Here is a 56,121-nt window from a genome sequence, read left to right as displayed (position 1 = left end):
GCAGGGCGGGCTTGGTGTCGGCCGCGTACACCCACGCCTGCCACTTGTCGCCGCACGTCCCGACGACGTGATCGCGGGCCGGGCTGAACGTCAGCGACGTCATGTTCTCGAAGCAGCTGCCCGAGGCGAACTCGTCCGACTCCCCGTCCCGGTGGATCCGCTGGGGCGTACCCGGGGCGTCGACCCGCCACAGCCCCAGGTCGCTGTTCGACTTCACGGGCATCGGAGCGGCCAGCAGCCGCCCGGTCCGGTCGAACGCCACCCGGTGCAGGGGGTTGTGGTCGCCCGAGTCGGTGAACGGCGCCCCGGCGAGTGTGGCGGCCCGCCCGGGATGCCTCACGTCGGACACGTTCCAGAGCAGGATCCGGCCGTCCACGCTCATGGACGCCAGCAGCCCGCGCCGGGGCGAGACGGCCAGCGAGTCGACCTGTCTGCTGTGCCCGTGCAGGGTCGGCAGGGCGGCCGGTGCGGCTCGGTCGCGGATGTCCCAGAGCCGGACGTCACCGTTCGCCAGCCCGGCGAACACGGTGCTGCCGTCCGCACCGGCAGCGAGCGAGGTGACGGGGTGGTCCGTCCTGAGCGCCGCGGTCTGCCGTGGACGCGCGGGCCGCGAGACGTCCCACAGCCGCACTGTCGTGATGGTCGACCGGCCGCTGCCGTAGGTGGCCGTGATCAGGGTCTTCCCGTCCCGGCTGACGGCGATCGGGCCGGCCGTCGCCCCGATCCGGTGGGAGCCGCCGCGGGTGCGCAGCACGATCGAGTCCCCGGTCGAGATCGCGAGGACACTGCCGTCCGCGCTGGTCGCAAGGTCGTGTGCCGGATGACCGTCGTTGATCAGGCCCGGGGTGCGCTGGCTGTTCAGCAGGGCGCCCCGGCCGGCCTCGTGGTCGATCTGGAACGACAGCAGACTGAGCTGCTTGGCCAGGTCCGGCTGCCGGTCGCGCAGGTCCTCGGCCTCGGCCGCGAGATACCGTGCCAGCTCGTGCTGGCGCGCCCGCTCGGCTCGCCGCTGGAAGACGACGGAGCCGGCCAGTCCCACCGAGGCGGCCAGGAACAGCACGGCGAGCACGATCACCGCGAACCTGGTGCGCCGGACGCTGCGGCGTTGCCGGCGGACGGACGCCTCGAGGAACGCCGCCGGCCGGGGCTCCAGGTCCCGCGTGCCGGCGGAGGCCCCCGCCGCCCGGTCGCGCACCCCGGCCAGCCGGTTGCCGCGGTACAGCAGCGAGGGGTCCTGCCCGGACTGCTCCCAGGACCGGGCGTCGTCGGCGAGCTGCTGGCGGGCGCGCAGCCATTCGCGGTCCGCGTCGACCCATTCCCGCAGCCGGGGCCAGGCGCGGATCAGCGCCTCGTGGCTGATGCGTACGGTGTCCTGGTCGAGCGTGAGCAGCCGGGCCTCGGTGAGCCGCTCGAGCGCCTGCCGGGCGGCGGCGTCGGGCAGGCCGTGCAGCAGGGTGGGACGCTCCACGGGCTGGGCCGTGTCGGGGGAGTCGCTGCCGACCCGGACCAGGCGGGTGAGCAGGTGTTTGACGGCCTGCCTGCCGTCCGGGTCGAGGGTCTCGTACACCTCCTCGGCGGTGTTCGCCACCGCCTCGGCGATGCCGCCGGTCTTCCGGTATCCGGCGAAGGTGAGACGTGATCCGGCGCGGTGCTTCCAGGTCGTGAGCAGCGCGTGGGACAGCAGCGGCAGCGCCCCGGCCGCGGGCTGCCCGCCGTTCATGGCACCGAACTCGTGAAGCATCAGATCGGCGAGCCCGTCGTCGAGCTCCAGCCCCGTCCGTACGGCCGGCTCCTCGATCGCGGCGCGCAGTTCCTCGGCCCGCATGGGCTCGACCAGCAGGGGGCGGTCCCGCAGCGCGGCCAGGAGGTCGGGTTCCGAGGTGGCCCGGCCGTAGAAGTCGGCACGCAGCGCGAGGACGACCAGCGCCCGCGGCGGGCTGCCGTCCGATGCCGTGACGGGGGCCGGCTCGGCCGGGAGCGTCGTGAGGGCGACGGGTTCTGCCGGTGGTGTCACGGCGGAGGGTTCCGTCCGTGGTGCGGCGGCGGATGGTCCGGCCGGTGGTGTCGCGGAGAGGGGCCCCGCCGGTGGCTCCGGTGGCTCCGGTGGCTCCGGTGGCGTCGAGGGCGAGGGCGAGGGCGAGGGCGAGGGCAGGCCGGGCGGCGTCGCGGACGTGGCCTTCGCCGGCGTGGCGATGACGGTCAACGCCCGGAGGAACGCCGTCCGTTCCTCGTCGCTCCGGCAGAGCGTGAACACCTCCTCCAACTGGTCGACGAGGACGATCAGCCGCTGTCCGGGCCGGTCGGCGAGCAGCCGGTCGACCAGGTCCGTGGCCCGTTCCGGCGCCGTACGCAGGAGTTCCCGGGCCTCCTCGGCCGGTACGTCGAGCAGAGCGGCCAGGCGCCGCAGCGGACTCGCGCCCGGGGTGAGGCGCAGCACCGGCCAGCCCGCCGAGCCGGCCAGGCCGTTCTCCCGCAGCCGGTGCAGCAGCCCGGCGTTGAGCAGGGAGGTCTTTCCGGAGCCGGAGGGGCCGATCAGAACCCATGGTCCCGCCCCGGCGGGCGTGCCGGCGGATTCCTCCAGCGCGGTGAGCACCCGTTCGAGCATCCGCTCGCGCCCGCAGAACAGCCGGGCGTCTTCCGGCCCGAAGGAACTCAGGCCCGGATAGGGGCAGCGGCCCGGTGCGGGCTCGGCCGCCTCGGCCGGCTCTGTCTGGGCGGGCACCGCGGGGTTGGAGGCGACGACCAGGCTTCCGGTGCGGCCCTCGGCCTGCCTGCGGGGCAGGGGCAGCTGCCGGTCCCGCATGGTCCGGAACACCGCGTCGTACACCAGGTCCAGGGTCAGCTGGTGCGGGCCGCGCGGGTCGCCGTGGGTGAGGACGTCGATGAGCGCGCCGGTGAACGCCGTGCGTGTGGCGTCCGGCGGGGCGAGCGCGAGCTGCTCGGCGGAGCCGATGAAGTACAGGCCCGGCGTGGGATCCATGCTGAACGCCGGGACGGACAGGCCGCGTCCCAGAGCGGGGCGGCCGGAGAAGCAGCAGTCGAGCAGGAGGACGACGGATGACGCCCGGCTCGCCGCGAGCGCCTGCCGCAGTGCGGAGAAGGACAGTGCCTGATGCCCGGCCAGGCCGGGATCGAGCCGGTCGGTGCTGCGGGCGGCCAGATACAACTCGCCGTCCTGGTCGAGCAGCCCGTGCCCGACGAAGTGGACCAGCAGCACGGTGTCCGCCCGCTGCGCCTCCTCCGCGACCGCCTGCGCCATCGATCTCGCGTCGGGCGGGTCGAGTTCCGCGCGGATGTGGGAGGGCGGCACGCCGCACCGCTCGATCAGGGCCGTCCGCAGCGCGTCGAGTGTGGTGGCGGCGGAGGGCACCGGGGGCAGGGTGGGGCCGTCGTGGCGGGCGGTGGCGAGGAGCAGCACACGCGCGCCCGCCCCGGACAGGTCGCTCACCGCAGTTCTTGTCGCTCGTCGTTGCTCGTCAACTCAACGAGGTCGGTCACCTGCTGCCGCAGCGCGGCGGCGTCGAGGCCGGCCACGCGCTTGGCGGTCAGTTCCAGCGACCGGCCGTCCGGGAGCGTCATCTTGAGGTGGACCTCACCGCGCCGGCTGCGCAGCCAGGCGATGACACCGGTGGCGAAGGCGGTCGCCGCCCCGCCCGGGCCGAGGGCCACCACGAGCGCCTCCAGCACCGGCCCGAGGGTACCGGGCTCCGGCCCCCGCTCCCGCGCCTCGACACGGCCCCGCAAGAGCTGGTCACCGGCCAGCCACTGCCGTAAGGACCGGAGTTGGTCGGCCGCGCCGGGCTCCTCCGCAACAAGCACCACGTCCATGACGCCCCCGCTCTCCCGCCCGGCGCCCGCAACGTCGCGAGCGCGAAGGGCGGCTAGCACCCTAGGCGATACCTGCCCGGGACACGGCCACGTTCACCAGATGCCCGCAGAAAGCCCACACCCTGTCCGACGAGCACCACGCGTGGCCTCCTTCCCGTGGCCTGGGAAGGGGCCGGCCTCGGTGGGCCGGTGGCATGCGGCAGATGCAGTCGCATGCCACGGCCCGCGCATGGAAGCTCCCGGCTTCCGCCTGCCGATGTCGCTCTGCCTCAGCCGGGAGGAACACAGTGTGCGTCACTCGGTCAGTGGCAGTTGCCCAGCCGAGGGCGGCACCTCTCCTCCTCAGGCCCTATTCCGCGCGGTGCGGTGGGTGGCGGGCGATCTGGAGGCGGACATCGGCGGGCAGGTCGGACAGGCCGGTGGACCGGCGAGCGGTTCGGAGCGGACCTTCGCAGAGGGCGCCGAGAGCGGCGCCGGGGGCGCCGAGAGGGGTGAGGGTGAGCCTGACGCTGGTGCGGGGACGGGCTGGTCGGCCGGTGATGTGTACAGCCGCATGCTCGACCTCCGGCAGGGCACCGGCTTCGGTCGCGATCGCGTCGCCGAGCGCGCGGTCGCGCAGTTGTACGCCCTCCTGCGGGGGTGTGCCGCCGACGGGCAGCGTTCCGGGACGGCGTCGGCTCAGCTGGGCGAGCAGCCACCCCAGGGCGAGCAGGGCGGCGAGAGCGAGGGCGGCGATGACCGCAGGCCACCACCACCAGCCCTGACTGCTCCAGCGGGCCCGGTCGGCGGAGCTGAGCAGGACATCGTCCGGGGTGCTCAGCGGCCAGCCGGCGGGCGGGACCAGATCGTATCGCCGGTAGAGGCCGAGCCCGGCGAAGAGGATCAGCAGTCCGCCGCCGAGCAGGACCAGTCCGGCCAGGGCCAGCAGGCTGCGGTTGAGTGCGGATCGCGGTGTCATGGTGCGGGCTCCGGTGCTGCGGGATTCCGGTCAGTGGGTGCGTTGCCGCACCCGTACGACGATGCGGGGAGGACGAGCGAGGGCCAGCCGGTCGCGTTCCTCGTCGAGCACGGCGGTGAGGTCGTCCTTGACCTGCCGGGGCTCGCGGAAGCGGACGTCCGCGCGGGCTTTGATGCGGTGGCGGCGCACCCGGACGCGCGCCGCGCCGACTCCGGGGACCCGCATGGCGGCGTCCCGCAGCAGGTCGGCGGCGCCGTCGCGGTCCAGGGAGGCCCGCAGCCCAGGGCAGTCGGAGGGGGAGCGCAGGGGCAGCCAGTGGCGTAGGCCGGGGGTGAGGGCCAGGATGATCAGGCAGACGCCGACGGCGGCGGCCACGGCGGCTCCCGTGAGCATCCACACGTCGTCCACGGGGCGGGTGGCCAGTGCGTCGGCCAGGTGCCGTCGCCAGGCTGCCGCCCGGCGTCCCGCCCGTACGGCGATGACGTCGACGAGCGCGGCGACCGCTGCCACGAGGATCACCGAGGCGACCAGCGCCGCGGGGACGCGGCGCGCGGACCAGGGGCGGCGGGTCCGGTGTCCGCTGCCACGTTCGCCGTCCGTGCGCAGCGGCGCTGTGGCGCGGTGGGCGGACGGCGCGGAGCCACGGCCGGGAGAACCGGGGTCGGGTGTCATCGCGCGCCCCCTTCGTGCAGGGTGTGCCGGGCGGCCCGGGTCGCGTCGCCGCTCACCGGACCCGCCTCCGGCTCGCGTCGGCGGTCAGCAGCCGTCGCACGGTGAGGGTGACCTCTCGCACCCGCAAGCCGGTGAGCTGGGCCACCCGGTCGGCGACGTCCTGCTGGATCCGCTCGCAGACACCGGCGATGTCCGTGGGGTAGGGCAGGTCCATGGTCAGGTGCAGGCGCACCGTTCCGGTACGGACGGCGGCGGAGGCGCTCGGGGCCCCCGCTGCGCTCCGACCGGGCGGAACGGCGGCGCGCCGCGACTGCGCCGTCCGCGCGGCCTGGACGGCGATACGGGCGACCACCCTGTCCGGGATGACGGTGGCGCCACGCTCGGCCGGGGGCGGGAGGGCGACGGCCGACGCCGGCGGGTCCGGGCCCGACCCCTCGCCGGGGGAACCGGGCCGGGTCCTCACCGCTGCCTCCGTACCCGGAGGGCGAGGTCGCCCTGCACGGCGAGGCCGACGACCAGCCCCACCGCACCGAGGACGAGTACCAGCAGAAATGCCCAGAAGCCGCCGAAGTAACCCGCGAAGCCCAGGGCCATGCCGGCCACGAGGCCCGCCAATGCTGCGTTCATCTTGCACTCACCCGTCTCACGAACGTACGTCCCCGTCCACGCGATCACCCCGCGCCCACCCCGAGGGCGGTGGGGCGGGGGATCACCTCACGCGGCCCTCGTCCGGTTCGGCCTCTTCCTCCTCGTCCGGCAGGTGGACGTCGTCGACGGCGATGTTCACCTCGACGACCTCCAGGCCTGTCATCCGCTCCACGGCGTTGATCACATTGGTACGGACGTCGCCGGCGACGTCGACGATGGAGACGCCGTACTCGACGACGACGTCCAGGTCCACGGCGGCCTGCTGCTCGCCGACCTCGACCTTCACCCCCCGCGTGACGGCTGCGCCTGTGCCGGGAACGCGGTCCCGCACGGCGCCGAAGGCGCGCGCCACGCCCGCCCCGAGGTTGTGGATACCCGGTACCTCACGGGCGGCCATGCCCGCGATCTTGGCCACCACGCCGTCCGCGATGGTTGTCTTCCCCCGTGTCTCGGCCGGAGCGTCGGCTCCGGTACGGCCCTTCAGCGCGCTCACGCCCGCATCGGGCCGGCTGCCCCCGCCGACGCTGGTGATGTTGTCCGTCATGGCGGTCGCCTCGATCGGGTCGGTCGGACACCGGTGTGGCGCCCTTCGCAAGGTTGGACATATCGGGCGCCCCATTCCTCACGGGCGTCGAATGTGATGTGTGTCACAGATGGCCTCGCGGGTACCCGGACAGTCCGAGCGAGCCCTGCGCGGGAGCGCCATGACCGAACGCACTGCCTTCCCACCGCTGGGATGCGACCTGCCGGACGGACTCCTGGCCGTACGGGCGGCCGAGGGGGACGAAGAGGCCTTCGCCGTTCTCGTCCAGCGGCACGGCCGGCCCCTCCTTGCTCTGGCCCACGGCATGCTCGGCAACCCCGAGGACGCCGAGGACGCCGTTCAGGACGCCTTCGTCAGCGCCTGGCGGCGACTGCCGGAATACCGCCACAGCGCGCAGTTCCGTACCTGGATGTACCGGATCACCGTCAACCGCTGTCTGACCATGCGCCGGCGACGGCCGCCGCTCCTCCTGCTGGACACGGTCGCCGAGCCCGCGGCGGAAGACGCCTGGAGCCAGCCCGCCCGGTCCGCTGAGCAGGACGCGGCCTCCGCCGCCCTGTGCCGCGCGCTCGGCGACCTGAACGCCGGGCAGCGGCTCTGCTGGATCCTGCGGGAGGTGCAGGGCCTGTCCTACAAGGAGATCGCCCACGTGACACGGACCAGCGAGCAGACGGTACGCGGCAGACTGTTCAGGGCACGCCGATCCCTGCAGGAGGCGATGGGCCCATGGCGCTAGACGACCCGCACACGCCGGCCTCCGAACCTCCCGAAGCCGACGGGCCCCCTACCGGCCGGGCCACCGGCACGCCCCCGTTCGCGGGTGATGAGGTGCTGCCCTGCGGCCGTCTGCTCAGCCGGGTCTGGGAGCAGGCGCGGGACGCGGCACCGGCCGTCGACGACCCGCACACCGTCTCCTGCCCTCACTGCCGCGAGGCCGCCGAGGGACTGGCCACGGTGAACGCGGCCACCCGGGCGCTGCGCGCCGAGGACACTCCTCGTCTCCCTGCGCTCGCCGCCCGCATCATGAACATCGTCAAGGCAGAGGTACGGCTCGGACGGCTGCTGCCGCTGGCCGACCCGGACCGGGACCTGCGGATCGCCGAGAACGCCGCGGCGAGGGTGCTGCGGCAGGCGGCGGACACGGTTCCCGGTGCGAGGGCCGCGACCTGCCGGCTCGTACCCGAGGGCGAAGGCGCCGACGTGCGGGTGACCATGACCCTGGCCGCCGCGCTGGACCGCCCGCTGCCCGACCAGGTCCGTGAGGTGCGCCGATCGGTTCTTCACTCGGCCGGACAGGCCCTGGGTCTCGCCCTGACGGCCGTCGACATCACCGTGGTCGACGTCCTGGAGCCGGAGCCGCCCCTCCGCCCCGGCGTCACGACGGGCGGCGGTGCGTGATGACCGCCGTCCGCACGGCCACGCTCCTCGGTGTCGCGGCCGAGGCAGCCCTCGCGGTTCCCGGCGTGGCGGGTCTGCAGCCCCGTCTCTCCCGTCGCCTCGCGGCAGCTGCCGCGCCCACCCGGACGGAGGCCACGCCGGACCGCACATCGCCCGAGGCAGGCGTCCGCGCCGACCGGGCGCCGGACGGTTCGGGGTGGCACATCGAGGTGCGCTGCGTCCTGGCCGAGGGCCAGCGGGCGCTGGACATCGCCCAGAACGTCCACGACCGGGTGGGGGCCGCCGTGCTCTCCCACCTCACAGCCCGCGATGCCGCGGAGCGGGTCACCGTCGAGGTCGTCGTGACCCGTATCGCCGCCCGGCACGACGCGTCATGAGCCCAACATGCGCCATCGGGCGCTGTGTTCGGCTGCGTTCCTGCCCCGCGTGATCGGTCCGGCGAGCTGCTCGGCCTGAAGGTGTGGACGCCGACTTCGAGGCCGGCGCTCCCTCGCGCACCTCTTCGCGTGCCTCTCCAAGGAGCGGCTGTCGACGGGGAGCGAGCCTCTCAACCACCGCCGTCCTCCGCCCTCGTCGCCGACGGGGTGAGCGGCAATCGGGTCCAGCTCGTCCTCGGCCACGCGTCCGCCGTCATCACGCTGCGGACCTTCGCCACCTGTGGCCGGGCGAAGAAGACCGCACCCGGACCGTCAGGGACGCCGTGCTCGGCGGCCTGCGGCCCGGGTGCGGACAGGGAGACCGGGCGATCGGATAAATCGCAGGTCAAGCGGCATGACCGGAATCAGGCCTTCTTGGTCTCCCAGAAGATCTTGTCGATCTGGGCGATGTAGTCCAGCGCCTTCTGGCCCGTCGCCGGGTCGGTGGACGCCTTGGCGGCCGAGAGGGCCTTCAGGGCGTCGTTCACCAGCTGGTGCAGCTCCGGGTACTTCTCGAAGTGGGGCGCCTTGAAGTAGTCGCTCCAGAGCACGGAGACGTGGTGCTTCGCCAGCTCCGCGCGCTGCTCCTTGATGACGGTGGCGCGCGCCTGGAAGTGCGGGTCGTCGTTGGCGGCCATCTTCTCCTGCACGGCCTTCACCGACTCCGCCTCGATGCGGGCCTGGGCCGGGTCGTACACACCGCAGGGCAGGTCGCAGTGCGCGCTGACCTTGACCTTGGGGGCAAACAGGCGGGAAAGCATGGAGCATTCCTTCCTCGTGATCGTCTTCTCAGGTGGGACATTACTCCCTGAGCCACGGGTTTTCGCGAGTGCCCCCTGCGGCTTAGGACAAAAGTCCGGGGTCAGACTGGGACTGGTGGAGGAACGGACCGGGGAGGTGCCGGGGATGCCGGAACTGTCGCAGGAGACCGAGCGGGGGAGGGCCGGGGCGCCCTTCGGGGTGGCCGAGGTGACGGGCCCGTCCATGGTGCCCACGCTCCATCACGGGGACCGGCTGCTGCTGCAGTACGGGGCCGTGGTCAGGCCGGGGGACGTCGTGGTCCTGCGTCATCCGTTCCAGCAGGACCTGCTGGTCGTCAAGCGGGCCGTGGAGCGGCGCGGGGGCGGCTGGTGGGTGCTCGGGGACAACCCGTACGCGGGCGGGGACAGCACCGACTACGGGGTCGTGCCGGAGGAGCTGATCCTCGGCACGGCCCGGTTCCGGTACCGGCCGCTCGGGGCCGGTCAGCGTTCGCCGCTGGCGCTGCTGCGCTGGGCGTTGTCGGCCGTGAGGCCGCTGCTCTCCTCCCTGTCGGCCTCCAGGCGTTTGCGGGCCCGGTAGGCGGCCACGTTGGCGCGGGTCGCGCAGCGGTCGGAGCAGTAGCGCCTGGAGCGGTTCGTGGAGGTGTCCAGGTAGGCGTTGCGGCAGGGGGCCGCCTGGCACAGGCCCAGGCGGTCCACGCCGTACTCGGTCAGGTGGAAGGCCAGGCCCATCGCCGCGATGGCCGCGTAGCCCGCGGTGGCGTTGGAGGGGTGGTCGGCCAGGTGCATGTGCCACAGGGGGCGGCCGTCCTCGTCGCGGTGGTCGTGCCCGGAGATCTGCGGGCTGACCGGGAACTCCAGGAGGAGCGAGTTCAGCAGGTCCACGGCGAGCGTCTCGTCGCCCTTGTCGGCCGCCTCGAAGACCGCGCGCAGCCGGGCCCGTACCGACCTGAAGCGCGTGACGTCGGCGTCGGTGGCGCGGCGGGCCGCCGTCGCGTTGACGCCGAACAGATCGCGGACGGCCTCGACCGAGGTGAGCGCGTCCTTGCCCCGGACCGGCTCCTCGCTGTTGACGAGGCGTACGGCGTAGTCCGAGTAGTAGGCCAGTTCCACTTGTAGTCCTTACCAGGGCGGCGTTCTGCGGTCGAGGGGGGTTGGTAATAGACGGTTCTGCTTACAGGGTATTACGTGGCAGAGTGAGGGGCGGGGATCGATGACCGCCGGCGGCACCGGCGGCATCGCCGCTCGCGGACCTGGTCCGCCGGGCGAGTCTTCATGAACGGGGACCACATGATCGACGAGAGCGCACCCCGGAGCAACGCCGCCGAGGGCATCCGGCGGTACGCCCGCATGGATCAGGCCAAGCGGTACGAGGCGGATCGCCGTCGAACAGCCCCCACGCAGCCCCGGTAAAGGCCCGGAACAGCCCCGATGCAGGCCCGGTGTAGGCCCGGTACAGCTCCGGAGCAGTCTGGGAGCAGCCCTGGAGCGGACATGCGGAAGGGGCGGTACGAGGATCCGTACCGCCCCTTCGAGCGCCGACTACAGCACCTTGGACAGGAACGACTGCGTCCGCTCGTGCTGCGGGTTGGTCAGGACGTCCCGGGGATGGCCGGATTCGACCACCACACCGCCGTCCATGAACACCAGGCTGTCGCCCACCTCCCGGGCGAAGCCCATCTCGTGGGTGACGACGACCATCGTCATGCCCGACTCGGCGAGGTCGCGCATGACGTCGAGGACGTCACCGACCAGCTCCGGGTCGAGGGCCGAGGTCGGCTCGTCGAACAGCATCAGCTTGGGGTCCATCGCCAGGGCACGGGCGATCGCCACCCGCTGCTGCTGGCCGCCGGAGAGCTGGGAAGGGTAGTTCCCGGACTTGTCGGCCAGGCCCACGCGCGCCAGCAGCTGCTGCGCCCGTTCCCGGGCCTCCGACTTGCTCTGCCCCTTGACCTGGACCGGCGCCTCCATGACGTTCTCCAGGGCCGTCATGTGCGGGAACAGGTTGAAGCGCTGGAAGACCATGCCGATGTTGCGGCGCTTCATGGCGACCTCGCGGTCGCGCAGCTCGTACAGCTTGTCGCCCTGCTGGCGGTAGCCGACCAGCTCGCCGTCCACGTACAGCCGCCCGGCGTTGATCTTCTCCAGGTGGTTGATGCAGCGCAGGAAGGTCGACTTGCCGGAGCCGGAGGGGCCGATGAGGCAGAACACCTCACCGGGCTTGACCTCCAGGTCGATGCCCTTGAGGACCTCGACGGAGCCGAAGGACTTGTGCACGTCCTCGGCCTTGACCATCGGGACGTTCCCGCCTTGCGGCCGGGTCAGGGGGGTGTCCGTCTTGCCGAGCTTGTCGCTCATGCGGTCACGGCTCCCTTCTTGCGGCCCAGGGAGAACATGTTGGCCTTCACCTTCTGCCACGGCGTCGGCGGCAGCTGACGGCTGGAGCCGCGGGCGTAGTACCGCTCGATGTAGTACTGGCCGACGCTCAGCACCGACGTCATGATCAGGTACCAGGCCGCGGCGAGGAAGTACATCTCCACCGGGGCACCGGAGTTCTGGCCGATGTCCTGGGCGTAACGGAACAGTTCTGGATACTGGACGGCCGCCACGAGCGAGGTCGTCTTCAGCATGTTGATCACTTCGTTGCCCGTCGGCGGCACGATCACGCGCATCGCCTGCGGGATGATCACCCGGCGCAGGGTCTTGCCGTGGCTCATGCCGAGCGCGTGGGCCGCCTCGGTCTGGCCCTCGTCGACCGCCAGCAGACCGGCCCGGCAGATCTCGGCCATGTACGCGGCCTCGTTCAGGCCGAGGCCGAGCAGCGCCGTCAGCAGCGGCGTCATGAACACGGACCAGTACTGCTTGTAGAACGGGCCGAGGTCGATGTAGGTGAAGACCAGACCCAGGTTGAACCACAGGAACAGCTGGACCAGCACCGGGGTGCCGCGGAAGAACCAGATGTAGAACCAGGCGATGGACGAGGTCACCGGGTTCTTCGACAGCCGCATCACCGCGAGGAGGATGCCGCCGACGATGCCGATCAGCATCGACAGGACCGTCAGCAGGAGGGTCTTGCTGACGCCGGTCATGATCCGGTCGTCGAAGAAGTAGTCGGGGACCGCCTGCCAGTTGATCCGGCCCTGGCCGAACGCGTAGATGATCGCGACGAGCAGCGCGATCGCGATGACGGCGGACACGTAGCGTCCGTAGTGCCGGACCGGGATGGCCCTGATGGCCTCCGGGCCGGCCTGGGGGGCGGTGGCCGCCCCGGCCGTCTTCTCGATGTCAGTCACGGGTGTTGCCTCTCGGTGGCCGCTTCGAATCGGCTTCGAATCACGCGGGTCACTTGCCGCCGTTGATCACGGACTCCTTGACGGCGCCGTCCTGGGCGCCCCACTTCTCGAGGATCTTCTGGTACTCGCCGCTCTTGATGATGGCGTTCATCGCGGCCTGTATCGCGTCCCGCAGCTGGGTGTCCTTCTTGGAGACCGCGATGCCGTACGGGGCCGCCTCGACCTGCTGGCCGACGATCTGGAAGTCCTTGCCGCCGCCGGAGGTCTTCACCGCGTACGCGGCGACCGGGAAGTCGGAGGAGGCCGCGTCCACGCCGCCCGAGCGCAGACGGGTCTGGGACTGCTGGTCGTCGTCGAATGCCTCGATGGTCAGCTTCTTGCCGCCCGGGCACTTCTTGGCCTCCTGCTTGGCCAGGTCCTCCGAGACGGTGCCGCGCTCGACGGCGATCTTCTTGCCGCACAGGTCGGTCCAGGACTCGATGCCCTTGGTGTCGCCCTTGCGGGTGTAGATGGAGACACCGGCGGTCAGGTAGTCGACGAAGTCGACGCCCTCGCCGACCTTCTTGCTGGTGTCCGGGTCGACGCCCTCCTGGCGGTTCTTGTTGTCCGTCATGGCGGACATGGCGATGTTGTAGCGGCCCGAGCGCAGACCGGTGAGCAGGCCGTCGAAGGTGCCGTTGTCGAACTCGAACTTCACACCGAGCTGCTTGCCCAGGGCGGCGCCGAGTTCGGGGTCCAGGCCGGCGACCTTGCCGGAGGAGTCCTTGAACTCCACCGGGGCGTACGCGATGTCCGAACCGACCTTGACGACACCCTTGTCCCGGATGTCCTGCGGGAGCTTGTCGGCCAGCGGGGCGCTGGCGGCGGAGGAGCTCGCGGCGTGGTCCTTGTGCTTTGTCTGGTCACCGCAGCCGGTGAGTACCAGAGCGCCCGCGACCGCGATCGCACCGACCGCGGCTAGCCGGGAGTGCGCGGCGGTCGTACGACGGGTGGAGCTTGCGGTCATCGTGGGTTCCTCCGGCTGGTGGGAAGAGGTGCCGATGGGTCGACGAGAACACACACCTTCGGGTGTCGCGACCTCGTGGGTTTACGGCATCTTGCCATTCGGACTAGGCCATTCAGGTGCATGCCTATGTCAAAATCGGATAACGGGTGGCCCACGAACCCGCCCAGGTCGGTACATCCTCGGTCGATCGGCGCCGAACCATCTGCGGAGATCAGGTCCGCAGGCCGGAAAAGCTTCGGTGTGTCTCACGATGTGGTCGTAGGGATCGCACCTTTTGCGCCACTGCGAGCAGCCCGTCAGGAGCCCGGCAGGAGTCCCGTACGAGCCCGGCATGTGACCGACTCGACAGCGGCTCGTGAAATCCGTCAGCGGCATGTCATCTTGCTGCGGCTTTCCGGTCGCGTGATGTGACCTTGTACCCAATGGACTCGTCGTGGGCGCCGTCTGTCCGGTAAGAAGGTTCTTTACACCCCTCATCCGGGGCTCAGGGCGCGTGTGCGGCGCGCCCGTCGCGCAAGGCCTGCCCTTATCAGCAACGGCCGTGCGCGGTGCCCGCCCACCCCTCACCAGGAGTGGTCGACCCTCAAACCATGCATACCTAAGGGGTAAAACGAAGTGGCAGCGGAGATCGTCAATCCTCGCAGCGACGACAGTACGGATCAGGACAGCGGGGCCGAGCCCCTCGATTCCTTCGATCCCGCGTTCGCGCTGCACCGTGGCGGCAAGATGGCTGTGCAGGCCACCGTGCCGATCCGCGACAAGGACGACCTTTCCCTCGCGTACACGCCCGGCGTCGCGCGCGTGTGCACCGCGATCGCGGAGCAGCCGGAGCTGGTCAACGACTACACATGGAAGTCCTCGGTGGTCGCCGTCGTGACCGACGGTACGGCCGTGCTCGGACTCGGGGACATCGGTCCCGAGGCATCCCTCCCCGTCATGGAGGGCAAGGCGATCCTGTTCAAGCAGTTCGGCGGCGTGGACGCCGTGCCGATCGCGCTCGACTGCACGGACGTCGACGACATCGTCGAGACCGTGGTCCGGCTCGCCCCCTCCTTCGGCGGTGTGAACCTGGAGGACATCTCGGCGCCCCGGTGCTTCGAGATCGAGCGCCGGCTCCAGGAACGCCTCGACATCCCGATCTTCCACGACGACCAGCACGGCACGGCCGTCGTGACGCTGGCGGCGCTGCGGAACGCGGCTCGGCTGAGCGGCCGTGAGATCGGGCAGCTGCGGGCCGTCATCTCGGGCGCCGGCGCGGCCGGTGTCGCCATCGCCAAGATGCTGATCGAGGCCGGCATCGGGGACGTGGCGGTGGCGGACCGCAAGGGTGTCGTCTCGGCCGACCGGGACGACCTGACGCCGGTCAAGAAGGAGCTTGCCTCCTTCACGAACAAGGCGGGCATCAGCGGCTCGCTGGAGGCCGCGCTGGCGGGCGCGGACGTGTTCATCGGCGTCTCCGGCGGTACGGTCGCGGAGGAGGCCGTGGCCTCCATGGCCGAGGGCGCCTTCGTCTTCGCGATGGCCAACCCGAACCCGGAGGTGCACCCGGAGGTGGCGCACAAGTACGCGGCGGTCGTCGCGACCGGGCGGTCGGACTTCCCGAACCAGATCAACAACGTGCTGGCCTTCCCCGGCATCTTCGCCGGGGCGCTGCAGGTGCGGGCCACGCGGATCACCGAGGGGATGAAGATCGCGGCGGCCGAGGCGCTGGCCTCGGTGGTCGGGGACGACCTCGCCGCCGACTACGTGATTCCGTCGCCGTTCGACGAGCGGGTCGCGCCGGCCGTCACCGCGGCGGTCGCGGCTGCCGCCCGTGCCGAAGGCGTCGCCCGTCTCTGACGTTGCGTCAATGGCCCCGCCCCTTCGGGCGGGGCCATTTCTCTGCCCGGCCGTCCGCCCGTTCGCGTCACTCGGAGCGGGCCTTCGGGGTTGACGCCGCGTCGGTTCGCGCAAGAGGGCGTGTCTCACAGACGCTTGCGGTTCCGTCCGCTGCGCCGCGCACCTATCGTCGGCTGCATGTTCGCTGTCTACGCCGCCCGAATCGACCGCGACCAGCCGCTCTCCGGCCTTGAGCTGGGAGAGCGTCCGGCGCCCGAGGGCCGCCCCGGCTGGAGCACCATCGACGTCAGGGCCGCCTCCCTCAACCACCATGACCTCTGGTCCCTGCGAGGCGTGGGCCTCCCGGAGGACCGGCTGCCGATGATCCTCGGCTGCGACGCCGCCGGAGTGGACGAGGACGGCAACGAAGTCGTCCTGCACTCCGTCATCGGCCAGACCGGCCACGGCGTCGGCCCGAACGAGCCGCGCTCCATCCTCACCGAGCGCTACCAGGGCACCTTCGCCGAGCAGGTCGCCGTGCCGACCTGGAACATCCTGCCCAAGCCCAAGGAGCTGTCCTTCGAGGAGGCGGCCTGTCTGCCGACGGCCTGGCTGACGGCGTACCGGATGCTGTTCACCAACGCCGGGGTACGGCCCGGTGACTCGGTCCTCGTGCAGGGTGCGGGCGGCGGTGTCGCCACGGCCGCGATCGTGCTCGGCAAGGCGGCCGGCCTGCGGGTCTTCGCCACCAGCCGGGACGAGGCGAAGCGGAAGCGGGCGCTGGAGCTGGGCGCCGTCGAGGCGGTCGAGACGGGAGCGCGGCTGCCGCAGCGCGTGGACGCCGTCATCGAGACGGTCGGCGCCGCCACCTGGTCGCACTCGGTGAAGTCGCTGCGGCCCGGCGGGACGATCGTCATCTCCGGCGCCACCAGCGGCGACCGGCCCTCGCACGCCGAGCTGACCCGGATCTTCTTCCTGGAGCTGAAGGTCGTCGGTTCCACCATGGGGACCAAGGAGGAACTGGAGGACCTGCTCTCCTTCTGCGCCGCGACCGGGGTACGGCCCGTCATCGACGAGGTGCTCCCCATGGATCGGGCCCGCGAGGGCTTCGAACGGCTCGCGTCCGGTGAGCAGTTCGGAAAGATCGTGCTGACCACCAGCTGATCCGCCTGGCTCGCCCGCCTCGTGGAGCAGCGCTCCACGAGGCGTGCGGGATGCACGAGGTGCACGTCCCGCCTCGGGGTCATTCCTCCTTCGGCCGCAAGCCGGCGGCCTCCTGCACAGACTGTTCTGCCCGGGGGCGGCTCCCCGGTCGGTGCCGTTCTGTCGTGGACCGGCTCGGCCACCGCCGCAGCCGCCGGCCGAACACGGCCGTTCCACCTCGCGCGCCTCTTCGGCGCCGACGAGAGGACCACAGGCCCCGGTACCTCTGCGGGGGAACCGGACCCGCCGTCGAGGTTCATGCCGAAAGTGCCTGCTCACCGTAATCGCTGTCCTGCGCACAGGCGGCAGCCAATTCGTCCAAGGACACCTCCAGTGCTGCGGCCAAGGCCGCCACGGTGAAGAAAGCCGGAGTCGGCGCCCGACCGGTCTCGATCTTGCGCAGCGTCTCCGCGGACACTCCCGCCGCTGCGGCGACCTCCACCATGCTGCGGTCGCCGCGCGCACGACGCAGCAGTGCGCCGAACCTCTCTCCGCGCTGCCGTTCCCACGGAGTCAAAGGAGTCCTCACCATGCCCGTGATACTAATACCGGTATAAGAATTGGATTGCGGGTGTGAGGCAGGGAGTCGCAGAACATGGTGGAGATCAAGACCGACGCGGCGCTGGACGCGATGAGGGAAGCCGGGCGTGTCGTGGCCCGCGCCCTGGCCGCCGTCCGGGAGGCGGCAGGCGTCGGGGTGTCCCTGCAGGAACTGGACGAAGCGGCCCGCACCGTCCTCAGCGAGGCCGGGGCCCGCTCGCCCTTCCTCGGCTACCGGCCCTCCTTCGCCCCCACCCCCTTCCCCGCGGTGATCTGCACCTCGGTCAACGATGCCGTGAGCCACGGCATCCCGACCGGCTACCGCCTGCGCGACGGCGACCTGGTCAGCGTCGACTGCGGTGCGGAGCTCGACGGCTGGACCGGCGACGCCGCCATCAGTTTCATCGTCGGCACTCCCCGGCCCGCCGACGTGGACCTGATCAACGCCACCCAGCGCGCCCTCGATGCCGGCATCGCCGCAGCCACCCCCGGCAACCGCATCGGCGACATCTCCCACGCCATCGGTACCGTCGCCCGATCGGCGCGCTGCGGCATGCCTGCCGACTTCGGAGGGCACGGCATCGGCCGCCGCATGCACGAAGACCCGCATGTCCCCAACCGGGGACGGCCCCGCCGCGGCTTTCCCCTCCGCCACGGCCTGACCCTCGCGATCGAACCGATGCTCATGGCCGGCGGACGCGACGACTACCGCACCGGCACCGACGGCTGGACTCTGCTCACCGTCGACGGCAGCCGTGCGGCCCACATCGAGCACACCGTCGCCGTCACCGAGGAGGGCCCCCGCATTCTGACCCTGCCCTGAGCAGGACAGCCGACCACGTGGTGGGCGCGGAGGCGACCTGGTGCGGAAGGTGGTCGACCGTTCGTCGATCAGCCGCAGCAGATCGGGGAACGCGGTGTCCGCATCGTCCTGCGCGCAGCCGGTCAGGCCTTCGGCATGCGGAGTATCGCGCCGATGTGGGCCGCCGCCGACGACAGGTGACGGCGCGCCTCGCGGAGCTGGTCGGTGGTGACGCCGTGGTCGCGGGCCGCGTCGCGGATGTCGTCGCGGAAGCGGTCCAGCAGTCGGTCCAGGTCGCGGGCCGGGTCGCCGGTGAAGTCATCATGCGCCCAGGCCGGTTCGTACGCGGCCGGGAAGCCCTCGGGGCCGGCGGAGTAGTCGGGAAGGTGCGCGCCGGGGACGGTGACGGCGGACGGTTCGCCGGCAGGGCGGCCGGAGGCCCGGTCCTCGCCGAACTCCGTCCCCGACTCCGCTCCTGGCTCGCTCCGGGACTCCCTCCCGGAGCCGTCTGCGGGTTCCTTCCCGAAGTTCTTGCCGAAGGCCTTGCCGAACTCGCCGAACTCCTTGGCCACTTCGGCCAGGCTTTCCCGGACGCCGGTCGGCCAGTCGCCGCGCGTGAAGTGGTCCTGGACGCGGTCCTGGACCACGCGGGCGATGCGCTGCATCTCCTCCTGCGCCTGGGCACGCGCGCGGGCCTGGGCCTCCTGAGCCTGGCGGCGGGCCCGCTCGGCCTCCTCACGGGCCCGGCGGCTCTCGTCCTTGGCGCGGCGGGCCTGCTCCTTCCACTCCTGCCTGACCCGGCGCATCTCCTCCTTGGCGGCCCGCCAGGCTTCCTTGTCCGTCGGCTCGGCGTACTCCGTGAAGGGGCCCGCCGCGGCGCCGCCCGTCTTCGTGTCCCGGCGGGCCTCGGAAGCGGCGGCGCGCATCTCGCGGCGCAGATCACCGGCCGCGCCGCGCACGTCGGCCCTGATCTCGGCGGCGAGTTCCGCGACCGACTCGCGGATCTCCAGCTCCAGGTCGGCAAGTTCGCCGCTGCGGTCGGCCAGTTCCGCGCGGCCGGCGTCCGTGATGGCGTACACCTTGCGACCGCCCTCGGTGGTGTGCCTGACCAGGCCCTCGGCCTCCAGCTTGGCCAGCCGGGGGTAGACCGTGCCCGCCGAGGGCGCGTACAGCCCCTGGAAGCGCTCCTCGAGGAGCCTGATCACCTCGTAGCCGTGGCGTGGGGCCTCGTCGAGCAGTTTGAGCAGGTAGAGGCGCAGGCGGCCGTGGGCGAAGACGGGGGGCATGTCAGAGCACCTTCTTGTCGGTCGTGCCGTCGGCCGGGACGCTGCCGGCATCGGCGTCCTGACCGGAGACGGAATTGTCCCCCGGGGTGGCCGCGGCGCCCGTCGAGGGGCCGGATCCGGGACCGTGCGCCGGCCGCGCGCTGTCCTCCTCCCGTGGCGGGCGGCGCAGCAGGGCGATCGAGCCGGAGACCGTGGTGGCACGCAGCTTGCCGTTGCCAGCGCCGAGGCGGCCGGTGATCTTGTGGGCGCCCCACTGGCCGTGCACCCGCAGGCCGTCGAAGGCGTTGGAGATCGTGCCGCTCGCGGTGTTCGCCTCCACCTCTGCGTCCGCCGGGTGCGGCAGGCGGATGGCGATCTCGCCGGAGACGCTGGTCAGTCTGACGTCCGTGGGGCCGTCCGGGTCCAGGTCGAGGATCATGGAGCCGCTGACGGAGTCGGCCCGCACGGAGGGACCGGCGCCTTCGAGCACGGTCAGGTCGCCCGAGACCGAGTTGAAGCGCAGGTCGCCGGTGACGGCCTGGGCCTCCAGGTTCCCGGACACGGTGTCCGCGCGGACCGGCCCCGATATGCCGACCAGGGTCGTGTCACCGGTGACGCCCTTGACCGCCGCGGGGCCGCTGATGCCGGAGACGACTGCCCCGGCGCCCACCACGCCCACCTCGACGCGCGTGCTCGCCGGGACCGCCAGGGAGACGACGGCGCTGCGCCGCCAGCCCTTGCGGTCGAGCCACTTGAGGAAGCCCTTCCAGGGCAGGTCCTCGTACGCCACCGTGAGCGTGCCGCCCTTGTGGGTGACCGTCAGCGGTGGTCCCTCGAGGTCCGAGACCTCCAGGCGGGCGGAACCTTCGTCCGTGCCCACCACGTTCACCGTTCCGTTGACGATGCGGACGTTCAGGTTGCTCACAGGGGTGTCGAAGGTGAGCTTCCGCGGCTCGGCGACGGACCACTCGGACATGGGGACCTCCTCGGCCGGACAAGGGACTCGCGACACGCCATATCGCGTCTTCCTAACTCACGATATATCGCGGCCTGGGAAAGTCAAGACACCCTGGCCGTTGCATAGGCTTGTCATCGGACCCACCGCTGGACGCACACACGCAGGAGACGCACCCGATGTACTTCACCGACCGCGGTATCGAGGAGCTGGAGAAGCGGCGCGGCGAGGAAGAGGTCACCTTCGAGTGGCTCGCCGAGCAGCTGCGCACGTTCGTGGATCTCAACCCAGACTTCGAGGTGCCCGTCGAGCGGCTCGCCACCTGGCTCGCCCGCCTGGACGACGAGGACGACGAATAGGCCGCAAGACGCGTAGGCCGCAAGACGCGGTCATCGGCCGTATCCCTCGTGGCCCCTCCCGCTCTCGGCCGTCTGGGGCGGGACCGGCGCGGCCGGCGAAGGCGCGCCGGATCCCGGCGCCGGGTTCTGTCGGAGCGGTGACGTGACCACCATCGCCGTCGACGGGGGAATCGTGCCGTCGGCCGGGGAACCGGCTGCGGCGGCGGGTTCCGCGAGGCGCACGAGCGGGGCCGCCGTCTTCTGGAGCGCCGGCAGGCCGCGTCCCGCAGCGACGAACTCACCGAGCTGATCACCCAGGGCCGCCGCCCGTGACGTGACCGGCCGCATCACGAGCGTCACGAGCATCGCGAGGCCGCGGAACCGAGCCGGAGCCCCTACCGGGACGCCGAGGCGTACCCGGGAGCGGGGCGCGTTGCGGGCGCGTGCGACTCCTGCGACTCTCCAGGCACGCGGGGAACTGCGTGACCAGCCACGACGCGACCAGCCACGACGGACCGCACCCGCATACGGTCCCCGCAACCGACGGACAGGCGAAGGGCCCGGTACCGAGCAGAAACTCGGTACCGGGCCCTTGGGTGTGCTGAGCCGCCGGAGGCCTACGCCTCGAACACCTCACGCACCAGCTGCTCCTGCTCCGCCTGGTGGCGCTTGGCGGAGCCGACCGCCGGGGACGAGCCGTGCGGGCGGGAGATGCGCCGCAGCCGCTCGCCGGCCGGGATGTCCGCGCCGACCGCCAGGTCCAGGTGGTCGATCAGGTTGAGCGCGATGAACGGCCAGGCACCCTGGTTCGCCGGCTCCTCCTGCGCCCACAGGTACTTCTCGGCGTTCGGGTACTTGTTGACCTCCGCCTGCAGCTCGGCACCCGGCAGCGGGTACAGCCGCTCGATGCGGATGATCGCCGTGTCCGTGACGCCGCGCTTGACCCGCTCGGCCTCCAGGTCGTAGTAGACCTTGCCCGCGCAGAAGACGACCTTGCGGACCGCGGCCGGGTCGACCGTGCTGTCGCCGATGACCGGGCGGAACTCGCCGCTCGTGAACTCCTCCGCCTTCGAGGCCGCGGCCTTCAGGCGCAGCATCGACTTCGGGGTGAAGACGACCAGCGGCTTGTGGTGCGGGTTGTGCACCTGCCACCGCAGGAGGTGGAAGTAGTTCGACGGGAGCGTGGGCATCGCGACCGTCATGTTGTTCTGCGCGCACAGCTGGAGGAACCGCTCCGGGCGGGCGGACGAGTGGTCCGGGCCCTGGCCCTCGTAGCCGTGCGGGAGGAGCAGGACGACGCCGGAGGTCTGGTTCCACTTCTGCTCCGCCGACGAGATGAACTCGTCCACGACCGTCTGCGCGCCGTTGACGAAGTCGCCGAACTGCGCCTCCCACATCACGAGCGCGTCCGGGCGGGCCAGCGAGTAGCCGTACTCGAAGCCCATCGCCGCGTACTCGGAGAGCAGGGAGTTGTAGACGTTCAGGCGGGCCTGGTCCTCGGAGAGGTACTGCAGCGGGGTGTACTCCTCGCCGGTCTCCCGGTCGATCAGCACCGCGTGGCGCTGGCCGAAGGTGCCGCGCTGGGAGTCCTGGCCCGCGAGGCGGACCGGGGTGCCGTCCAGCAGCAGCGAGCCGATGGCCAGGGTCTCGCCCATGCCCCAGTCGATCGTGCCGTCCTCGACCATCGCCGCACGGCGCTGCAGCTGCGGCTGCAGACGCGGGTGCACGGTGATGCTGTCGGGGATGTTGACCTGGGACTCGGCGATCCGCTTCACGACCTCCGAGGAGATCGCGGTCGGCACCGCGACCGGGAAGCCGTCCTGCGGCGCCTGGACGGCACCGCCGGCCGGCTGCGAGGTGGCCTCGCGGACCTCGGTGAAGACCTTCTCCAGCTGGCCCTGGTAGTCCTGCAGCGCCTGCTCGGCCTCTTCCAGGGTGATGTCGCCGCGACCGATCAGGGACTCGGTGTAGAGCTTGCGCACCGAGCGCTTCTTGTCGATCAGGTCGTACATCAGCGGCTGGGTGAAGGCCGGGTTGTCCGACTCGTTGTGACCGCGGCGGCGGTAGCAGATGAGGTCGATCACCACGTCCTTGTTGAACGCCTGGCGGAACTCGAAGGCGAGCCGCGCCACGCGCACGACGGCCTCGGGGTCGTCGCCGTTCACGTGGAAGATCGGGGCCTCGATCATGCGGGCCACGTCCGTCGCGTACATGGAGGAACGCGAGGACTCGGGGGCCGCGGTGAAGCCGACCTGGTTGTTGATGACGATGTGGACCGTGCCGCCGGTGCGGTAGCCGCGCAGCTGCGACATGTTCAGGGTCTCGGCCACCACGCCCTGGCCCGCGAAGGCCGCGTCGCCGTGCAGGGCCACCGGCAGGACCGTGAAGTCCGTGCCGCCCTTGTTGATGATGTCCTGCTTGGCGCGGGCGACGCCCTCCAGGACCGGGTCGACCGCCTCCAGGTGCGAGGGGTTCGCGACCAGCGAGACCTTGATCTGCTCGCCGTCCAGGCCCGTGAAGGTGCCCTCGGCGCCCAGGTGGTACTTCACGTCGCCGGAGCCGTGCATCGACTTCGGGTCGAGGTTGCCCTCGAACTCGCGGAAGATCTGCGCGTACGACTTGCCGACGATGTTGGCGAGGACGTTCAGGCGGCCACGGTGGGCCATGCCGATGACGACCTCGTCCAGGCGGGACTCGGCCGCGGAGTCGATCACCGCGTCGAGCAGCGGGATGACGGACTCGCCGCCCTCCAGGGAGAAGCGCTTCTGGCCGACGTACTTCGTCTGCAGGAAGGTCTCGAAGGCCTCGGCGGCGTTCAGGCGGCGCAGGATGCGCAGCTGCTCCTCGCGCTCCGGCTTGGTGTGCGGGCGCTCGACGCGGTCCTGGATCCACTTGCGCTGCTTGGGGTCCTGGATGTGCATGAACTCGATGCCGGTGGTGCGGCAGTACGAGTCGCGCAGCACGCCGAGGATGTCGCGCAGCTTCATCATCGACTTGCCGGCGAAGCCGCCGACGGCGAACTCGCGCTCCAGGTCCCACAGGGTGAGGCCGTGCTCGGTGATGTCCAGGTCGGGGTGCTTGCGCTGGCGGTACTCCAGCGGGTCGGTGTCGGCCATGACGTGGCCGCGGACCCGGTAGGAGTGGATCAGCTCGAAGACGCGGGCGGCCTTGGTGACGTCGTCGTCGTGCGAGGCGTCGATGTCCCGGAGCCAGCGGACCGGCTCGTAGGGGATGCGCAGCGACTTGAAGATGTCGTCGTAGAAGCCGTTCTCGCCGAGCAGCAGGTTGGCGACCTGGCGCAGGAACTCGCCCGAGGCGGCGCCCTGGATCACCCGGTGGTCGTAGGTCGACGTGAGCGTCATGACCTTGGAGACGCCGAGCTTGTTCAGGGTGTCCTGGCTGGTGCCCTGGAACTCCGCCGGGTAGTCCATGGAGCCGACGCCCATGATCACGGACTGGCCGGGCATCAGACGCGGCACGGAGTGGACGGTGCCGAGGCCGCCGGGGTTGGTCAGCGAGACCGTCACGCCGGTGAAGTCGTCCATCGTCAGCTTGCCGTCACGGGCGCGGCGGACGATGTCCTCGTAGGCCTGCCAGAACTCGAAGAAGTTCAGCGTCTCGGCCTTCTTGATGGCGGCCACGACGAGCTGGCGGTCGCCGTTGGGCTTCACCAGGTCGATGGCCAGGCCGAGGTTGACGTGCGCCGGCTTGACGAGGGTCGGCTTGCCGTCCTTCTCGCCGAAGGACCAGTTCATCGACGGCATGGCCTTGATGGCCTGCACCATCGCGTACCCGATGACGTGCGTGAAGGAGATCTTCCCGCCGCGGGCGCGCTTGAGGTGGTTGTTGATGACGATGCGGTTGTCGAACAGCAGCTTCACCGGGACCGCGCGGACGGAGGTGGCCGTCGGCAGCTCCAGCGAGGCGTTCATGTTCTTCGCGACCGCGGCGGCCGGGCCGCGCAGCGTGACCAGCTCGGGGCCCTGCGGGGCCTCGGCGGCCTTCGCGGCGGGGGCGGCCTTCGCCGCCGGCTGAGCGGGCGCCTGTGCGGGTTGCGCCGGCTTGGCCGGGACGGGGGCCGCAGCTGCGGCGGGCTGCGGGGCCACCGGGGCGGGAGCGGGGGCGGCCGGGGCCGCGGGAGCCGCGGCGGGGGTCTGTGCGGCCCCCGTGGCAGCAGCACCCGGCGGAGCCGCGGCGGCCGGCGCACCCGGCTTGTAGTCGGCGAAGAAGTCCCACCAGGCACGGTCTACCGAATTCGGGTCCTGGAGGTACTGCTGATAGATCTCGTCGACGAGCCACTCGTTGGGACCGAACGCAGCAGCGGGGTTCTTCCCGGCTTGGTCGTCGGTGGAGATGCTCGAGTTACTGGGGGACTGTGGCGACACGGCGGCAACCGCCCTCTTCCGCTTCACAAGGTGATGGACAGCGGGAATAAAGGCTACGCCTCCAAGACCGTGAAGGTCAGGTCGAGCCCGTTCATCGTCGCGTAAGTCACACAGGAAATCTTGTTTCAGGGCTTGATATGGCGGGAAACAAGCGTGGTTCCGTATGTGAGCGAGGGTGTGCGGGATCGCCGAGCGGGGCCCGGTGCGGATGACTGCGGCGCACGTTCGGACCTGTCCCTGATCACACGTGTCCGGCTGGGCGGATGCTCGTGGATCTTGTGGCTCCGAATCGGACTTTACGTCAACCGGGGGCGGAAGTCAGTCCCGGAAGGGTGACGATGATCCGGCAGCCACGAGCGGATTCGGCCACACCGATCCGGCCGCCGTGCAGATCCACCGCCCACCGGGCGATCGCGAGGCCGAGCCCGGTGCCGCCGTCGCTGCCCGGACCGTGCGGCCGGGTCACCGACCCCCGGTTGAACCGCTCGAACACCCGGTGCCACTCCGAGCGCGGAATGCCGGGCCCCTCGTCCAGCACCTCCAGCTCCAGCGACTCCGGCTGCGGCCCGCGCCGCGCCCGTACGGTCACCCGGCCGTGCGGCGGGCTGTGCTTGACCGCGTTGTCGATCAGGTTCGCGACGACCTGGTGGATGCGCTCCGGGTCCGCGTGCGCGGTCAGCTCCGGCGGGGAGACGTCGAGGTGCAGATGGACGTCGGTGCGCGTGTGGCTGCCGGAGCCGGAGGCGATGCCCGCGCGCGCGGAGGCGACCATGTTGGCCTCCTTCAGCACGCCCGACAGGTACGGCCACACCTCGAAGCGGCGCAGCTTCAGCGGTACGACGCCGTTGTCGAGCCGGGACAGGTCCAGCAGGGTCTCCACCAGACGGCCGAGCCGCTCGGTCTGTTTCAGGGCCGTCCGCATGGTCTCGGGGTCGGCCTCGGTGACCCCGTCGACGATGTTCTCCAGGACGCCGCGCAGGCCCGCGATCGGTGTGCGCAGCTCGTGCGAGACGTTCGCGACCAGCTCCTTGCGCTGCTGGTCCTGTGCCTCCAGCTCGTCGGCCATGACGTTGATCGTCTCGGCCAGGTCGCCCAGTTCGTCACGGCGGTTCTCGCGCACCCGGCGCGTGTAGTCGCCCTGCGAGATCGAGCGGGCCACCGCGTTCATCTCGTCCAGCGGCGCGGTGAGCGAGTGCGCCACGAACTGCGTGATCAGCAGCGTGGCGATCATCGAGAACACCGTGATGAAGCGCAGCTCGGTCTTGGTGTGCACCGCGATCACCGACAGACCGGTGGTGATCAGCACCGAGATGACGACCAGAGCGCCGAGCTTGGTCTTGATCGAGAACGGGCGTACGCCGCCGCCCCAGGGTTCCTCCACGGGATACCCGGGGCTCGTCGTTGCGGTCTGCCGCCCGGCGCCGCTCACGGGGTCGGCGTCTCCAGCGCGTAGCCGACGCCGTGCACGGTACGGATCCGCTCGGCGCCGATCTTCCGCCGCAGCGCCTTGATGTGGCTGTCCACCGTCCGGGTGCCGGAGGCGTCCGCCCAGTCCCACACCTCGGCCAGCAGCTGCTCACGGGAGAGCACCGCGCGCGGGGTGTTCGCCAGGCACACCAGCAGGTCGAACTCGGTGGGCGTCAGGTGGACGTCCTCCGACTTCACCCGCACCCGGCGCTGTGCGTGGTCGATCTCCAGCTCGCCCAGGCGCAGGATGCCGGAGCGGGGGGTGGCAGCGGCGAGGGCCGCCCGTTCCACCCGGCGCAGCAGCACGTGCACGCGCGCCGCCAGCTCCCGCATCGAGAACGGCTTGGTCATGTAGTCGTCCGCGCCGACCCCGAGGCCCACCAGCATGTCGGTCTCGTCGTCCCGCGCGGTCAGCATCAGCACCGGCACCGGCCGCTGCGCCTGCACCCGCCGGCAGACCTCCAGGCCGTCGAAGCCCGGCAGCATGATGTCGAGGATCAGCAGGTCGGGCTGCCAGGCCTCGGCCGTTTCCACGGCGGACGGTCCGTCGGCCGCGGTCTGCACGAGGAATCCCTCGGCACGGAGCCGGGCCGCGATGGCGTCGACGATCGTGGGATCGTCCTCGACCACCAGCACCCGGCGCTGTGCGCCTGGGGTGCTCGCCGCCGCGCCGGTCTGGGAGGTGTGTGTCTGCTCCATCGCCCGCCCCTGTTGCCTATGTTGCTTTCCGGAATCCGTGGGGTGATCCCATGACTGCGATTGACGCTTGAATGATCCGCGTCAGGAAAGCACCCTACGGGGACTCGCCGTGCCGTCGCTATCCAGGTCGGACGGCGAGGTGCACCGCGTCCGGAACGCCCCGGGCAACGGGCACCTCTTCGGTACGCACCTGCTGGAACCCGGCATTCCGCAATGTTCCTTCGAATTCCGCAGACGGCTCGGCAGACCATACGGCAAGCACCCCACCAGGCCTCAACATCCTTGCGCAACAGGCCAGTCCGGCGGGCGAGTACAGTCCGTCGTTGTCCTCGGTGACCGTCCATCCGGGGCCGTTGTCGATGTCCAGGCACAGGGCGTCGAACGTGTCCGACGTCTCCTCTGCGTACGTCACCAGATCGGCCTCCACCACCTGGGTGCGCGGGTCGGCGAGAGCGCCCGCGGACACCTGGGCCAGCGGTCCGGACCGGTGCCAGTCGATGACGGCCGGCTCCCGTTCCACCACCGTGATCCGCCCCCAGTGCGGGTTCGCGGCGGCATGTGCGAGCGAGAACCCGACCCCCAGCCCGCCGACCAGCACGTGGGGCGCCGGCCGCCCGTCCAGGGCCTGGTACGCGGCGTCGACCAGCAAACGCTCCGAGCGGCCGTCGGAGGTGTCCATCAGGAAGCAGCCGTTGGCGATGATCTGCAACAGCTCCCCGTGTCTGCGCAGCACCACTTCGCCGAAGGGGCCGTCGCGCCGGTCGAGGACCACGGGAGCGTCATACGCGGCAGTCATGCACCCATCCTGCTCGAACGGGGCTTTGCGGGCGCGGGAATTACGGATGTCGAGAGAGCCGCGGGTACCCGTTCGTGTGACACGAGGGCGTTCCCCGGCGCCTTTCGGACCTGAGAGGTCGCTGTGCATCGGCTCTCGCGTGGCGCCGGTCATAGACAGGGGCCCGCGGAACACGAAGGCTGGGGCGCGACGGAAGGAGCGCCACACCGTGGAACCGACCGCGACGGGCCCTGCGACGGCCGCGTCCCCGCCCCCGCCGGGCACGCCCCTTCCCGATGGTCCCGCGTCCCTGGTGGCACCCGGCATCGCCGGCCTCCTGGGCGGGCTGCCGCGCCGGCGCGGTGTCGCGGCGCCCGCGGCCGCCGCGACCGGGCCCGTTGCCGCCGCGGCGCAGGAGCGCGCACCCCGGTCCCGCCCGTGGCACGTGCTGCCGTCCCCGACGCGTACGCCCTTCACCTTCACCTACGCGGTCGTCCTGGCCCTCACCTCGCTGTTCGCGGCGGTGGCCGACCAGGGGCTCGTGCACATGCTCTACCGGGAATCCAGCACGGACGTCGCCCACTTGGTGCGCACCCCCGTGCTGGTGCTGGTGGCGAGCGCGCTGTGGGTCGCCGGCGGGGTGCTGTCGCCGTACATGCTCGCGTTCGTGCTGGTGCTGAGCGGGCTGGAGCGGCGGATAGGCGGCGCGCGGGCCGCCTGCGTGTTCCTGGCCGGGCACGTCCTGGCCACGCTTGCGACCGAGGTGCCGGTGGGACTCGCGGTGCTGTTCGGGCACCTTCCCGGCAGCTCCCTGCACCGCCTCGACTACGGCATCAGCTTCGGCGTCGCGACCAGCACCGCCGCCCTGGCCGGCCTGCTCACGCCCTGGCTTCGCCGCTCCCTCCTCGCCCTGACCGCCGGAACCCTCCTCGACGACCTGATCGCCTACCGGGACCCGATGACGAACTGGGGCCACGTCATCGCGCTCGCGATCGGTGTCGCGGCCTGGCCCTTGGTGCGCCGCTGGGCGCACCACCGAGCCTGACGGGGGCTGCACGAGCTCGAAGGGGGACTGCGGCGACCGGCGGACACCTCCGGGTCACCCCCTGATCGCCCACAGCGAACACCGACCGGGAACACCGGTGCACTCGCATTAGTTGAGTCGGCATAGCTCAAGTTGACTGCCGAAAGGGAGATCATGGCTACTGAGTCCACAGCGTTCACGCTCGCCCTGCCCGTGCTGCCGCTCGACGACGAGGTCGTGCTGCCCGGCATGGTGGTCCCGCTGGACCTGAGCGATGCCGAGGTGCGGGCCGCGGTGGAGGCCGCGCAGGCCGCCGCGCGTTCGGTGCCCGGCAAGCCCAAGGTGCTGCTGGTGCCGCGCATCGACGGCACGTACGCCAAGACCGGCGTGCTGGGCACCGTCGAGCAGGTCGGCCGGCTGGCCGACGGCGACCCCGGGGCCCTGATCCGCGGCCGGAGCCGGGTGCGGATCGGCGCGGGCACCACCGGGCCGGGCGCGGCGCTGTGGGTCGAGGGCGCGCGGATCGAGGAGAGCGTGCCGGAGCCGCTGCCGGGCCAGGTCACGGACCTGGTCAAGGAGTACAAGGCGCTGGCCACCAGCTGGCTGAAGAAGCGCGGCGCCTGGCAGGTCGTCGACCGCGTCCAGGCCATCGAGGACGTCTCGGCGCTGGCCGACAACTCCGGTTACTCGCCCTTCCTGACTACCGACCAGAAGGTGGAACTGCTGGAGACCGCCGACCCGGTGGCCCGGCTGAAGCTCGCCACCCAGCAGCTGCGCGACCACCTCGCCGAGCAGGAGGTGGCCGAGACCATCGCCAAGGACGTCCAGGAGGGCGTCGACAAGCAGCAGCGCGAGTTCCTGCTGCGCCGTCAGCTGGAGGCCGTCCGCAAGGAGCTGCGCGAGCTGAACGGCGAGAAGGACGGCGAGGAGTCCGATGACTACCGCGCCCGCGTCGAGGCCGCCGACCTGCCGGAAAAGGTCCGCGAGGCCGCCCTGAAGGAGGTCGACAAGCTGGAGCGGGCCTCCGACCAGTCGCCCGAGGGCGCGTGGATCCGCACCTGGCTGGACACCGTCCTGGAGCTGCCGTGGAACGAGCGCACCGAGGACGCGTACGACATCCAGGGCGCCAAGGCGGTCCTGGACGCCGAGCACGCGGGCCTGGAGGACGTGAAGGAGCGCATCATCGAGTACCTGGCGGTGCGCAAGCGGCGCGGCGAGCGCGGCCTGGGTGTCATCGGCGGCCGGCGCGGGGGCGCCGTACTCGCCCTCGTCGGGCCGCCCGGTGTCGGCAAGACCAGCCTCGGCGAGTCCGTCGCGCACGCCATGGGGCGCACGTTCGTCCGCGTCGCCCTCGGCGGCGTCCGCGACGAGGCCGAGATCCGCGGCCACCGGCGCACGTACGTCGGCGCGCTGCCCGGCCGGATCGTGCGCGCCGTCAAGGAGGCCGGTTCCATGAACCCGGTCGTGCTGCTCGACGAGATCGACAAGGTGGGCTCGGACTTCCGGGGCGACCCGGCCGCGGCTCTGCTGGAGGTCCTGGACCCGGCGCAGAACCACACCTTCCGCGACCACTACCTGGAAGTGGAACTGGACCTGTCGGACGTCGTCTTCCTCGCCACCGCCAACGTCCTGGAGGCCATTCCGGAGGCGCTGGCCGACCGTATGGAGATCGTCCGTCTGGACGGTTACACCGAGGACGAGAAGATCGTCATCGCCCGTGACCATCTGCTCCCGCGCCAGCTGGAGCGGGCCGGTCTGCACGCGGAAGAGGTGACGATCGAGGAGGGCGCGCTGCGCAAGCTGGCCGGCGAGTACACCCGCGAGGCGGGTGTGCGCACGCTGGAGCGGTCCGTCGCCCGGCTGCTGCGCAAGATCGCCGCGCAGCACGAACTGGGCGAGCGGAAGCTGCCGTTCACCGTCCGGGACGAGGATCTGCGGGGCCTGATCGGCCGCCCGCACCACGTGCCCGAGTCCGCCCAGGACCCGGCCGAGCGCCGTACGTCCGTACCGGGCGTCGCGACCGGTCTCGCGGTCACCGGAGCCGGTGGTGACGTGCTCTTCGTGGAGGCGTCCCTCGCCGACCCGGAGACCGGCGCGGCGGGCCTGACCCTGACCGGTCAGCTGGGCGACGTGATGAAGGAGTCGGCACAGATCGCGCTGAGCTTCCTGCGCAGTCACGGAGCCGAACTGGAGCTGCCCGTCGGCGACTTGAAGGACCGCGGCGTGCACATCCACTTCCCGGCGGGTGCGGTGCCGAAGGACGGCCCGAGCGCGGGCATCACCATGACCACGGCCCTCGCCTCGCTGCTCTCCGGCCGTCTGGTCCGCACGGACGTGGCCATGACCGGCGAGGTCTCGCTGACCGGCCGGGTGCTGCCCATCGGCGGTGTCAAGCAGAAGCTGCTCGCCGCGCACCGAGCCGGGGTGACCACCGTGATCATCCCCAAGCGCAACGAGCCCGACCTGGACGAGGTCCCGGCCGAGGTGCTGGACAAGCTGGACGTCCACGCCGTGTCCGACGTCCGCCAGGTCCTGGAGCTGGCGCTCGCGCCCGCCACGAACGGCGCGACGCCGGAGGTTCCCGTGGCGGCGTGACGGACGCTTCGGGAAGGCGAGGCCCGGGTTCCGCGAGGGATGCCCGGGCCCTCGTCGTGCCCGTACCTGGCCGCGCAACGCCGTCGGCGGCGCCCTGCTCCCCACGAGCGTGCCGTTCGCAGCACCGGCGCCGCACGGTCAGGCCGCAGCGGCGGGCCTGGCCGGCCGCTCCCGGCACGACGGACACCACCGATGACATGGCGACGGCCGGCACCGGCGGCACGGCGACGACGGCCACTGCCGACGTGGAAACGGAGGCGAGGGCGGAAACGGCGGCGACGGCACGGGCACCATGCCGGTCCGTACGGCGCCCGGCCAGGCAGGCACGGGCGGTGCCGGCGAACGCGGCGGCCGGGGCAGCTGCGGCGGCCGGGACGGCAGCAGTGGGAGCAGCGGCAGCGGCAGCGCCCCCGACCCCCGACCCGACCACCCACCCGGGCCGCGACCAGCCCCCCGACCACTCACCCGGGGCGCGACCAGCCCCCCGACCACCCACCCCCGACCACTCACCCGGGGCGCGCGACCAGCCCCCCGACCACCCACCCCCGACCACTCACCCGGGCCGCGCCCAGACCCCCGACCGCTGACCCCCGGCCCACGACCGGCGATCCCGCCCCCCGAGGCCCCCGTCCACGCCCGAGCCGGGCCCCGCGTCGAACGGGGACGGGGCCTCGCGCGACTGAACCGGCGGTCAACCCACCCCGTGGCCCACCGACTGCTCCGCCCACACCGTCTTGCCGATGCGATCGTGCCGGGTGCCCCAGCTCTCCGCGAGCTGGGCGACCAGCAGCAGACCCCGGCCGCCCTCGTCGAAGATGCGGGCGCGCCGCATGTGCGGGGTGGTGCCGCTGGAGTCGTAGACCTCGCAGATCAGCTTGTCGCCCTGGTGGATCAGGCGGAGCCGGATGGGCGGGCGGCCGTAGCGGATCGCGTTGGTGACCAGCTCGCTGACCATCAGTTCGGTGGTGAAGACGGCCTCCTCCAGCCTCCAGTCGGTCAGCTGGTCGGCCACGAGGTGGCGGGCCCGGGAGACGACGGTGGGGTTGTTGTCCAGGTTCCAGCCGGCGACCCGGTCGGCGTGCAGGGCGCGGGTGCGGGCGATGAGCAGGGCGATGTCGTCGTCGGGGCGATGGCTGAGCAGTGCGGTGAGCACGTGGTCGCAGACGGCGTCCAGGGTGGCGGCGGGACGGGCGAGCGCGGCGAACATCCTGTCCAGCGCCTCGTCGACGTCGTGGTCGCGGGCCTCCAGCAGCCCGTCGGTGTAGAGGGCGAGCAGGCTGCCTTCGGGCAGTTCCGTCTCGACCGCCTCGAACGGCAGCCCGCCGAGTCCCAGCGGCGGTCCCGCAGGCACGTCGAGGAAGCGGACCGCGCCGTCCGGCGTGACCACGGCGGGCAGGGGATGACCGGCCCTCGCGAAGGTGCCCCGGCGTGACACGGGGTCGTAGACCGCGTACAGGCAGGTGGTGCCGATGCCGCCGGCGGTCTCGGCGGACGGGTCGGCACTGCCCTCGTCGGCGGCCAGGCGCAGCACCAGGTCGTCGAGGTGGGTGAGGAGTTCGTCGGCCGGCAGGTCGACGTCCGCCAGGGTGCGTACGGCGGTGCGCAGCCGGCCCATCGTGGCGGATGCGCGCATGCCGTGGCCGACGACGTCGCCGACGACGAGGGCCACCCGCGCGCCGGACAGCGGGATCACGTCGAACCAGTCGCCGCCCACGCCTGCCCGGGTGGCCGCGGGAAGATAGCGGGTGGCGATCTCCAGAGCCTCCTGGTCGGGCAGTGTGTGCGGGAGCAGACTGCGCTGGAGGGCCATGGTGGTGGTGCGGGCCCGGGAGTAGCGGCGGGCCTCGTGGATGCCGACGGCGGCCTTGGCGGTGTATTCCTCGGCGAGCTGCAGGTCCTGGGGGCCGAAGGGCACGCGTCCTCGGTGCCGGCCGAACAGGGCCACCCCGAGCGTGGTGCCCTGGGCGAGCAGCGGCACCACCAGCAGTGAACGGGTCCGCGACGCGCGCAGCCACGCCGTGCCCGGGTTCAGTGCCGCCCACTCGCTGACCGCCGGGTCCGTCGTGTCGTACAGCATCGCGCGGCCCGCGGCCAGGCACTCGGCCGGGGGTGAGCCCGCCGGGCAGGCGACCGCCTCGCCCACGCCGGCACCGGTCCCCGTCCTGGTGGCTGTGTCCCGGGGGTCTGTGCCGTGGAGGTGGGCCGTACGCAGGGCGGCGCGGCGCAGCAGGACCGGACCGGGGGCGGTCTCGTCCGGGGACTGCGGGGAGTCGAGCAGGTCGACGACCGTGACGTCGGCGAGCCGGGGGACCGTGACCTCGGCGAGTTCCTGTGCGCCGTGGGTGAGGTCCGGGGTGGAGCCGGCCCGGTACGTGGCCTCGGGGGAGGGGTGCGGTTCTGCGGAGGCCTGCGGGCGGCTCTGTGCGGCCAGGCAGACGGCCCGCACCCGGCCGTCGGGGTCCTTCAGCGGGGTGAGGACGGCGGGGCGGCCGAGGTCCGGGCCCAGGCGGGCGTCGGCCTCCTGCGGGCGGCCGGTCTCCAGTGCGAGCCGCATCGTCCGGTGTGTCTCCTCGCTCGCCGGACCGGGCACGATGTGCGTGAGGCGCAGCCCGCGCATCGCGGCTTCGGGCAGGGAGAGCGCGCGTTCCAAGCGGCGGTTGGCGCGCATCAGGCGCAGCTCGGTGTCGAAGATCGCCAGCGGGAACGGGGACTGGAGGAAGGTCCATTCCTCCAGGGGCTCGCCCCGCGGCTGCGGCCGGGCCGCCACGGCGGTCACCAGGAGCCAGTCGGTGCGCCCGGTGGCGGAGGTGCGGCGGTGGGCGAGCAGTGCCAGTTCCAGGGAGTGGCCGTCGCAGTGGCGTACGGGCACGGTGCCGTTCCAGCGGTCCTGTCCGGCCAGGACCCGCCGGGCCGCGGCGCCCTCGGCGGCGAGCAGGCGGGCGGCGGGCCGTCCGAGGACCGCGGAGGATTCGTAGCCGAGCAGCCGCTGGGCGCCCTCGCTCCAGCCGGTCAGGATGCCCCGCTCATCGATGGTGGCTGTGGCCGTGTACGTCGACTGTTGCTCCATCGCCGCTCATCTCGCCCTTGTCGCCCTTGCTCGGCAGGCTCTCCCTGACCAGCATGATCCCGGGCGGCGCGGAGCACCAACGCGGCGACGGCGACCGTCCGCGGGGGACGGCCGCCGGATGTGCCGGTGACGGTGGTGCGGGCCGGGCCTAGCCGAGGGCCAGGGCCTGTACCCGGTCCAGGGCCCCGTTGAACTTGTCGTGGTCCCCGACGGTCGGGCCGGAGGAGGTGTACTGCCACATCGTGTAGTACGACCAGCCGGCCGGCAGCGTGCCCGGGTCCGTGGAGTAGCGGGCGATCCACAGCGGGTTGTTGACGGCGAAGCCGCCGTAGTTGCCGGTGCACTGGGTCCACCAGCTGGTGGCCGTGTAGATCACGGCCCAGCGGCCGGTGAGCGAGTGGTAGGTGTTGATGAAGTCGGCGATCCAGCTGACCATCCCGCTCTGCGTCTTGCCGTAGCAGGCGGAGCCGTAGGGGTTCCACTCGATGTCGAGGGCACCGGGCAGGGTCTTGCCGTCCGCGGACCAGCCGCCGCCGTGGCTGACGAAGTAGTTCGCCTGGGTGGCGCCGCTCGTGGTGTCCGGCGTCGCGAAGTGGTACGCGCCGCGGATCATGCCCACGTTGTACGAGCCGTTGTACTGCTGGGCGAAGTAGGGGTTGGTGTAGTACGTGCCTTCCGTGGCCTTCGTGTACGCCCAGCGCACGCCGCTGTTCCACAGGGTCGACCAGGCGACGTTCCCCTGGTAGCCGGCGACGTCGACGCCCTCGGTCTGGGTAACGTCACCGGTGGTGGGTGTGCCGCTCTGCCCGTCGTGGGCGAGGACGCCCATGCCCATGTAGGCCGAGCCGCGGGCGGGGGTGGTCGCGGCGTGGGCGGAGGTGAGGGGAAGGGTGAGGGCGAGCGCCGCGAGGAGGGCCGTGACCAGGACGGCGAGGGGACGCGGGCGGATGGTGCCGGGTCTGTGCACAGGCATGACGTGCCTCCGGGGAGAAGGTGGGGGAGTCGTGAGGGGACCACTGAGCCACTGGCGTGGGCATGCCAATAATTGCCTGATAAAGAAGCTACGCCCGTAGACAGAGGTGTGGGAAGGGGGTCCGGGCACCGCCGATGGTCTATGCCTGCGAAATACTTACGGAGCTGCGGCAATGTCGGCATACGACAGAAAACTTTCAGAAGCGCGAAACCAGTCAGGGGTGCTGACGTGCACGAGGACGGAAACGGCGACACACATCCCGCCATCACGGAGGTGACGGCCGGGGGTGCCGACCAGGAGTTCCTGGCGCTGGAGCGCGAGTTGACCGTGCTGCTCCGGCGTGCCCGCGCCAGCCAGGGGGAGATGGCCCGCGAGGTCCACCCCGACCTGGAGTCCTCCGCGTACGGGCTGCTCGTCCGGCTCGACGAGCAGGGCGGCCGGCGGGCGACGGAACTCGCCGCCTACATCGGCGTCGGCAAGGCCACCATGTCCCGCCAGCTGCGCGCCCTGGAGGACCTGGGCCTGATCACCCGCGAGCCCGACCCCGCCGACGGCCGCGCCTGGCTGGTCACCCTCACCGACGAGGGCCGCCGCCGTGTCGGCAGGGTCCGCGAGGCCCGGCGCGCCCGCTACGTCCGTCAGCTCGCCCACTGGGACCGGCACGAGGTGGCGGAACTGGCCAGGTTGCTGAACGAGTTGAACCAGGTCATGGAGAAGTAGCCGCGGCCGGGCGGGCAGACGCCGGAATCAGAGAGCCGCAGCCCGTCCCGGCTCGACGTAGACCACCGTCGCGTCGTCGTGCCTCTTGCCGGACCGCAGGCGGGATCGCTCCGTCCGGTCCGCCGCCTCCAACTCCCGTACCCGCTGGACCAGTGCCCCCGCCCCCTCCTTGGCGACGACGTCGAACAGGGCCGTCCAGTCGCCCTCACGGAACGTCTCCGTCCAGCGGGTCGCGCCGTCCGTCAGCGCGGCCAGGGCGCTCACCTCGCGCCGGGGCACGGAGCCGGTGACCGCGCGGGCGGCGACCGAGGGGTCGGCGGCGGCCGTGAAGAAACCGCCCTCCTTGTTGCGCAGGCCGGCGTCCACCCGGGCCGCGTCGACGAGGGCCGCGCGGGGCAGCCGGGCCAGACGGTCGTCCAGGACCGGAGTGACCGTGCCCCCGGGGGACCGCAGCAGCAGCGCCGAGTCGGACAGGACCAGGTACTCCACGGTCCCGGCGGACCACCGGGCCAGGACGACGGTCGACTGCGGGGTTCGCGGGTGAGAAAGGTCACAGGTGCCCGCATGGGCCGCGGCGGTGCGGCCGATGGCCCGGGAGAGAATCTCCTCCAGCGTCAGATCGGGTGCCGAAAGGGTCAGTTCGGTCAGCGCACCGCCCAGTCGCGCGGTGAACCAGGGGACGGAATGCAGACAGCCGGTCCCGTCGCTGGGCGGAGTCACTCCGTCCAGGACGATCACACAACCTCCCTGTCCGGACGCGGGTAGTCCGACTCCGGCGAAGTCCTCGTTGGGGCGGGCCGGGTCGCCGGGTTCCGAGACGAGATCAGTTCGCATCCGGTCAGTCTGCACGAGCCTTTCACGGTCTTCGTCAAAGGCTGGCAAGAGCCGCCGAATGCCTACGAGCCCGCAGGTCAGCCGCCTGGTTTGGGCGGGAATGGCTCACTCCGGGAAGGCGTGGTGGCGAATCCTGCCAAACCCTGCCGCGCGCGTCCAACCGGCCCTCCGCGCGGGGCGTTGGCATGCGCCAGAGGAACTTGCTCGCCAACTCCCCTCCGATGTTCACTCCTTCGGGTGGCGGGTCGGGGGATGCGCGACCACTGTCCACCGGCGCTGGGAGGGTCGGAACCGTACGAACCGGGTGTACGCACCACTTGGCACCGATATGACGGGGCGCCACCCGGGCCCTTGGGTAGACGAGTTCAGGATTGCGAGCACCGGTGCAGAAGAAGCGGCCTCGGCGCACAGGCAGGCAGACCCCCGTGGGGGCTGGCGGACAGAGCCCCGTGGGCACCGGCCGACCCACGCATGTGCGCACCCGGCTGATCGTCGCCGTCGCCGTGGTGGCCGCCGCCATCGCCGGAGCCGGAGCGCCCGCGCTGCTCACGGCCTCCCAGGACGTCAGCGACTCCCAGGACCTGGTGACCCTGGCCACCCGCACCCAGGACGCGCTCTCCCTCGCCCACTCCCTGGCCGACGAGCGCGACGAGGTCACCTCCTACGTCGCGGCCGGCCGCCCCAAGGCCAAGGCGCCCTCCGAGGAGCGCAGCGCCCGCGTCGACCGCCAGGTCGAGGACCTGCGCGCCGACGCCGACATCCCGGCCTGGCTGCGCGGCGACCTCGACGGCATCGCCACCGTCCGGCACGCCGCGCTCACCGGCAGGACCAACGCGCTCCAGACCCACCGGGCCTACTCCGCCACGATCGCCGAACTGCACCGGCTCGCCGAGGACCTCGCCGACCGGATGCCCCCGCGGGCCGGCTCCGGCTCCCACGCCCTGGCCCGGCTCGACGTCGCCGTCGAGCAGTCCGCCGCCGTCCGCGGTCTGCTGCTGGCCGCGCTCAACACCCCGGCCGGCACCCGGACGGTGATCAATCCCGTCACCGGTCTGGCCACCACGGTCTCCACCACGACCGCGTCCGACCGCAAGCAGCGCGACGCGCTCACCGCCGCCGCCCAGCAGGCCCGTCTGCGTGCCGACGCCGCCCTCGCCGACTTCCACGACAGCGCGCCCCGCAAGGCCGTCGACTCCTACGACTCCACGGTCACCGGGCCGGAGGTCAACTCCGCCGAGAAGTACCTGGCCGCGCTCACCGACCAGTCCACCCTCGCCGACAGCGAGCTGACGACCGACACCAAGAAGCTGGACGCGGCCCTGTCCGCCCGCGTGGACCTGATGCGGGGCGCCGAGTCCGCGCTCTACGACCACCGCACCAAGGACCTCGCGGGACTGCGCGACGACGATGTGACCGCCCTGGAGATCCGCATCGCCGTCCTCGGTGTCCTGATGCTGGTCGCCGTGGGCATCGCGGCGGCCATGGCCCGCACCCTCACCCGCCCCCTGTCGGTCCTGCGCCGGGGCTCCGCCCGGCTGGCCGAGTCGGAGGACCCGGCGGCTCAGGAACCGATCGCCTTCACCGGCCGCAACGACGAGTTCGCCCAGGTCGTCCGCTCCGTCAACGCCCTGCACGCGCACGCCGTCACGCTGCGCGAGCAGGCCGGCGCCCTGCACGAGCGGGTCGGCACCCTGGAGACCGACCGCAAGCACCTGGTCGGCCAGCGCCAGAAGATGGCCGACGCACGCGAGGAACTGCGTGCGGAACTCGACGCTTCCGCTGCCCAGTTGGAGCGGCTGCGCACCAGCATCGGCACCACCTTCGTCAACCTCGCGCTGCGCACCCTCGGCCTGGTCGAACGCCAGCTCGCGGTCATCGAGGGGCTGGAGGAACGCGAACAGGACCCCGAGCGCCTCGCCACCCTCTTCAAGCTCGACCACTTCGCCACGGTCATGCGCCGGCACAGCGAGAACCTCCTGGTCCTCGCCGGTACCGAGCACGTCCAGCAGCACCACGCTCCGGTCCCGCTGGTCGACGTCGTCCGCGCGGCGGTCAGCGAGATCGAACGCTACGAACGCGTCCGCATCGCCGCCCTGCCCCCGCACGCGCGCGTGGCGGGCTTCGCGGCGGACGACCTCTCCCACCTGCTGGCCGAACTCATGGAGAACGCCACCTCGTTCTCCCCGCCGGACCTGTCCGTCGAGGTCTCCGGCTGGCTGCTGGAGAGCGGCGAGGTGATGCTCTCGGTGCAGGACGGCGGCATCGGCATGGCCGCCGACCGCCTGGCGCGCCTCAACGCCCGCCTGGCCGACTTCGACCCCGACGCGTCCTACGACCAGGAGGGCGAGACCGGTCTCGGCCTCGGCCTGTACGTCGTGGCCCGCCTGGCCCACCGGCACGGCGTCCGTGTCCAGCTGCGGGAGCAGAAGCAGGGCGGCATCGCCGCGGTCGCGGTCCTGCCCGGTCAGCTCCTCACCGAGGCCCCGCCGGCTCCCGCCGTCCCCACCTCCACCGGCGTCGACACCCTCTCCTTGCCCGGCGCCGAGGCCGAGGCCAACTCGAACGTCCTGCAGGCCCGCGCCAAGGACCCCGACCCGCTGGTGAGCCTGGCGGAACGGGCGGCCCGCGAGGCGGAGGAGCCGGAGGACACGGATACCCACGCGCGCGCGCAGGCCACGGAGCAGCCGGCCGAGGAGGAATCCCCCGCCCGCCCGAAGGAGCCGACGGACCCCTTCCCCGAGCGCATCGCCGAAACGACGCTGGAACTGCTGCTCCCGGACCTGGCGCAGGACACCGCGACGACCACCGCGGACTCCATGTCGGACGCCGCGACGGACTCCGTGCAGGGCAGCGCACACGGCGCTGCGACGGACCCCGCGCGGGACGCTGCGGCGGACTCCGTGCACGGCGCTGCGGCGGACTCCATGTCGGACGCCGCGACGGACTCCTTGCGGGGCACCGCGGCGGACTCCGTGCAGGGCAGCGCACACGGCGCTGCGACGGACCCCGCGCAGGACGCTGCGGCGGGCTCCGTGCGGGGCACTGCGGTGGACTCCGTGCACGGCGCTGCGGCGGACTCCGTGCGGGACGCTGCGACGGACACCGCGCAGGACACTGCGGCGGACTCCGCGCACGGCGCTGCGGCGGACCCTGCGCGGGACACTGCGGCGGACTCCGTGCGGGACACCGCGGCGGACTCCGTGCACGGCAGCGCACACGGCACCGCGGCGCACCCCGCGCCGGACTTGGCGACGAGGGTCGTCGCCCAGGGGCCCGCGCCGCAGTCGCCGGTCCGTGAACGCGCAGTCGCCGACGGCGAGGCCGTGACGGCCAAGGGTCTCCCCAAGCGCACCCCCAAGATCACCACCCCCACCACCCCACCCCGTCAACGCAGCGCGAGCGTGGACGCAGAGGCCCTGCGCCGCAGGCTAGGAGGCTTCCGCAGCGGCGCACAGGCCGGCTACCGCGACGTGGAGACCGAGATCGCACGGCTCGCAGCACGGAGAGAAGACACCACGGGGGGCACAGCCGAGGAGGCAAGCAGTTGACCGCGCCCAGCACCTACGGACTGAGTAGTGAAGCCCGCAACCTGCACTGGCTGCTGACGAACCTGGTCGAGGAGGTACCCGGCATCCAGTCCGTCGCCGTGGTCTCCTCGGACGGCTTGTTGCTCCTCTCCTCCGACCCCGGCCACACGGCCGCGTCCCGCGAGATCCGCACGGCGAAAGGCCCCCGCGGCTCCTCCGCCGACCTCGCCACCATCGTCTCCGGCATCGGCAGCCTCACCGTGGGCGCCGCCAAGCTGCTGGCGTTCGGCGCGGTCAAGCACACCATGATCGCCATGGAGGAGGGCAGCCTCTTCGTGATGTCGATCAGCGACGGCTCACTGCTGGGCGTGCACGGCTCCGCGGAGTGCGACATGAGCGTGGTCTCGTACCACATGGCGCTGTTCGTCGGCCGCGCCGGCCACGTCCTGACCCCCGAACTCCGCACCGAACTGCGCAGGTCCCTGGAGGCCGAGTCGGCCGGGAGCACCCGATGAGCGGCGCACCCGGAAAACTCCCCGTGCGCGGCAGCGACCGGAAAGCCGCCCGCGTACGCCCCTACTCGCTCACCGGCGGCCGTACCCGCTTCGGCCACGTCCTCCTCGTGGAGACGTTCGTGGCCAGCACCGCGGCCCTCGAAGCCCCGGAGGAGCGCAAGGAACTGACGAACGGCTCCCTCCACACCCGGGTCATGCCGGAGATGCGGGCCATCGTCGAACTGTGCCGCCGTATGCGCACGGTGGCCGAGATCGCCGCGCTGCTGAAGATGCCGCTCGGCGTGGTCCGCGTGCTCCTGAGCGACCTCGCGGACCAGGGAAAGATCCATGTGTACGGCACCGGAACCGGTCACGGCACCGGCCGCCCGGAGCGCGCTCTGCTGGAAAGGGTGCTGAGTGGACTTCGCCGTCTCTGACGTCACCGGCGTCACCCCGCTCCTCGACGACGAGGGGCCCCTGCAGCCGTGGCAGACGGACCGCACGCGTGCCCCCGTCGCGACGAAGATAGTCGTGGCGGGCGGCTTCGGCGTCGGCAAGACGACCCTGGTCACCGCAGTCTCGGAGATCACCCCGCTGCAGACCGAGGCGCTGATGACCGAGGCGAGCGAGGACACCGACGACCTGTCGGCCACGCCGGGCAAGCTGACCACGACCGTGGCCATGGACTTCGGCCGCATCACGCTCGACGACGACCTGGTGCTCTACCTGTTCGGCACACCCGGCCAGCCGCGGTTCTGGTTCATGTGGGACGACCTGGTGCGCGGCGCGATCGGCGCCGTCGTGCTGGCCGACACCCGCCGCCTGAAGGACTGCTTCCCGGCACTGGACTATTTCGAGAGCTGCGGACTGCCGTACGTCGTCGCGGTGAACCACTTCGACGACAGCGAGGTGTTCGAGCCCGAGGACGTGCGGGAGGCGTTGACGATCCCCGCGCACATCCCTGTCATGATCATGGACGCGCGGCGCCGGATCTCGGTCATCGAGACCCTCCTGGCCCTGGTGGGTCACGCGCTCGACGAAACCCCCGAGTAAGTCCCCGTTAGGAGCCCCACTCGCATGCGGAAGATACTCGTCGTAGGGGCCGGCCAGTCCGGACTCCAGCTCGCCCTCGGCCTGCAGTCGCACGGCTACGAGGTCACCCTGATGTCGAACCGGACCGCGGACGAGATCCGTTCCGGCCGGGTCATGTCGACGCAGTGCATGTTCGACACGGCACTGGGGCACGAGCGCGACCTCCAGCTGAACTTCTGGGAGTCCCAGGCCCCGAAGACCGAAGGACTCGGCGTCTCGGTCGCAGCCCCCGGCTCGCACGACCCGGGACCCACCCAGCGCGCGATCGACTGGGTGGGCAGGCTCGACGGGTACGCGCAGTCGGTCGACCAGCGGGTCAAGATGGCCGGCTGGATGGATGCCTTTGCCGAGCGCGGCGGCCGGGTGGTCATCCACGGCGCGGCCGTCGGTGACCTCGACTACTTCTCCCGTGCCTACGACCTCGTCCTGGTCGCGGCCGGCAGGGGCGAACTGGTGTCGATGTTCACCCGCGACCCCGAGCGCTCCCCGTACAGCGAGCCGCAGCGCGCCCTCGCGGTGGCGTATGTGCACGGACTCGCCCCGCGCCCGGAACACCCGGAGTTCGACGCGGTGCGCTGCAACCTCGTCCCCGGCGTCGGTGAACTGTTCGTCATGCCGACGCTCACCCTCTCCGGCCGTGCCGACATCCTGTTCTGGGAGGGCATACCCGGCGGCCCGCTCGATGTCTTCAACGGCGTCAAGGATCCGGCCGAGCACCTCGTGCTGACCCTGGAACTCATGAAGAGGTTCACGCCCTGGGAGTACGCGCGCGCCACGAAGGCCGAACTGACCGACTCACGCGGCACGCTGGCCGGCCGTTACACGCCGACCGTGCGCAACCCCGTCGGCCGGCTGCCCGGCGGCGGACTGGTCCTGGGCGTCGCCGACGTGGTCGTCGCCAACGACCCGATCACCGGACAGGGCGCCAACACGGCGGCCAAGTGCGCCGCCGCCTACCTCGCCTCGATCCTGGAGCACGGGGACAAGCCGTTCGACGAGGAGTGGATGCAGGCCACGTTCGACCGGTTCTGGGACGACACGGCCCGGCATGTCACCAAGTGGACGAACGCCATGCTGATGCCCCCGCCGGAGCACATCCTGAACCTCATCGGCGCGGCGGGTCAGCTCCAGCCGGTCGCCGACCGCTTCGCCAACGCGTTCAACGCACCGGCGGACTTCGAGAACTTCTTCTACGACCCGGAGAAGACCGGGGCCTACCTGACTTCGGTGGCCGGAGCCTGACCAGGGGAGTCACCGTCCGGACGTACGGCACCGAGGACCGGGTAGGAAGCCAGCGGTGAGACCCGCACCCTCTCACCGGTTCTGGGTGCCTGTACGACCTTGCCGTACCCCAGGTACATCGCGACGTGCGTCGCCTCCGGGAAGTAGAGGACCAGGTCACCGGGGCGCAGCTTGCTCAGGGGAATCCTCCTCAGCCGGGCCCACTGCTCCTGGCTGGTGCGCGGGATCGGGGTGCCCGCGTGGGCCCACGCCACCGAGGTGAGGCCCGAGCAGTCGTAGGTCTCCGGGCCCGCGGCGCCCCACTCGTACGGCTTGCCGAGCTGGTCCAGGGCGTAGCGCACCGCGCGGGCGCCTCCGGCGGACGCGGGGCGGGCGGTGTCGCCCAGGGCGCCGGACGTGACGAGCTGCTGCTGGGCCGCGGCGGCCATCTGCTGTTCCAGCCGGGCGACGGCGCTGAGCTGGGCAGGGGTGAGGGAGGCCAGCAGGCGTTCGACACCGGCCAGCTTGGCGCGGACGTCGTCGCGCTGCTTCTGCTGCTTGTCGGCGAGGCTGAGCCGGGTGTCCAGCGCCTCGCGGGCCGCCCGCGCCAGCGCGTTCCGCTTGTGCTCCGCGCCGGTGAGCCGCCGGACCGTCTCGGAGCGCTCACGGGCGAGCCGGCCGATGACGTGGCCCTCGTCCAGCGCGTACTGGGGGTCACGGGCGAGGAGCAGCCGGACGTAGGGGGACAGGCCGCTGCTGTTCTGATACTGCTGCCGGGCCAGCCGGCCGGCGTCGGTGCGGCTGTCCTGGAGGGACAGGCGGGCGCGGGCCAGCTCGCCGTCCAGACGGGTCACCTCGGCGCGCTGCCGCTTGAGCTTCTCCGTGGTGGCGTTGTAGGCCTCGGTGGCCGACTCGCTCTTGCGGTAGAGCTGCTGAAGGTCCGTCAGCAGCTGGGCGACCGACCGCTGCGGTTCGGGAGCGGCCGCGGCCGGTGCGGGCACGAGGACGGCCTGGGCGGCCAGCACCGTCGTGCAGACCAGGCGTGGAAGCACTCCTGACACGTCATCACCTCCGGTACGGGGCAGGCGGACCGTCCACCTGTCTCCGCACCGCGAGGATCGAACGCGTCGGCGCGGGGCGCGCGCCGAGTGTGCGCGGTTCGGCGCAACCGTGTCACCCGTCGGCGTCGTCCGGCTTGCGCGGCGGCGTGGCGTCTGGCTTCGACCAGGGCCACCTCACCCGGTCGCGCGGCGGGCCCTCGGGGTCGTACCGGTACTTCCACCCCTGCGGCAGGCCCAGCCTCCTGCTGTGTCCGCGCGGCACGCGCCGGTAGACGAGCACGGTGGGCGGGCCGCCTGCCGCGTCCGGGACGGGGATGCGGTAGGTCTTCGGGGGGTGACCGGTCGGGCCGACCAGTACGGGCAGCACGCGCCCGTCCATGGGGCCGCCCTCGAAGGGGGTGTCCTGACTCTTCACGCCCTCAGTCTCGGCCATCGGCGGCGAGGGCGGCGACGACGGCGGCCGTCTGCGGGTCGCGTCCCGCGGTGACCGTGAGGACCGCCACGAACTGCTCGACCAGCCACTCGCGCAGCTCCTCCGCCGGGGGCTGCTTGTCCTCGTCCAGCCAGATCAGCGAGGCCGCCTCCACGGCCGTGATCCACGTCCGGACGGTCATGCGCAGCCGCGGACCCGGGTCCGTGACGCCGAGGTGGGCGATGACGTGCCGTGCGGCGGCGCGGCGCACTTCGTCCACGGTGGCCGTCGTGCTGGAGGTCTCCACCACGCTGCCGCCCTGGAGCAGCGCGCTGAACCCGGTGGCGTGCCCGTCCACGAAGGCCAGATAGCGGTCGAGGACGCGCGACAGACGGGGCAGCGGAGGGCCCTGGCGGGGCTCGTCGAAGCAGCGCGTGAGTTCCTCGGCGGCCGACCCCAGCGCGGCCTCGTACAGCTGCTGCTTGCCGCCGGGGAAGTACCGGTACACCAGCGGCCGGGAGACTCCGGCCGCCTCCGCCACGTCGTCCAGCGACACGTCCTCGGGCGCGCGGTGCGCGAAGAGGGTGAGGGCGGCCTCGAGGAGCTGGCGACGCCGCTCCTCGACGCTGAGCCGGCGGTAGGCGGGGGTGGCGGCCTGGGGCGTCATGCCCCGCAGCGTAATCGGACGGTGAAGAAGCCGCGCAGCGGCCGTCACGCCCCGGCCTAGGCGAGCAGCCCCGACGACTTCCACAGCCGCCTGCCGACCCCCCGCAGCACCCCGATGTCGTCCAGGAAGTCGGTGAGCCGCTTGGCCCCCGTCTGCATGACCTCCCGGCGATGGCCGCTCGCCTTCACCTGGGCCATGGCCTGCCGCTTGTCGAGGCCGACGTTGGTGTACACCTCGGGGTTGACGAAGGCGACGGAGAAGACGCGGGCGAACTCGCCGGAGGTGACCCGGGTGAACTCCTGGGACCACTTCGGCGCGGTGAGCATCTGGCGGCGCAGCTCCTCGCGGGCGTACCGGACGTGCCGCGCCTCCTCCACCACGTGGATGCGCGTGACGCCGCGGATCAGGGGCTGCACCCGCTCGTCCGGGAAGGTCAGCCGCTGCATCCAGTCCAGGACCTCCTCGCCGAGCAGCGTGGCGGTGAAGGAGCCCGGTGTGGTGGAGATCGTCTTGAACAGGCGGCCGAGGTTCTGGTGGGCGCGGCTGACCGGGTACCACGGGGTGCCGCCGTGGGAGATGAGCCGGGCGAACATCTTGGAGTGCCGGCACTCGTCCTCGATCTCGGTGAGCGCGTAGCGCACGTGCGCGCTCGTCGCCGCCTTGTCGTAGATGTGCCGGACCAGCAGCTGCATGAGGATGATCTCGAACCAGATGCCGAGCGACGCGAGTGCCGCGGCCTCGTGCTGGGAGAGCAGGATCCGCTGCTCCTCGCTCATCCGCTTCCACATCGGTGTGTCGTAGAGCGACACCAGCTCCGGTGGCCAGAACCACTTGCCCTCCTCGAAGGGGGCGTCCCAGTCCAGCTCCTTGTCCGGGTCGAAGGAGTGCTTGGCGGAGGAAACGAGCAGCCGTTCGGCCACCTGCTCCCGGTCCTTGAGCAGGCCGAGCGCGTCGCGCAGGCCGTCCAGCGCGTCGGCTTCCGTCAGGGTCGTCATGGCTCCCTCACATCGTTACCCGGGGTACGTCGTCCGCCTCTTATGAGACTGCCTGTCAGCAAGACCGTCAATCCCTTGGGTGCGACTTGTTGACTTGCGGTCTACGTGTGACCCTGCCGGGTATGCCGACCTTCGACCTGTACGCCAACAACCCCCCAGAACCGCACTGGCAGGTGCCCGCAAGCGGGTCCGCCAGGTTCAGCTGGGAGTACGACGACGGCCGTGACCGGCTCCTCGCGCTGTATCAGAAGGGCAAGGACAAGCAGTGGGACGGCCAGAAGCGCATCGACTGGGACCTGGAGGTCGACCCGTCCGACCCGCTCGGCACCCCGGAAGAGGCGATGAGCCTCTACGGCACCCCGTACTGGGCGAAGATGACCGAGCGGGACAAGGGCGAGCTGCGGCAGCACTACGCCTCCTGGCAGTTCAGCCAGTTCCTGCACGGTGAGCAGGGGGCGATGATCTGCGCCGCGCGGATCGTGGAGTCCGCGCCCGACATGGACGCCAAGTTCTACTCGGCGACCCAGACCATGGACGAGGCCCGGCACGCCGAGATCTACGCCCGGTTCCTGCACGAGAAGATCGGAATGGTCTACCCGATCAACGACAACCTCCAGGCCCTCCTCGGCGACACCCTGCGCGACAGCCGCTGGGACATGCCCTACCTGGGCATGCAGGTGCTCATCGAGGGGCTGGCGCTGGCCGCCTTCGGCATGATCCGGGACACCACGAACAAGCCCCTGCCCAAGCAGATCCTGGCCTACGTCATGCAGGACGAGGCCCGGCACGTGGCCTTCGGGCGCATGGCGCTGCGCGACTACTACAAGCAGCTCACCGACGCCGAACTCCGCGAGCGCGAGGAGTTCGTCATCGAGGGCTGCTACCTGATGCGGGACCGGCTGCGCGGGGTGGAGGTCCTGGAGAACTTCGGTATACCGAAGGCCGAGGCGGAGGCGCTGAGCGAACGCTCCGAGTTCCTCCGGCTGTTCCGCAAGCTGCTGTTCAGCCGGATCGTGCCCTGCGTCAAGGACATCGGCCTGTGGGGCGAGCGGCTGCAGCAGGCCTATGTCGACATGGGCGTCCTGGAGTTGGGGGACTCCGACCTGGACCTGCTGATGGCCCAGGACGAGGAGATCGCCGAGCGGCTGGACGCCCAGCGGTTCGCCGTGGAGGAGCGCGAGCGGGTGGCCGAGGTCGAGGAGGCGATCGAGACGGGGGCATCCGGCGACTGACGCTGCCGGGGCGGGGAGTACGGTGCTGGCGTGTCCATGCCTCCCCCGCCGCAGTCCCCGTACGCCCAGCAGCCTCCGCAGGCGCCCGGCCCGTACGGCCCACCGCACCCGCAGCAGCACCCGTACCCCCAGCAGCAGCCCTACGGCGGCCCCCAGCCGTACCCGCCGCAGCCGTACCCGCCGCAGCCGTACCCGGGCTGGGGCATGCCGCCCATGGGCCCGCCCCCGAAGCGGCGCCGGATCGGGCTGGTGCTCGGCATCGTGGGCGGGGTCGTCGGCCTCGGCGTCGCCGGGCTGGTGCTCCTCGGGGTGTTGATCGACAGCGGCTTCCCCGCGGCGAAGAACCGGCTGACCCTGCCGCAGCAACTGCTGGGCGGCACGTACACCCTCGCCGAGGACCTCTCCGACACCGCGGGGCAGAAGGTCGAGGACGAGGCCGACGGCGCCTGGGACGCCAGGGACGTCCACGCCGTGGTCGGCCGCTACAGCCCGGGCGGCGACGGTTCCAAGGGCTCACTGCTGGTGTCGGGCATGTACGGGCGGTTCAAGAACCAGGACGACGTCCGGCGCAGCATGCTCAGGGGCGCCGCCGGGGCCGAGGGCGTGACGGTCGACGAGCCCGCACAGGACGTCACCCCGCCCGGCGCCGACGTCAGGATCAGCTGTGAGGTGCTCACCCAGAAGCGGGGCCTCGTCACCGTCCACTACCCGGCGTGCGCCTGGTCGGACGGCAACACGGCGGCCATCGTCGGCGAGGTCGACCTGACGCGGAACGCACCCACCGACGTGGACCTCCACGCCGCCGCCCGGCACACCCTCGAGATCCGCGCCGAGATGCTCAGGCCGGTCGGCTGACCTCCACCGCATCGGCGGCCCCGGGCGGGAACGACGTCCGCAGCGAGAAGGCGTACGGCGTCGGGCCGTGCGCCCTCAGATGCAGCAGCCGTTCCTCCGCCTCGGCGACCGTCGGCCGGTGGCCGGCCGGCACCCACCACAACGCGGTGACCGCCTCCTCCAGCCGCTCGAAGAACTCCCGGCGCCGGGCCAGCAGCTCCCGGTGCAGCCCCTGGTACATGAACGCGGTGAGCGCGTTCGTGTCCCGCCACACCGACATGTTGACGATCAGCCACTCGTCGCCGAGGACCGGGATGTCGGTGGCGTTGCCGGAGTCGTTCTGCAGCCGCCACACGAACCCGTCGGAGACGTCCGCCACCGCGTTCACCGGGTCGAGGTTGTCGACGAAGTCCTTCAGCTGGGGGGAGTCCAGGGGGTGCTTGAGCCGGGCGATGTTGACCTGGGCGAGTTCGTACGCGGGTGTCTGATTCGTCATGGCCGCACGGTAAGCCGGTCGCCCGGCCTTCGGTACTCCCTATCTCACAGTCCGAGAACCGCCCGCATGACATTCCGCGCGATCGGCGCCGCGTCCCCGCCGCCGCTGATCTCGCCGCGGTCCGCCGAGGCGTCCTCCACGACCACCGCGACCGCCACCCGCGGCTCCATCTCGTTGTCGGCCTGCCCCCAGGAGACGAACCAGGCGTACGGCACGCCGGAGTTGCCGACCCCGTGCTGGGCGGTGCCGGTCTTCCCGCCGACGACGGCGCCCGGGATCGCCGCGTTGGTGCCGGTGCCCTCCCGGACCACGTCTGCCATCAGCTCCTTCAGCTGTACCGCCGTCGACGGCCGCATCACCTGCTGCACCGGGTGTGCGCCGCTCCCGGAGACCGTCTCGCCGCTGTGCCGGACCGTCCGCTCCACCAGGTACGGCGGGTGCAGCTGCCCGCCGTTGGCGACGGCCGCCGCGACCATCGCCATCTGCAGCGGCGTGGCCCGCGTGTTGTACTGGCCGATCGAGGACAGCGCCAGCTGCGCCCTGTCCACGTGCGTGTCGAAGGTGCTCCGGGCGACCGAGAAGGGGATGCGCAGTTCGCTGTCGTTGAAGCCGAAGGCCCGCGCCGTGGCCGACATGCCGTTCACCCCGACGTCCACGCCCAGCTTGGCGAACACCGTGTTGCAGGACCACTCGAAGGCCTCGCGCAGCGACGCGTCCGCGCAGCCGTCCCCCTCGTTGGTCAGCCAGGTCGTGGTGCCGGGCAGCCGGTAGGGGTCGGGGGAGCGGGTGGGCGCGTCCAGGTCCGTTACCGTCCCCGCGTCCAGCGCCGCCGCCGCGGTGACCACCTTGAACGTCGAACCCGGCGGATAGGTCTGCCGCACCGCCCGGTTGAGCATCGGCTTGTCCGGGTCGTGGTTGAGCCGCGCCCACGCCGACGCCACCGCCTCCCCGTTGCCGGACAGCAGGGCCGGGTCGTACGACGGGCTCGACACCAGCGCCAGCACCCGGCCCGTGGCAGGCTCGATCGCGGCCACCGCGCCCTTGCGCCCGGCGAGCCCCTTGTACGCCGCCTGCTGCGCGGCCCGGTTCAGTGTCGTCACGACATCGCCGGCCCGGCTCTGGCCGCGCGTCACGTCGTGCCACAGCGGGAACGGCGACAGCATCGGGTCGGTGCCGGTCAGCACCTCGTCCGCCGCGTGCTCCAGGAGCGCGGTGCCGTACAGCTGTGAGGCGAAGCCGGTGACCGGTGCGTACAACGGGCCGTCACGGTAGGTGCGTTCGTAGCGCAGCTGCTCGCCGGTGTCCATGGAGCCGGTGACCGGCGCGCCCCCGACCAGGATGTCGCCGCGCGGCTGCTGGTACCGGGCGATCGCGGCCCGGCGGTTGGCCGGGTTGCCGTCGTAGGCGCCGGACTGGACGACCTGCACGCGGGCGGCGTTGACCAGCAGGGCCATGAGCAGCAGGGCGCAGAACGCGGACGCGCGCCGGATGTACCGGGTCATGGGCCGCCCGCCGGCGTACTCGGTCACGGGGCCGCCTCTCCGTCGTACTGGCTGCGTGCCGAGTCGCTCACCCGGATCAGCAGCGCCACGATCGCCCAGTTGGTGACGACCGAGGAGCCGCCCTGGGCGAGGAACGGCATCGCCATGCCGGTCAGCGGGATGAGGCCGGTGACCCCGCCCGCGATCACGAACACCTGGAGCGCCACGATCGAGGCGAGGCCGACCGCGAGGAGCCGGCCGAAGGGCTCGCGCAGGGCGAGACCCGCCCGGTAACCGCGCTCCACGAGCAGGGCGTACAGCAGGAAGAGCGCCGCGAGGCCGGCGAGACCGAGTTCCTCCCCGGCCGTGGCCAGGATGAAGTCGGACTTGGTGGCGAAGCCGATGAGGATGGAGTGGCCGAGACCGAGACCGGTGCCGAGGAGTCCGCCCGCGGCGAAGGCGAACAGCGACTGGGAGAGCTGGTTGGGTCCCTGCCCGGCCTCGATGGTGGCGAAGGGGTGCAGCCAGTCCTCGATCCGGCCGTTCACATGCGGTTCGATCCGGCCGACCGCGACCGCGCCGAGCACGGCGAGCAGCAGGCACACCGCGATCCAGCCGGTGCGGCCGGTGGCGACGTACAGCAGCACCACGAACAGGCCGAAGAAGAGCAGCGAGGTGCCGAGGTCCCGCTCCAGCACCAGCACGCCGACGCTCAGCAGCCAGATGGTGACGATGGGGCCGAGCACCCGCCCGGTCGGGAACTGCAGCCGCCACACCTTGCGGCCCGCGTACGCGAGCGCGTTGCGGTTGTCGGCCAGGTAGGCGGCGAAGAACACCGCCAGCAGCACCTTCGCGAACTCGCCCGGCTGGAGGGAGAACCCGGCGATCCGGACCCAGATGCGGGCGCCGTTGACCGCCGGGAAGAGGCTCGGCAGCAGGAGCAGGGCGAGCGCGGCGACCACGCAGACGTAGGCGTAGCGCTGGAGCACCCGGTGGTCGCGCAGCAGCAGTACGACGACGATGAACAGACCCACCCCGAGGGTGGACCAGACGAGTTGGGCGGGCGCCGCCCGGTCACCCGGTGTCTCCAGGTCCAGCCGGTAGATCAGGATCAGTCCGAGCCCGTTGAGCAGCACGCCGATCGGCAGCGGCAGCGGGTCGGCGTACGGTGCGCGGAGGCGGACGGCGAGATGCGCGAGGACGGCGAGCACGCCGAGCCCCGCGCCGTAACCGGCGGCGCCGGGCGGGACGGTGCCGGTCCGGGCCAGGCCGACGGCGCAGTAGCCGTACACGGACAGCAGGACGGCCAGCACGATCAGGGCGAGTTCGATGCCACGGCGCCGGGGGAGGCGTACGGCGGATGCGGGAGCCTGTGCCGCCGCCACGGTGGTTCCGGCCTTCGTCATGTCCGGAACCTACCCAAACGGGGCGTCTTGCGTGCGGTTTGCCGCCGGTGCCGGCACCAGCGTGGCGCGGGCCCGACGGTGTCGGGGAAGCGTGCCGGGCCCCAGGCCCGGGCGCCGTCCGTGAGCAGGTACCGGATCGGGTGGCCGCGTATCTGGCCGCCGGCGTCCCGCAGGAGATCCGGACGGTCCCGCCCTCGTGAGCGAACCGGATCCGCCGGCTCCCCCGGTCCGGCCGGTCCCGCAGTCACATCCCTCCCGGGGCCGTGACGACTCCCCGGCGGCGGACACCTCCCTCGCCTCCCTCGCCTCCCTCGCCTCCCTCGGCCCCCCGGTCGCCGTCGGCAGCGGCGGGGGCGGAGGCGACCGCCGCGGAGGAGACGGGGGCGCCGGCCGCGGTGACTGTGGCCAGGCCACGGGCGAACGCGAGACGCAGGGGCATTGGGGGGTACCTCCGGAAGGCGGGCGAAGCATGACCCATCGCCACATCAGGGAGGGCCGCTGGGGGATGCCTGCCGCACTGGGCCGGTCGGGAGCGGGTCCCGGACCGTCAGAGGCCCTCCACCGACGGCAGGGCCAGCGTGGCGACCGCGCCCCCGCCCACCGCGTTCGCGAACGACAGCCGCGCGCCCAGCACCTCCGCCTGCCCCAGCGCGATGGTCAGCCCGAGACCGTGCCCCTTGGCCCCGCCCTCCGTACGGAACCGCTGCGGCCCGTGCGCGACGAGGTACTCCGGATAGCCGTCGCCGTGGTCCCGCACGGTCACCACGGGCCCGTCCACGGTCAGCACCACCGGGGGCCGCCCGTGCCGGTGCGCGTTGGCCACCAGATTGCCCAGCACCCGCTCCAGCCGCCGCCGGTCGGTCTCCACCCGTACCTCCCCCGCGATCCGCACCTCGGTCCGCGTCCCGGAAGCCCGCACCACCCGCACGGCCAGCGCCCCCAGCTCCTCGCCGCCCACCTCCAGCCGTTCCCGGCCGGTGTCCAGCCGTGAGATCTCCAGCAGGTCCTCGGTGAGCGTGCGCAGCGCCGCCACCCGGTCCCGCACCAGCTCCGTCGGCCGGCCCGGCGGCAGCAGCTCGGCCGCCGCGTGCAGCCCGGTCAGCGGGGTGCGCAGCTCGTGCGCCACATCGGCGGTGAACCGCTGTTCGCTCAGCAGCTTGCTCTGCAGCGAGGAGGCCATGGAGTCCAGCGCCGCCGCCACCGCGGCCACCTCGTCCTGCGGACGCGTCGGATCCTTCGTACGCGGATCGTCCACGCGGGCGTCCAGATCGCCCGCGCTGATCCGGCGGGCCACCAGCGCGGTGCCGTGCAGCCGCCGGGTCACCCGGCTCACCGCGAACGCGCCGACCAGCACCGTCACCCCGATCGCCGGCACCGACGACCACAGGATCGACCGGTCCAGGCCGGCGATGGTGCGCGCCTGCTGCGCGTAGTCCACCTCCACGGCGAGCGCCCGGTGCCCGCTCGCCGGGCCCGCCGCCCACATGGTGGGCCGCCCCGCGTGCAGGGCGACCATCGTGCCGCGCCTGCCGGCCACCGCCAGCGCCCGCAGCGAGGCCGGCAGCCCGTCGGGATCGACCCCGGCACCCGGCAGCAGGGAGTCCCCGGCCTCGTAGGCGTCGGTGGCGTCCGCCAGCCGGGACAGCGCGAGGTCACGGGCCTGGTCGACGGTCTGGTCGGTCACCGACACGTGCACCAGCACACCGAGCAGCGCGGCCAGCGCACAGCACATCACCGTGATGAACACCGCCGCCTTCACGGCGAGGGCCCCGGCCCACCGGGGCAGCGCGACCTTCATCGTCCGCCCGCCGGGGAGGACGGGGCCACGGAGCGGGAGGCGGACGGCGACGCGACGGCGGACGGAGGCCGGGACGAGTTCCTGCGTACGGGCCGGCCCCGGCCCGTACGCAGGAACTCGTCCCGGGAGAACACCATCGCGCGCTGCTGGGGATCCCAGGCCCAGGTGGTGCGGTACTCGTAGCCGGTGATCCCGGCGGCCGAGCGGACGATCACCGCGCGTCCGGCCAGCTCGACGCCGGTGATCGCGTCGTTGTCGGCGAGCACTTGCACCAGCCTGTGCCGCTCGACCGTGTACACGCGGACCGCCGTCTGGTTGGTCGGGTACAGCCGGAAGCCGAGCGTCAGATCGCCCCGGCCGTCCCCGGTCAGGTCCCGGTAGTACGCCTTCAGCAGTGGACACCCGGCGCGGTCCCCGCCCGGCCCGCACTCCTTCACGCGGTCCACGGTCGCGTGGTAGGCCCCCTTCGACCCGTAGTCGTCCGGATGGGCCCTGACCTCCGCCGCGACGACCTCCGCCGGATCGACCTTCCGGACGTCGTCACCGGGGACCTTCACCCCCTCGACCGTCTCCCGGCTCGCCTCGTCGTACGGGTATGCCGGGCTCGAGGCCGGCCTGAGACCGGGCCAGAGCCTGGCGGGGCTGACCGCGGTCGAGGCCGGCCCCGCGCTCCGCAGCCCGCCCTTGTCCCCGCAGGCCGCCGCCGTCACCGCCAGCAGGGCGACGGCGGTCGCGGTGGAGACGATGCGCGCGGGACGACGGGCTGGCACGGTGCTCCTGGGGTCGGGGTCGGACATGGCCCCGGACACCCTATTCGTGGATGCGGCGGGACGTCCTTTTTGTGCATGCAAAGCGGTGCTGGAAGAGAGAGCGTACGACGCTACTCAGCCAGCTCCTCCAGCAGCCGGGCGGTGGCCAGCCCCGCGCGCAGGTACTCCACGAACAGCTTGTTGTGCAGCGCCCATGGCGAGCGCCGCCCCCTGATCAGCTCGATCGCCTCCTCGGCGGACCGGCCCCGCTGCACCAGAGCGTGCGCGACGACCAGGCCGGACCGGTTGTAGCCGTGATAGCACCGCACCAGCACCGAGCGGCCGGCGTCCAGCGCCTCGTTCGCCGCCTGCGCCAGCCGCATCACGCCGGCCAGCTGGGTGCCGTCCAGCGGACCGTCCGGGATCGGCCACACATGGTGCTCGACCCCCGGATCGGGTCCGTACCCCGGCAGCCGCAGCAGCGACTGCACCACATCGAAATCTTTCCGTACGACGGCGAACTCCGGCTGTCCCGAACCGTCCCGGAACTCGTGCCCGCCCATCCACAGGCCGGGCATGATCTCGTTCCACGGGCTGTCCGGAGCCGGTACGCCGGGTTGCTCTCCGCGCGTGCGCAACGGCGCCTCCCCAACTCCCCATCGCAGGGCCGTCTCCAAGGTAACCGTGTTCTTGCCCCGGGAGCACCCCGCCTGTTCCCATGGTCGAGGGTGATGACGCATGAGCGGACTGCGTGTGGTGCCGACTTATCGGCACGGCAGGGAGAGGCTGTACGTCTGCCGCCCCGACGGCAGCAGCGTCGCCTGGTACGACAGGGAAACCGGCCGGGTCAATCTGCTCGGCGAGGACGGCAAGGACGCCGTACTCCACGCCCTGAAACCCTTTCTGACCGGCCCGGTCACCGTGGGCCCGCCGCCGGTGCCGACCCCGGCGGAGCTGGCCCGGCTCACCCTCCACCCCGACGACGACCTCGCCCCCAACCGCCCCGGCGAGGCCCTGCTCGTCGCCCTCGACCGCGACCCCGGCCCCGCCCGCCGGCTCCGGCCCGACCCGCGCAGGCGGGCCCTGGCCGCCGAGCAGACCGTCGGCGAGGCCCTGGACCGGCTGGAGGGTGCGGGCTGGCACACCCTGCACTCCGTCCCGCTCCCCGGCGGCGACCGTGTCCACCACCTGCTGATCGGCCCCGGCGGCCTCTTCGCCGTCCACGCCCTGTACGCCCGAAGGAGCCGGGTCCTGGTCGCCGACCCGATGGTCACCGTGGGCCGGCACGAGTCCGAGCCGCTGCTGCGCCGGGTACGGGCCGCCGCCGACCGCGCCTCCTACGCCCTCACCGCCGAGGTGCGTCCGGTCCTCGCCCTGACGACTCCGGCGGACATCGCGGTCACGGCCCCGCCGAGGGGCGTACGGATCATGCAGGACGAGGAGTTCGAGAGCTTCGCCCGGCTCGGCGGGGTGCTGAAGCCGGCGGACGTGGAGGCCCTGCACGCGATGGCGCGGGACCGGAACACGTGGGGGAGGGTGTAAGGCCGGACAGGCCGCTCAGGGCAGCGGCGCCGCCCGCCGCGGCTCCAGCAGCCCCGCCAGCAGATCCCCCCGGTCCTGGACCCGCGGCGCGATGTCCTCGGGCAGGAACTCCAGCTGCCCGGCGCTGCGG

The 56,121-nt window shown here is 72.0% G+C and carries 52 protein-coding genes and 2 pseudogenes (2 of these 54 running past the window's edge); 21 read left to right on the top strand and 33 right to left on the bottom strand.

Annotated features, from left to right (window positions below; genetic code table 11):
- The 7 genes from K7G59_RS16785 to K7G59_RS16755 all read right to left on the bottom strand — a co-directional run.
- Window positions 1–3,448, bottom strand: the 5' portion of a protein-coding gene (locus tag K7G59_RS16785) for an AAA family ATPase (protein ID WP_225834908.1). Its footprint begins 1,313 nt before the window's first position; only the first 3,448 of its 4,761 coding nucleotides appear in the window; it begins with the start codon at window positions 3,446–3,448; its stop codon lies beyond the left edge, outside the window.
- Window positions 3,445–3,828, bottom strand: coding sequence for a hypothetical protein (locus K7G59_RS16780; RefSeq protein ID WP_225834906.1), 384 nt, complete (start codon window positions 3,826–3,828; stop codon window positions 3,445–3,447). The genes K7G59_RS16785 and K7G59_RS16780 overlap by 4 nt, the downstream gene beginning before the upstream one ends.
- A gap of 349 nt (window positions 3,829–4,177) precedes the next feature.
- The gene (locus K7G59_RS16775; RefSeq protein WP_225834904.1) at window positions 4,178–4,786 is read right to left on the bottom strand and encodes an alkaline shock response membrane anchor protein AmaP; all 609 of its coding nucleotides are present in this window, start codon (window positions 4,784–4,786) and stop codon (window positions 4,178–4,180) included.
- A gap of 30 nt (window positions 4,787–4,816) precedes the next feature.
- A complete protein-coding gene (locus K7G59_RS16770; RefSeq protein WP_225834903.1) occupies window positions 4,817–5,458 on the bottom strand; it encodes a DUF6286 domain-containing protein in 642 nt (213 codons plus the stop codon).
- Window positions 5,459–5,510: 52 nt separating this feature from the next.
- Window positions 5,511–5,921, bottom strand: a complete 411-nt coding sequence (locus K7G59_RS16765; RefSeq protein WP_225834902.1) for an Asp23/Gls24 family envelope stress response protein — start codon at window positions 5,919–5,921, stop codon at window positions 5,511–5,513.
- Entirely contained in the window at window positions 5,918–6,085 is a 168-nt protein-coding gene (locus K7G59_RS16760; RefSeq protein ID WP_225834901.1) for a hypothetical protein, read from the bottom strand. The genes K7G59_RS16765 and K7G59_RS16760 overlap by 4 nt, the downstream gene beginning before the upstream one ends.
- A gap of 82 nt (window positions 6,086–6,167) precedes the next feature.
- Window positions 6,168–6,650, bottom strand: a complete 483-nt coding sequence (locus K7G59_RS16755) for an Asp23/Gls24 family envelope stress response protein (RefSeq protein WP_225834900.1) — start codon at window positions 6,648–6,650, stop codon at window positions 6,168–6,170.
- Between the two features lie 160 nt (window positions 6,651–6,810).
- Between K7G59_RS16755 and K7G59_RS16750 the strand changes: the two genes are divergently transcribed.
- From K7G59_RS16750 to K7G59_RS35055, 4 genes and pseudogenes are all read left to right on the top strand, one after another.
- Window positions 6,811–7,386 carry an RNA polymerase sigma factor gene (locus tag K7G59_RS16750; protein ID WP_225834898.1) on the top strand — a complete coding sequence of 192 codons (576 nt, stop codon included), beginning with the start codon at window positions 6,811–6,813 and terminating at the stop codon, window positions 7,384–7,386.
- On the top strand, window positions 7,377–8,048 hold the full coding sequence (locus tag K7G59_RS16745; RefSeq protein ID WP_225834896.1) for a hypothetical protein: 672 nt from the start codon (window positions 7,377–7,379) through the stop codon (window positions 8,046–8,048). The genes K7G59_RS16750 and K7G59_RS16745 overlap by 10 nt, the downstream gene beginning before the upstream one ends.
- On the top strand, window positions 8,048–8,425 hold the full coding sequence (locus tag K7G59_RS16740; RefSeq protein ID WP_225834895.1) for a hypothetical protein: 378 nt from the start codon (window positions 8,048–8,050) through the stop codon (window positions 8,423–8,425). Before K7G59_RS16745 ends, K7G59_RS16740 begins: the two co-directional genes overlap by 1 nt.
- A gap of 183 nt (window positions 8,426–8,608) precedes the next feature.
- Window positions 8,609–8,802: pseudogene (locus K7G59_RS35055) on the top strand (site-specific integrase); the annotation flags it as partial.
- Window positions 8,803–8,829: 27 nt separating this feature from the next.
- Here K7G59_RS35055 and sodN read toward each other — a convergent pair.
- Complete coding sequence (gene sodN / locus K7G59_RS16735; protein ID WP_067129094.1) at window positions 8,830–9,225, bottom strand: superoxide dismutase, Ni; 396 nt, start codon at window positions 9,223–9,225, stop codon at window positions 8,830–8,832.
- A 145-nt stretch (window positions 9,226–9,370) separates the two neighbouring features.
- Here sodN and sodX point away from each other — a divergent pair, with 145 nt between their 5' ends.
- Window positions 9,371–9,805 (top strand): nickel-type superoxide dismutase maturation protease, encoded by a 435-nt coding sequence (gene sodX, locus K7G59_RS16730; protein ID WP_225835119.1) that lies wholly within the window; start codon window positions 9,371–9,373, stop codon window positions 9,803–9,805.
- Here sodX and K7G59_RS16725 read toward each other — a convergent pair.
- Window positions 9,709–10,338 (bottom strand): ABATE domain-containing protein, encoded by a 630-nt coding sequence (locus tag K7G59_RS16725; protein WP_225834894.1) that lies wholly within the window; start codon window positions 10,336–10,338, stop codon window positions 9,709–9,711. The two genes, sodX and K7G59_RS16725, sit on opposite strands and share 97 nt — an antisense overlap.
- Before the next feature lie 150 nt (window positions 10,339–10,488).
- Between K7G59_RS16725 and K7G59_RS16720 the strand changes: the two are divergent.
- Window positions 10,489–10,590 (top strand): annotated as a pseudogene (locus tag K7G59_RS16720) (SAM-dependent methyltransferase); the annotation flags it as partial.
- Window positions 10,591–10,767: 177 nt separating this feature from the next.
- Here K7G59_RS16720 and K7G59_RS16715 read toward each other — a convergent pair.
- Genes K7G59_RS16715 through K7G59_RS16705 form a run of 3 tightly spaced genes read right to left on the bottom strand, consistent with a single transcriptional unit; the run spans window position 10,768 to window position 13,524 of the window.
- Entirely contained in the window at window positions 10,768–11,520 is a 753-nt protein-coding gene (locus K7G59_RS16715) for an amino acid ABC transporter ATP-binding protein (RefSeq protein WP_225835117.1), read from the bottom strand.
- 59 nt (window positions 11,521–11,579) lie between these two features.
- Window positions 11,580–12,518, bottom strand: coding sequence for an amino acid ABC transporter permease (locus K7G59_RS16710; protein WP_225834893.1), 939 nt, complete (start codon window positions 12,516–12,518; stop codon window positions 11,580–11,582).
- Between the two features lie 49 nt (window positions 12,519–12,567).
- Complete coding sequence (locus K7G59_RS16705; protein WP_225834892.1) at window positions 12,568–13,524, bottom strand: ABC transporter substrate-binding protein; 957 nt, start codon at window positions 13,522–13,524, stop codon at window positions 12,568–12,570.
- A gap of 615 nt (window positions 13,525–14,139) precedes the next feature.
- Between K7G59_RS16705 and K7G59_RS16700 the strand changes: the two genes are divergently transcribed.
- Together K7G59_RS16700 and K7G59_RS16695 are read left to right on the top strand one after the other, a co-directional pair.
- Window positions 14,140–15,363, top strand: a complete 1,224-nt coding sequence (locus K7G59_RS16700; RefSeq protein ID WP_225834891.1) for an NADP-dependent malic enzyme — start codon at window positions 14,140–14,142, stop codon at window positions 15,361–15,363.
- A 177-nt stretch (window positions 15,364–15,540) separates the two neighbouring features.
- Window positions 15,541–16,506 carry a zinc-binding dehydrogenase gene (locus tag K7G59_RS16695; protein ID WP_225834889.1) on the top strand — a complete coding sequence of 322 codons (966 nt, stop codon included), beginning with the start codon at window positions 15,541–15,543 and terminating at the stop codon, window positions 16,504–16,506.
- Between the two features lie 295 nt (window positions 16,507–16,801).
- Here K7G59_RS16695 and K7G59_RS16690 read toward each other — a convergent pair whose 3' ends face one another.
- A complete protein-coding gene (locus K7G59_RS16690; protein WP_225834888.1) occupies window positions 16,802–17,077 on the bottom strand; it encodes a helix-turn-helix domain-containing protein in 276 nt (91 codons plus the stop codon).
- Window positions 17,078–17,140: 63 nt separating this feature from the next.
- Between K7G59_RS16690 and map the strand changes: the two genes are divergently transcribed.
- Window positions 17,141–17,908, top strand: a complete 768-nt coding sequence (gene map / locus K7G59_RS16685; RefSeq protein WP_225834886.1) for a type I methionyl aminopeptidase — start codon at window positions 17,141–17,143, stop codon at window positions 17,906–17,908.
- Between the two features lie 122 nt (window positions 17,909–18,030).
- Here the strand turns inward: map and K7G59_RS16680 are convergent, their stop codons facing one another.
- Window positions 18,031–19,173, bottom strand: a complete 1,143-nt coding sequence (locus K7G59_RS16680; RefSeq protein WP_225834884.1) for a PadR family transcriptional regulator — start codon at window positions 19,171–19,173, stop codon at window positions 18,031–18,033.
- 1 nt (window position 19,174) lies between these two features.
- Window positions 19,175–20,128: a DUF4097 family beta strand repeat-containing protein gene (locus tag K7G59_RS16675; RefSeq protein ID WP_225834882.1), complete on the bottom strand. Its 954-nt coding sequence runs from the start codon at window positions 20,126–20,128 to the stop codon at window positions 19,175–19,177.
- Between the two features lie 158 nt (window positions 20,129–20,286).
- Here K7G59_RS16675 and K7G59_RS16670 point away from each other — a divergent pair, with 158 nt between their 5' ends.
- The gene (locus K7G59_RS16670; protein ID WP_003992906.1) at window positions 20,287–20,466 is read left to right on the top strand and encodes a DUF6104 family protein; all 180 of its coding nucleotides are present in this window, start codon (window positions 20,287–20,289) and stop codon (window positions 20,464–20,466) included.
- 596 nt (window positions 20,467–21,062) lie between these two features.
- Here K7G59_RS16670 and K7G59_RS16665 read toward each other — a convergent pair.
- From K7G59_RS16665 to K7G59_RS16650, 4 genes are all read right to left on the bottom strand, one after another.
- On the bottom strand, window positions 21,063–24,830 hold the full coding sequence (locus tag K7G59_RS16665) for a multifunctional oxoglutarate decarboxylase/oxoglutarate dehydrogenase thiamine pyrophosphate-binding subunit/dihydrolipoyllysine-residue succinyltransferase subunit (RefSeq protein ID WP_225834880.1): 3,768 nt from the start codon (window positions 24,828–24,830) through the stop codon (window positions 21,063–21,065).
- A gap of 301 nt (window positions 24,831–25,131) precedes the next feature.
- A complete protein-coding gene (locus K7G59_RS16660) occupies window positions 25,132–26,211 on the bottom strand; it encodes an ATP-binding protein (protein ID WP_225835114.1) in 1,080 nt (359 codons plus the stop codon).
- Window positions 26,212–26,255: 44 nt separating this feature from the next.
- Complete coding sequence (locus K7G59_RS16655; protein WP_225834878.1) at window positions 26,256–26,996, bottom strand: response regulator transcription factor; 741 nt, start codon at window positions 26,994–26,996, stop codon at window positions 26,256–26,258.
- A 118-nt stretch (window positions 26,997–27,114) separates the two neighbouring features.
- Window positions 27,115–27,792, bottom strand: a complete 678-nt coding sequence (locus K7G59_RS16650) for a spermidine synthase (RefSeq protein ID WP_225834876.1) — start codon at window positions 27,790–27,792, stop codon at window positions 27,115–27,117.
- A gap of 208 nt (window positions 27,793–28,000) precedes the next feature.
- Between K7G59_RS16650 and K7G59_RS16645 the strand changes: the two genes are divergently transcribed.
- The gene (locus K7G59_RS16645; protein WP_225834874.1) at window positions 28,001–28,816 is read left to right on the top strand and encodes a rhomboid-like protein; all 816 of its coding nucleotides are present in this window, start codon (window positions 28,001–28,003) and stop codon (window positions 28,814–28,816) included.
- 153 nt (window positions 28,817–28,969) lie between these two features.
- Complete coding sequence (gene lon / locus K7G59_RS16640) at window positions 28,970–31,390, top strand: endopeptidase La (RefSeq protein WP_225834872.1); 2,421 nt, start codon at window positions 28,970–28,972, stop codon at window positions 31,388–31,390.
- Window positions 31,391–32,081: 691 nt separating this feature from the next.
- On the opposite strand, the gene K7G59_RS16635 is transcribed toward lon, so the two are convergent.
- Window positions 32,082–34,457: a SpoIIE family protein phosphatase gene (locus K7G59_RS16635; protein ID WP_225834870.1), complete on the bottom strand. Its 2,376-nt coding sequence runs from the start codon at window positions 34,455–34,457 to the stop codon at window positions 32,082–32,084.
- A 148-nt stretch (window positions 34,458–34,605) separates the two neighbouring features.
- Window positions 34,606–35,430 (bottom strand): lysozyme, encoded by an 825-nt coding sequence (locus tag K7G59_RS16630; RefSeq protein WP_225834868.1) that lies wholly within the window; start codon window positions 35,428–35,430, stop codon window positions 34,606–34,608.
- A 228-nt stretch (window positions 35,431–35,658) separates the two neighbouring features.
- On the opposite strand from K7G59_RS16630, the gene K7G59_RS16625 reads away from it, so the two are divergent.
- Entirely contained in the window at window positions 35,659–36,150 is a 492-nt protein-coding gene (locus tag K7G59_RS16625) for a MarR family transcriptional regulator (RefSeq protein ID WP_225834867.1), read from the top strand.
- Between the two features lie 27 nt (window positions 36,151–36,177).
- On the opposite strand, the gene K7G59_RS16620 is transcribed toward K7G59_RS16625, so the two are convergent.
- Window positions 36,178–36,984, bottom strand: a complete 807-nt coding sequence (locus K7G59_RS16620) for a protein phosphatase 2C domain-containing protein (RefSeq protein ID WP_225834864.1) — start codon at window positions 36,982–36,984, stop codon at window positions 36,178–36,180.
- Window positions 36,985–37,433: 449 nt separating this feature from the next.
- On the opposite strand from K7G59_RS16620, the gene K7G59_RS16615 reads away from it, so the two are divergent.
- From K7G59_RS16615 to K7G59_RS16595, 5 genes are read left to right on the top strand one after another with little or no spacing between them, the layout of a single operon-like run.
- Window positions 37,434–40,532: a nitrate- and nitrite sensing domain-containing protein gene (locus K7G59_RS16615; protein ID WP_374114240.1), complete on the top strand. Its 3,099-nt coding sequence runs from the start codon at window positions 37,434–37,436 to the stop codon at window positions 40,530–40,532.
- Window positions 40,529–41,026: a roadblock/LC7 domain-containing protein gene (locus K7G59_RS16610; protein WP_225834860.1), complete on the top strand. Its 498-nt coding sequence runs from the start codon at window positions 40,529–40,531 to the stop codon at window positions 41,024–41,026. Before K7G59_RS16615 ends, K7G59_RS16610 begins: the two co-directional genes overlap by 4 nt.
- A complete protein-coding gene (locus K7G59_RS16605; protein ID WP_225834858.1) occupies window positions 41,023–41,442 on the top strand; it encodes a DUF742 domain-containing protein in 420 nt (139 codons plus the stop codon). The genes K7G59_RS16610 and K7G59_RS16605 overlap by 4 nt, the downstream gene beginning before the upstream one ends.
- The gene (locus tag K7G59_RS16600) at window positions 41,423–42,058 is read left to right on the top strand and encodes an ATP/GTP-binding protein (RefSeq protein WP_225834856.1); all 636 of its coding nucleotides are present in this window, start codon (window positions 41,423–41,425) and stop codon (window positions 42,056–42,058) included. Before K7G59_RS16605 ends, K7G59_RS16600 begins: the two co-directional genes overlap by 20 nt.
- Window positions 42,059–42,082: 24 nt before the next feature.
- Window positions 42,083–43,339 (top strand): styrene monooxygenase/indole monooxygenase family protein, encoded by a 1,257-nt coding sequence (locus K7G59_RS16595; RefSeq protein WP_225834855.1) that lies wholly within the window; start codon window positions 42,083–42,085, stop codon window positions 43,337–43,339.
- Here the strand turns inward: K7G59_RS16595 and K7G59_RS16590 are convergent.
- The 4 genes from K7G59_RS16590 to K7G59_RS16575 all read right to left on the bottom strand — a co-directional run bounded on the left by K7G59_RS16590 (window position 43,312) and on the right by K7G59_RS16575 (window position 46,453).
- Window positions 43,312–44,379, bottom strand: coding sequence for a C40 family peptidase (locus tag K7G59_RS16590; RefSeq protein WP_225834853.1), 1,068 nt, complete (start codon window positions 44,377–44,379; stop codon window positions 43,312–43,314). The genes K7G59_RS16595 and K7G59_RS16590 overlap by 28 nt on opposite strands.
- A 112-nt stretch (window positions 44,380–44,491) precedes the next feature.
- Window positions 44,492–44,794: a hypothetical protein gene (locus K7G59_RS16585; RefSeq protein ID WP_225834851.1), complete on the bottom strand. Its 303-nt coding sequence runs from the start codon at window positions 44,792–44,794 to the stop codon at window positions 44,492–44,494.
- 4 nt (window positions 44,795–44,798) lie between these two features.
- The gene (locus K7G59_RS16580; protein WP_225834845.1) at window positions 44,799–45,458 is read right to left on the bottom strand and encodes a TetR/AcrR family transcriptional regulator; all 660 of its coding nucleotides are present in this window, start codon (window positions 45,456–45,458) and stop codon (window positions 44,799–44,801) included.
- Window positions 45,459–45,514: 56 nt separating this feature from the next.
- A complete protein-coding gene (locus K7G59_RS16575) occupies window positions 45,515–46,453 on the bottom strand; it encodes a diiron oxygenase (RefSeq protein ID WP_225834843.1) in 939 nt (312 codons plus the stop codon).
- A 122-nt stretch (window positions 46,454–46,575) separates the two neighbouring features.
- Here K7G59_RS16575 and K7G59_RS16570 point away from each other — a divergent pair, with 122 nt between their 5' ends.
- Both K7G59_RS16570 and K7G59_RS16565 read left to right on the top strand, forming a co-directional pair.
- Entirely contained in the window at window positions 46,576–47,685 is a 1,110-nt protein-coding gene (locus K7G59_RS16570) for a ferritin-like domain-containing protein (protein WP_225834837.1), read from the top strand.
- Between the two features lie 36 nt (window positions 47,686–47,721).
- Complete coding sequence (locus K7G59_RS16565) at window positions 47,722–48,540, top strand: hypothetical protein (protein WP_225835112.1); 819 nt, start codon at window positions 47,722–47,724, stop codon at window positions 48,538–48,540.
- On the opposite strand, the gene K7G59_RS16560 is transcribed toward K7G59_RS16565, so the two are convergent.
- From K7G59_RS16560 to K7G59_RS16530, 6 genes are all read right to left on the bottom strand, one after another.
- Complete coding sequence (locus tag K7G59_RS16560) at window positions 48,524–49,015, bottom strand: DUF3291 domain-containing protein (RefSeq protein ID WP_225834836.1); 492 nt, start codon at window positions 49,013–49,015, stop codon at window positions 48,524–48,526. The genes K7G59_RS16565 and K7G59_RS16560 overlap by 17 nt on opposite strands.
- 44 nt (window positions 49,016–49,059) lie before the next feature.
- Window positions 49,060–50,517, bottom strand: a complete 1,458-nt coding sequence (locus K7G59_RS16555; RefSeq protein WP_225835109.1) for a penicillin-binding transpeptidase domain-containing protein — start codon at window positions 50,515–50,517, stop codon at window positions 49,060–49,062.
- 23 nt (window positions 50,518–50,540) lie between these two features.
- The gene (locus tag K7G59_RS16550) at window positions 50,541–51,902 is read right to left on the bottom strand and encodes an FtsW/RodA/SpoVE family cell cycle protein (RefSeq protein ID WP_225834833.1); all 1,362 of its coding nucleotides are present in this window, start codon (window positions 51,900–51,902) and stop codon (window positions 50,541–50,543) included.
- A gap of 547 nt (window positions 51,903–52,449) precedes the next feature.
- Window positions 52,450–53,700 (bottom strand): HAMP domain-containing sensor histidine kinase, encoded by a 1,251-nt coding sequence (locus K7G59_RS16540; protein WP_225834831.1) that lies wholly within the window; start codon window positions 53,698–53,700, stop codon window positions 52,450–52,452.
- On the bottom strand, window positions 53,697–54,497 hold the full coding sequence (locus K7G59_RS16535; RefSeq protein ID WP_263976377.1) for a hypothetical protein: 801 nt from the start codon (window positions 54,495–54,497) through the stop codon (window positions 53,697–53,699). Before K7G59_RS16535 ends, K7G59_RS16540 begins: the two co-directional genes overlap by 4 nt.
- A gap of 83 nt (window positions 54,498–54,580) precedes the next feature.
- On the bottom strand, window positions 54,581–55,087 hold the full coding sequence (locus K7G59_RS16530) for a dual specificity protein phosphatase family protein (protein WP_225834827.1): 507 nt from the start codon (window positions 55,085–55,087) through the stop codon (window positions 54,581–54,583).
- Window positions 55,088–55,187: 100 nt separating this feature from the next.
- Here K7G59_RS16530 and K7G59_RS16525 point away from each other — a divergent pair, with 100 nt between their 5' ends.
- Window positions 55,188–55,991 carry a nuclease-related domain-containing protein gene (locus K7G59_RS16525; protein ID WP_225834825.1) on the top strand — a complete coding sequence of 268 codons (804 nt, stop codon included), beginning with the start codon at window positions 55,188–55,190 and terminating at the stop codon, window positions 55,989–55,991.
- Between the two features lie 15 nt (window positions 55,992–56,006).
- Here the strand turns inward: K7G59_RS16525 and ligD are convergent, their stop codons facing one another.
- Window positions 56,007–56,121: the end of a non-homologous end-joining DNA ligase gene (gene ligD, locus K7G59_RS16520; RefSeq protein WP_225834824.1), read on the bottom strand. 767 nt of this gene lie beyond the right edge of the window; 115 of the gene's 882 nt are visible here — the last part of the coding sequence; its start codon lies beyond the right edge, outside the window; it ends in the stop codon at window positions 56,007–56,009.

The organism is Streptomyces sp. NK08204 (assembly GCF_020400585.1).
In the GTDB taxonomy this organism is placed as follows: domain Bacteria; phylum Actinomycetota; class Actinomycetes; order Streptomycetales; family Streptomycetaceae; genus Streptomyces.
Note: the sequence above shows the minus strand (reverse complement) of the source record. Positions and strands in the feature narration are given on the sequence as shown.

Coding starts and splice junctions, on each gene's coding strand:
- K7G59_RS16780 (WP_225834906.1), bottom strand. CDS start 3,828: ATGGACGTGGTGCTTGTTGCGGAGGAGCCCGGCGCGGCCGACCAACTC.
- K7G59_RS16775 (WP_225834904.1), bottom strand. CDS start 4,786: ATGACACCGCGATCCGCACTCAACCGCAGCCTGCTGGCCCTGGCCGGA.
- K7G59_RS16770 (WP_225834903.1), bottom strand. CDS start 5,458: ATGACACCCGACCCCGGTTCTCCCGGCCGTGGCTCCGCGCCGTCCGCC.
- K7G59_RS16760 (WP_225834901.1), bottom strand. CDS start 6,085: ATGAACGCAGCATTGGCGGGCCTCGTGGCCGGCATGGCCCTGGGCTTC.
- K7G59_RS16755 (WP_225834900.1), bottom strand. CDS start 6,650: ATGACGGACAACATCACCAGCGTCGGCGGGGGCAGCCGGCCCGATGCG.
- K7G59_RS16750 (WP_225834898.1), top strand. CDS start 6,811: ATGACCGAACGCACTGCCTTCCCACCGCTGGGATGCGACCTGCCGGAC.
- K7G59_RS16745 (WP_225834896.1), top strand. CDS start 7,377: ATGGCGCTAGACGACCCGCACACGCCGGCCTCCGAACCTCCCGAAGCC.
- K7G59_RS16740 (WP_225834895.1), top strand. CDS start 8,048: ATGACCGCCGTCCGCACGGCCACGCTCCTCGGTGTCGCGGCCGAGGCA.
- sodN (WP_067129094.1), bottom strand. CDS start 9,225: ATGCTTTCCCGCCTGTTTGCCCCCAAGGTCAAGGTCAGCGCGCACTGC.
- sodX (WP_225835119.1), top strand. CDS start 9,371: ATGCCGGAACTGTCGCAGGAGACCGAGCGGGGGAGGGCCGGGGCGCCC.
- K7G59_RS16715 (WP_225835117.1), bottom strand. CDS start 11,520: ATGGTCAAGGCCGAGGACGTGCACAAGTCCTTCGGCTCCGTCGAGGTC.
- K7G59_RS16705 (WP_225834892.1), bottom strand. CDS start 13,524: ATGACCGCAAGCTCCACCCGTCGTACGACCGCCGCGCACTCCCGGCTA.
- K7G59_RS16695 (WP_225834889.1), top strand. CDS start 15,541: ATGTTCGCTGTCTACGCCGCCCGAATCGACCGCGACCAGCCGCTCTCC.
- K7G59_RS16690 (WP_225834888.1), bottom strand. CDS start 17,077: ATGGTGAGGACTCCTTTGACTCCGTGGGAACGGCAGCGCGGAGAGAGG.
- map (WP_225834886.1), top strand. CDS start 17,141: ATGGTGGAGATCAAGACCGACGCGGCGCTGGACGCGATGAGGGAAGCC.
- K7G59_RS16680 (WP_225834884.1), bottom strand. CDS start 19,173: ATGCCCCCCGTCTTCGCCCACGGCCGCCTGCGCCTCTACCTGCTCAAA.
- K7G59_RS16675 (WP_225834882.1), bottom strand. CDS start 20,128: ATGTCCGAGTGGTCCGTCGCCGAGCCGCGGAAGCTCACCTTCGACACC.
- K7G59_RS16670 (WP_003992906.1), top strand. CDS start 20,287: ATGTACTTCACCGACCGCGGTATCGAGGAGCTGGAGAAGCGGCGCGGC.
- K7G59_RS16655 (WP_225834878.1), bottom strand. CDS start 26,996: ATGGAGCAGACACACACCTCCCAGACCGGCGCGGCGGCGAGCACCCCA.
- K7G59_RS16650 (WP_225834876.1), bottom strand. CDS start 27,792: ATGACTGCCGCGTATGACGCTCCCGTGGTCCTCGACCGGCGCGACGGC.
- lon (WP_225834872.1), top strand. CDS start 28,970: ATGGCTACTGAGTCCACAGCGTTCACGCTCGCCCTGCCCGTGCTGCCG.
- K7G59_RS16635 (WP_225834870.1), bottom strand. CDS start 34,457: ATGGAGCAACAGTCGACGTACACGGCCACAGCCACCATCGATGAGCGG.
- K7G59_RS16630 (WP_225834868.1), bottom strand. CDS start 35,430: ATGCCTGTGCACAGACCCGGCACCATCCGCCCGCGTCCCCTCGCCGTC.
- K7G59_RS16620 (WP_225834864.1), bottom strand. CDS start 36,984: ATGCGAACTGATCTCGTCTCGGAACCCGGCGACCCGGCCCGCCCCAAC.
- K7G59_RS16605 (WP_225834858.1), top strand. CDS start 41,023: ATGAGCGGCGCACCCGGAAAACTCCCCGTGCGCGGCAGCGACCGGAAA.
- K7G59_RS16595 (WP_225834855.1), top strand. CDS start 42,083: ATGCGGAAGATACTCGTCGTAGGGGCCGGCCAGTCCGGACTCCAGCTC.
- K7G59_RS16580 (WP_225834845.1), bottom strand. CDS start 45,458: ATGACGCCCCAGGCCGCCACCCCCGCCTACCGCCGGCTCAGCGTCGAG.
- K7G59_RS16575 (WP_225834843.1), bottom strand. CDS start 46,453: ATGACGACCCTGACGGAAGCCGACGCGCTGGACGGCCTGCGCGACGCG.
- K7G59_RS16570 (WP_225834837.1), top strand. CDS start 46,576: ATGCCGACCTTCGACCTGTACGCCAACAACCCCCCAGAACCGCACTGG.
- K7G59_RS16565 (WP_225835112.1), top strand. CDS start 47,722: ATGCCTCCCCCGCCGCAGTCCCCGTACGCCCAGCAGCCTCCGCAGGCG.
- K7G59_RS16560 (WP_225834836.1), bottom strand. CDS start 49,015: ATGACGAATCAGACACCCGCGTACGAACTCGCCCAGGTCAACATCGCC.
- K7G59_RS16555 (WP_225835109.1), bottom strand. CDS start 50,517: ATGACCCGGTACATCCGGCGCGCGTCCGCGTTCTGCGCCCTGCTGCTC.
- K7G59_RS16550 (WP_225834833.1), bottom strand. CDS start 51,902: ATGACGAAGGCCGGAACCACCGTGGCGGCGGCACAGGCTCCCGCATCC.
- K7G59_RS16540 (WP_225834831.1), bottom strand. CDS start 53,700: ATGAAGGTCGCGCTGCCCCGGTGGGCCGGGGCCCTCGCCGTGAAGGCG.
- K7G59_RS16535 (WP_263976377.1), bottom strand. CDS start 54,497: ATGTCCGACCCCGACCCCAGGAGCACCGTGCCAGCCCGTCGTCCCGCG.
- K7G59_RS16525 (WP_225834825.1), top strand. CDS start 55,188: ATGAGCGGACTGCGTGTGGTGCCGACTTATCGGCACGGCAGGGAGAGG.